The sequence below is a fragment of the Pseudoclavibacter terrae genome, from assembly GCF_008831075.1.
GTDB classification, from domain to species: domain Bacteria; phylum Actinomycetota; class Actinomycetes; order Actinomycetales; family Microbacteriaceae; genus Pseudoclavibacter; species Pseudoclavibacter terrae.
The window spans coordinates 392,106-448,045 of record NZ_WBJX01000002.1 but is presented as its reverse complement, the minus strand read 5'-3'; the positions used below and the strand labels follow the sequence as shown (position 1 = coordinate 448,045).

General features: G+C 68.5%; 57 protein-coding genes and 1 tRNA gene (2 of these 58 cut by a window edge). 34 read left to right on the top strand and 24 right to left on the bottom strand.

Going from position 1 to position 55,940, the window contains the following annotated elements; genetic code table 11:
• From sufC to F8O03_RS08335, 3 genes are all read left to right on the top strand, one after another.
• Window positions 1-112, top strand: partial view of a Fe-S cluster assembly ATPase SufC gene (gene sufC, locus F8O03_RS08345; RefSeq protein ID WP_104252897.1) — the final stretch only. It extends 653 nt beyond the left edge of the window; 112 of the gene's 765 nt are visible here — the last part of the coding sequence; its start codon lies off the left edge, out of view; the stop codon is at window positions 110-112.
• Window positions 113-121: 9 nt separating this feature from the next.
• Window positions 122-454, top strand: a complete 333-nt coding sequence (locus F8O03_RS08340) for a metal-sulfur cluster assembly factor (RefSeq protein WP_104252896.1) — start codon at window positions 122-124, stop codon at window positions 452-454.
• Between the two features lie 169 nt (window positions 455-623).
• Window positions 624-2,222: an ABC-F family ATP-binding cassette domain-containing protein gene (locus F8O03_RS08335; protein WP_104252979.1), complete on the top strand. Its 1,599-nt coding sequence runs from the start codon at window positions 624-626 to the stop codon at window positions 2,220-2,222.
• A gap of 97 nt (window positions 2,223-2,319) precedes the next feature.
• Here F8O03_RS08335 and F8O03_RS08330 read toward each other — a convergent pair whose 3' ends face one another.
• From F8O03_RS08330 to F8O03_RS08320, 3 genes are read right to left on the bottom strand one after another with little or no spacing between them, the layout of a single operon-like run.
• Window positions 2,320-3,174, bottom strand: a complete 855-nt coding sequence (locus tag F8O03_RS08330; protein ID WP_151423448.1) for an SURF1 family cytochrome oxidase biogenesis protein — start codon at window positions 3,172-3,174, stop codon at window positions 2,320-2,322.
• Window positions 3,171-3,449, bottom strand: coding sequence for an acetone carboxylase (locus F8O03_RS08325; RefSeq protein ID WP_244296077.1), 279 nt, complete (start codon window positions 3,447-3,449; stop codon window positions 3,171-3,173). Before F8O03_RS08325 ends, F8O03_RS08330 begins: the two co-directional genes overlap by 4 nt.
• Window positions 3,442-3,717, bottom strand: a complete 276-nt coding sequence (locus F8O03_RS08320; RefSeq protein ID WP_151423447.1) for a DUF3099 domain-containing protein — start codon at window positions 3,715-3,717, stop codon at window positions 3,442-3,444. Before F8O03_RS08320 ends, F8O03_RS08325 begins: the two co-directional genes overlap by 8 nt.
• Window positions 3,718-3,797: 80 nt before the next feature.
• Between F8O03_RS08320 and F8O03_RS08315 the strand changes: the two genes are divergently transcribed.
• Window positions 3,798-4,508: a beta-ketoacyl-ACP reductase gene (locus tag F8O03_RS08315; protein ID WP_151423446.1), complete on the top strand. Its 711-nt coding sequence runs from the start codon at window positions 3,798-3,800 to the stop codon at window positions 4,506-4,508.
• Between the two features lie 77 nt (window positions 4,509-4,585).
• On the opposite strand, the gene serB is transcribed toward F8O03_RS08315, so the two are convergent.
• Entirely contained in the window at window positions 4,586-5,245 is a 660-nt protein-coding gene (gene serB, locus F8O03_RS08310) for a phosphoserine phosphatase SerB (RefSeq protein WP_244296073.1), read from the bottom strand.
• A complete protein-coding gene (locus F8O03_RS08305) occupies window positions 5,242-6,483 on the bottom strand; it encodes a glucose-1-phosphate adenylyltransferase (protein WP_104252892.1) in 1,242 nt (413 codons plus the stop codon). The genes serB and F8O03_RS08305 overlap by 4 nt, the downstream gene beginning before the upstream one ends.
• A 47-nt stretch (window positions 6,484-6,530) precedes the next feature.
• Here F8O03_RS08305 and glgA point away from each other — a divergent pair, with 47 nt between their 5' ends.
• The 3 genes from glgA (at window position 6,531) to F8O03_RS08290 (ending at window position 8,900) form a co-directional block, all read left to right on the top strand.
• Window positions 6,531-7,715, top strand: coding sequence for a glycogen synthase (gene glgA, locus F8O03_RS08300; protein WP_104252891.1), 1,185 nt, complete (start codon window positions 6,531-6,533; stop codon window positions 7,713-7,715).
• 50 nt (window positions 7,716-7,765) lie between these two features.
• Window positions 7,766-8,551: an ABC transporter ATP-binding protein gene (locus tag F8O03_RS08295; RefSeq protein ID WP_151423445.1), complete on the top strand. Its 786-nt coding sequence runs from the start codon at window positions 7,766-7,768 to the stop codon at window positions 8,549-8,551.
• A gap of 88 nt (window positions 8,552-8,639) precedes the next feature.
• The gene (locus F8O03_RS08290; protein WP_068481959.1) at window positions 8,640-8,900 is read left to right on the top strand and encodes a type B 50S ribosomal protein L31; all 261 of its coding nucleotides are present in this window, start codon (window positions 8,640-8,642) and stop codon (window positions 8,898-8,900) included.
• A gap of 171 nt (window positions 8,901-9,071) precedes the next feature.
• Here the strand turns inward: F8O03_RS08290 and F8O03_RS08285 are convergent, their stop codons facing one another.
• Window positions 9,072-9,767 (bottom strand): exonuclease domain-containing protein, encoded by a 696-nt coding sequence (locus F8O03_RS08285; RefSeq protein WP_151423444.1) that lies wholly within the window; start codon window positions 9,765-9,767, stop codon window positions 9,072-9,074.
• Window positions 9,768-9,872: 105 nt separating this feature from the next.
• Between F8O03_RS08285 and F8O03_RS08280 the strand changes: the two genes are divergently transcribed.
• Together F8O03_RS08280 and F8O03_RS08275 are read left to right on the top strand one after the other, a co-directional pair.
• Entirely contained in the window at window positions 9,873-10,784 is a 912-nt protein-coding gene (locus F8O03_RS08280; RefSeq protein ID WP_151423443.1) for an alpha/beta fold hydrolase, read from the top strand.
• Window positions 10,781-11,860 (top strand): glycosyltransferase family 4 protein, encoded by a 1,080-nt coding sequence (locus tag F8O03_RS08275; RefSeq protein WP_151423442.1) that lies wholly within the window; start codon window positions 10,781-10,783, stop codon window positions 11,858-11,860. The genes F8O03_RS08280 and F8O03_RS08275 overlap by 4 nt, the downstream gene beginning before the upstream one ends.
• A 16-nt stretch (window positions 11,861-11,876) precedes the next feature.
• On the opposite strand, the gene F8O03_RS08270 is transcribed toward F8O03_RS08275, so the two are convergent.
• Window positions 11,877-12,752 carry a Sir2 family NAD-dependent protein deacetylase gene (locus F8O03_RS08270; protein ID WP_151423441.1) on the bottom strand — a complete coding sequence of 292 codons (876 nt, stop codon included), beginning with the start codon at window positions 12,750-12,752 and terminating at the stop codon, window positions 11,877-11,879.
• Between F8O03_RS08270 and F8O03_RS08265 the strand changes: the two genes are divergently transcribed.
• The gene (locus F8O03_RS08265; protein WP_151423440.1) at window positions 12,751-13,590 is read left to right on the top strand and encodes a TrmH family RNA methyltransferase; all 840 of its coding nucleotides are present in this window, start codon (window positions 12,751-12,753) and stop codon (window positions 13,588-13,590) included. The genes F8O03_RS08270 and F8O03_RS08265 overlap by 2 nt on opposite strands.
• Here the strand turns inward: F8O03_RS08265 and F8O03_RS08260 are convergent.
• Window positions 13,580-14,389, bottom strand: coding sequence for an SGNH/GDSL hydrolase family protein (locus F8O03_RS08260; RefSeq protein WP_151423439.1), 810 nt, complete (start codon window positions 14,387-14,389; stop codon window positions 13,580-13,582). The two genes, F8O03_RS08265 and F8O03_RS08260, sit on opposite strands and share 11 nt — an antisense overlap.
• Window positions 14,390-14,486: 97 nt before the next feature.
• On the opposite strand from F8O03_RS08260, the gene F8O03_RS08255 reads away from it, so the two are divergent.
• Together F8O03_RS08255 and F8O03_RS08250 are read left to right on the top strand one after the other, a co-directional pair.
• A complete protein-coding gene (locus F8O03_RS08255; protein WP_151423438.1) occupies window positions 14,487-15,665 on the top strand; it encodes an acyl-CoA dehydrogenase family protein in 1,179 nt (392 codons plus the stop codon).
• A 57-nt stretch (window positions 15,666-15,722) separates the two neighbouring features.
• On the top strand, window positions 15,723-17,552 hold the full coding sequence (locus F8O03_RS08250; protein ID WP_104311891.1) for a DEAD/DEAH box helicase: 1,830 nt from the start codon (window positions 15,723-15,725) through the stop codon (window positions 17,550-17,552).
• Window positions 17,553-17,610: 58 nt separating this feature from the next.
• On the opposite strand, the gene F8O03_RS08245 is transcribed toward F8O03_RS08250, so the two are convergent.
• The 3 genes from F8O03_RS08245 to F8O03_RS08235 all read right to left on the bottom strand — a co-directional run bounded on the left by F8O03_RS08245 (window position 17,611) and on the right by F8O03_RS08235 (window position 19,282).
• Window positions 17,611-18,309 carry a DedA family protein gene (locus F8O03_RS08245; protein ID WP_151423437.1) on the bottom strand — a complete coding sequence of 233 codons (699 nt, stop codon included), beginning with the start codon at window positions 18,307-18,309 and terminating at the stop codon, window positions 17,611-17,613.
• 107 nt (window positions 18,310-18,416) lie between these two features.
• Window positions 18,417-18,965: a flavin reductase family protein gene (locus tag F8O03_RS08240; protein WP_167516522.1), complete on the bottom strand. Its 549-nt coding sequence runs from the start codon at window positions 18,963-18,965 to the stop codon at window positions 18,417-18,419.
• Between the two features lie 231 nt (window positions 18,966-19,196).
• Window positions 19,197-19,282 (bottom strand) — tRNA-Leu (locus F8O03_RS08235).
• A 131-nt stretch (window positions 19,283-19,413) separates the two neighbouring features.
• Between F8O03_RS08235 and F8O03_RS08230 the strand changes: the two genes are divergently transcribed.
• The 3 genes from F8O03_RS08230 (at window position 19,414) to mshC (ending at window position 23,145) form a co-directional block, all read left to right on the top strand.
• On the top strand, window positions 19,414-20,724 hold the full coding sequence (locus tag F8O03_RS08230; protein WP_151423435.1) for a M20/M25/M40 family metallo-hydrolase: 1,311 nt from the start codon (window positions 19,414-19,416) through the stop codon (window positions 20,722-20,724).
• Window positions 20,725-20,919: 195 nt separating this feature from the next.
• The gene (locus F8O03_RS08225; RefSeq protein WP_151423434.1) at window positions 20,920-21,765 is read left to right on the top strand and encodes an undecaprenyl-diphosphate phosphatase; all 846 of its coding nucleotides are present in this window, start codon (window positions 20,920-20,922) and stop codon (window positions 21,763-21,765) included.
• A 63-nt stretch (window positions 21,766-21,828) separates the two neighbouring features.
• The gene (gene mshC, locus F8O03_RS08220; RefSeq protein ID WP_151423433.1) at window positions 21,829-23,145 is read left to right on the top strand and encodes a cysteine--1-D-myo-inosityl 2-amino-2-deoxy-alpha-D-glucopyranoside ligase; all 1,317 of its coding nucleotides are present in this window, start codon (window positions 21,829-21,831) and stop codon (window positions 23,143-23,145) included.
• 59 nt (window positions 23,146-23,204) lie between these two features.
• Here mshC and F8O03_RS08215 read toward each other — a convergent pair whose 3' ends face one another.
• A complete protein-coding gene (locus F8O03_RS08215) occupies window positions 23,205-24,329 on the bottom strand; it encodes a proteasome assembly chaperone family protein (RefSeq protein ID WP_244296069.1) in 1,125 nt (374 codons plus the stop codon).
• Between the two features lie 86 nt (window positions 24,330-24,415).
• Between F8O03_RS08215 and F8O03_RS08210 the strand changes: the two genes are divergently transcribed.
• The 11 genes from F8O03_RS08210 (at window position 24,416) to lnt (ending at window position 35,811) form a co-directional block, all read left to right on the top strand.
• Entirely contained in the window at window positions 24,416-25,156 is a 741-nt protein-coding gene (locus F8O03_RS08210; protein ID WP_167516521.1) for an HAD family hydrolase, read from the top strand.
• A complete protein-coding gene (locus tag F8O03_RS08205) occupies window positions 25,153-26,208 on the top strand; it encodes a tRNA (adenine-N1)-methyltransferase (RefSeq protein ID WP_151423430.1) in 1,056 nt (351 codons plus the stop codon). Before F8O03_RS08210 ends, F8O03_RS08205 begins: the two co-directional genes overlap by 4 nt.
• Window positions 26,205-27,200 carry an FKBP-type peptidyl-prolyl cis-trans isomerase gene (locus tag F8O03_RS08200; RefSeq protein ID WP_151423429.1) on the top strand — a complete coding sequence of 332 codons (996 nt, stop codon included), beginning with the start codon at window positions 26,205-26,207 and terminating at the stop codon, window positions 27,198-27,200. Before F8O03_RS08205 ends, F8O03_RS08200 begins: the two co-directional genes overlap by 4 nt.
• A gap of 50 nt (window positions 27,201-27,250) precedes the next feature.
• Entirely contained in the window at window positions 27,251-28,168 is a 918-nt protein-coding gene (locus tag F8O03_RS08195) for an FKBP-type peptidyl-prolyl cis-trans isomerase (RefSeq protein ID WP_151423428.1), read from the top strand.
• Between the two features lie 9 nt (window positions 28,169-28,177).
• Window positions 28,178-29,215, top strand: a complete 1,038-nt coding sequence (locus F8O03_RS08190; protein ID WP_151423427.1) for a helix-turn-helix transcriptional regulator — start codon at window positions 28,178-28,180, stop codon at window positions 29,213-29,215.
• On the top strand, window positions 29,212-30,183 hold the full coding sequence (locus F8O03_RS08185; RefSeq protein ID WP_151423426.1) for a helix-turn-helix transcriptional regulator: 972 nt from the start codon (window positions 29,212-29,214) through the stop codon (window positions 30,181-30,183). Before F8O03_RS08190 ends, F8O03_RS08185 begins: the two co-directional genes overlap by 4 nt.
• A gap of 66 nt (window positions 30,184-30,249) precedes the next feature.
• Window positions 30,250-30,606 carry a hypothetical protein gene (locus F8O03_RS08180; protein WP_151423425.1) on the top strand — a complete coding sequence of 119 codons (357 nt, stop codon included), beginning with the start codon at window positions 30,250-30,252 and terminating at the stop codon, window positions 30,604-30,606.
• A 4-nt stretch (window positions 30,607-30,610) separates the two neighbouring features.
• Entirely contained in the window at window positions 30,611-30,961 is a 351-nt protein-coding gene (gene tatA, locus F8O03_RS08175; protein ID WP_151423424.1) for a Sec-independent protein translocase subunit TatA, read from the top strand.
• Between the two features lies 1 nt (window position 30,962).
• Window positions 30,963-31,823: a twin-arginine translocase subunit TatC gene (gene tatC, locus F8O03_RS08170; protein ID WP_244296066.1), complete on the top strand. Its 861-nt coding sequence runs from the start codon at window positions 30,963-30,965 to the stop codon at window positions 31,821-31,823.
• Window positions 31,820-34,270 (top strand): DEAD/DEAH box helicase, encoded by a 2,451-nt coding sequence (locus tag F8O03_RS08165; RefSeq protein ID WP_151423423.1) that lies wholly within the window; start codon window positions 31,820-31,822, stop codon window positions 34,268-34,270. Before tatC ends, F8O03_RS08165 begins: the two co-directional genes overlap by 4 nt.
• Window positions 34,267-35,811, top strand: coding sequence for an apolipoprotein N-acyltransferase (gene lnt / locus F8O03_RS08160; RefSeq protein ID WP_151423422.1), 1,545 nt, complete (start codon window positions 34,267-34,269; stop codon window positions 35,809-35,811). Before F8O03_RS08165 ends, lnt begins: the two co-directional genes overlap by 4 nt.
• A 115-nt stretch (window positions 35,812-35,926) precedes the next feature.
• Here lnt and F8O03_RS08155 read toward each other — a convergent pair whose 3' ends face one another.
• Together F8O03_RS08155 and F8O03_RS08150 are read right to left on the bottom strand one after the other, a co-directional pair.
• Window positions 35,927-36,295: an RNA polymerase-binding protein RbpA gene (locus F8O03_RS08155; protein ID WP_104252867.1), complete on the bottom strand. Its 369-nt coding sequence runs from the start codon at window positions 36,293-36,295 to the stop codon at window positions 35,927-35,929.
• Window positions 36,296-36,393: 98 nt separating this feature from the next.
• Window positions 36,394-37,164, bottom strand: coding sequence for a glycerophosphodiester phosphodiesterase family protein (locus tag F8O03_RS08150; protein ID WP_151423421.1), 771 nt, complete (start codon window positions 37,162-37,164; stop codon window positions 36,394-36,396).
• A gap of 52 nt (window positions 37,165-37,216) precedes the next feature.
• Between F8O03_RS08150 and F8O03_RS08145 the strand changes: the two genes are divergently transcribed.
• The gene (locus tag F8O03_RS08145; RefSeq protein WP_244296060.1) at window positions 37,217-37,993 is read left to right on the top strand and encodes an SDR family oxidoreductase; all 777 of its coding nucleotides are present in this window, start codon (window positions 37,217-37,219) and stop codon (window positions 37,991-37,993) included.
• 132 nt (window positions 37,994-38,125) lie between these two features.
• Here the strand turns inward: F8O03_RS08145 and F8O03_RS08140 are convergent, their stop codons facing one another.
• The 3 genes from F8O03_RS08140 to F8O03_RS08135 form a co-directional block, all read right to left on the bottom strand.
• Window positions 38,126-38,590 (bottom strand): SRPBCC family protein, encoded by a 465-nt coding sequence (locus tag F8O03_RS08140; RefSeq protein ID WP_167516520.1) that lies wholly within the window; start codon window positions 38,588-38,590, stop codon window positions 38,126-38,128.
• Window positions 38,591-38,610: 20 nt separating this feature from the next.
• Window positions 38,611-38,862: a hypothetical protein gene (locus F8O03_RS18060; RefSeq protein WP_167516519.1), complete on the bottom strand. Its 252-nt coding sequence runs from the start codon at window positions 38,860-38,862 to the stop codon at window positions 38,611-38,613.
• A 116-nt stretch (window positions 38,863-38,978) separates the two neighbouring features.
• A complete protein-coding gene (locus tag F8O03_RS08135) occupies window positions 38,979-39,872 on the bottom strand; it encodes a LysR family transcriptional regulator (protein ID WP_151423419.1) in 894 nt (297 codons plus the stop codon).
• 83 nt (window positions 39,873-39,955) lie between these two features.
• On the opposite strand from F8O03_RS08135, the gene F8O03_RS08130 reads away from it, so the two are divergent.
• From F8O03_RS08130 to F8O03_RS08115, 4 genes are all read left to right on the top strand, one after another.
• Complete coding sequence (locus F8O03_RS08130; protein WP_151423418.1) at window positions 39,956-40,804, top strand: PhzF family phenazine biosynthesis protein; 849 nt, start codon at window positions 39,956-39,958, stop codon at window positions 40,802-40,804.
• A 199-nt stretch (window positions 40,805-41,003) separates the two neighbouring features.
• Window positions 41,004-41,870 carry an AraC family transcriptional regulator gene (locus tag F8O03_RS08125; RefSeq protein ID WP_151423417.1) on the top strand — a complete coding sequence of 289 codons (867 nt, stop codon included), beginning with the start codon at window positions 41,004-41,006 and terminating at the stop codon, window positions 41,868-41,870.
• Between the two features lie 144 nt (window positions 41,871-42,014).
• Entirely contained in the window at window positions 42,015-43,064 is a 1,050-nt protein-coding gene (locus F8O03_RS08120; protein WP_167516518.1) for an LLM class flavin-dependent oxidoreductase, read from the top strand.
• Between the two features lie 126 nt (window positions 43,065-43,190).
• Complete coding sequence (locus F8O03_RS08115; protein WP_151423415.1) at window positions 43,191-45,206, top strand: ABC1 kinase family protein; 2,016 nt, start codon at window positions 43,191-43,193, stop codon at window positions 45,204-45,206.
• On the opposite strand, the gene F8O03_RS08110 is transcribed toward F8O03_RS08115, so the two are convergent.
• Entirely contained in the window at window positions 45,203-46,663 is a 1,461-nt protein-coding gene (locus F8O03_RS08110) for an amino acid permease (RefSeq protein WP_425280950.1), read from the bottom strand. The two genes, F8O03_RS08115 and F8O03_RS08110, sit on opposite strands and share 4 nt — an antisense overlap.
• An 87-nt stretch (window positions 46,664-46,750) precedes the next feature.
• Here F8O03_RS08110 and F8O03_RS08105 point away from each other — a divergent pair, with 87 nt between their 5' ends.
• Window positions 46,751-48,694, top strand: a complete 1,944-nt coding sequence (locus F8O03_RS08105) for a potassium transporter Kup (protein ID WP_151423414.1) — start codon at window positions 46,751-46,753, stop codon at window positions 48,692-48,694.
• Here F8O03_RS08105 and F8O03_RS08100 read toward each other — a convergent pair.
• From F8O03_RS08100 to dhaK, 6 genes are all read right to left on the bottom strand, one after another.
• The gene (locus F8O03_RS08100; RefSeq protein WP_104252860.1) at window positions 48,691-49,182 is read right to left on the bottom strand and encodes a hypothetical protein; all 492 of its coding nucleotides are present in this window, start codon (window positions 49,180-49,182) and stop codon (window positions 48,691-48,693) included. The two genes, F8O03_RS08105 and F8O03_RS08100, sit on opposite strands and share 4 nt — an antisense overlap.
• A gap of 95 nt (window positions 49,183-49,277) precedes the next feature.
• A complete protein-coding gene (locus tag F8O03_RS08095; protein WP_151423413.1) occupies window positions 49,278-50,756 on the bottom strand; it encodes a flotillin family protein in 1,479 nt (492 codons plus the stop codon).
• An 87-nt stretch (window positions 50,757-50,843) separates the two neighbouring features.
• Window positions 50,844-51,311 carry an NfeD family protein gene (locus F8O03_RS08090; protein WP_151423412.1) on the bottom strand — a complete coding sequence of 156 codons (468 nt, stop codon included), beginning with the start codon at window positions 51,309-51,311 and terminating at the stop codon, window positions 50,844-50,846.
• A 133-nt stretch (window positions 51,312-51,444) separates the two neighbouring features.
• Entirely contained in the window at window positions 51,445-52,170 is a 726-nt protein-coding gene (gene dhaM / locus F8O03_RS08085; RefSeq protein ID WP_151423411.1) for a dihydroxyacetone kinase phosphoryl donor subunit DhaM, read from the bottom strand.
• Window positions 52,167-52,799, bottom strand: coding sequence for a dihydroxyacetone kinase subunit DhaL (gene dhaL, locus F8O03_RS08080; RefSeq protein ID WP_151423410.1), 633 nt, complete (start codon window positions 52,797-52,799; stop codon window positions 52,167-52,169). The genes dhaM and dhaL overlap by 4 nt, the downstream gene beginning before the upstream one ends.
• 3 nt (window positions 52,800-52,802) lie before the next feature.
• Window positions 52,803-53,804, bottom strand: a complete 1,002-nt coding sequence (dhaK, locus tag F8O03_RS08075) for a dihydroxyacetone kinase subunit DhaK (protein ID WP_151423409.1) — start codon at window positions 53,802-53,804, stop codon at window positions 52,803-52,805.
• Between the two features lie 188 nt (window positions 53,805-53,992).
• Between dhaK and F8O03_RS08070 the strand changes: the two genes are divergently transcribed.
• Together F8O03_RS08070 and glpK are read left to right on the top strand one after the other, a co-directional pair.
• A complete protein-coding gene (locus F8O03_RS08070) occupies window positions 53,993-54,778 on the top strand; it encodes an MIP/aquaporin family protein (protein WP_104252855.1) in 786 nt (261 codons plus the stop codon).
• 154 nt (window positions 54,779-54,932) lie between these two features.
• Window positions 54,933-55,940: the 5' portion of a glycerol kinase GlpK gene (gene glpK / locus F8O03_RS08065; protein WP_151423408.1), read on the top strand. It continues 507 nt past the right edge of the window; only the first 1,008 of its 1,515 coding nucleotides appear in the window; it begins with the start codon at window positions 54,933-54,935; its stop codon lies off the right edge, out of view.

Sequence of the window (55,940 nt, the reverse complement as noted above, 5' to 3'; positions counted from 1 at the left end):
CGTGCACGTCTTCGTCGCCGGCAAGGTCGCCGACCAGGGCGGTCCCGAGCTCGCCGACCGCCTCGAGAACGAGGGGTACGACCGCTACCTCGCTCAGCAGGTCGAGGCGTAGGATCTCGCCATGGCACTGACGACACTCGAAGCGACACGCTACGACGAGATCGAAGAGGCGCTCAAAGAGGTCGTGGACCCGGAGCTCGGCGTCAACATCGTCGACCTCGGTCTCATCTACGATCTGAACTGGGACGACGACTCCGACGCGCTTGTCATCTCCATGACGCTCACCTCCGCGGGCTGCCCGCTGACCGACGTCATCGAGGCCGACACGGCCCAGGCGCTTGATGGCGCCGTCGAGCGCTTCGTCATCAACTGGGTCTGGATGCCGCCGTGGGGTCCCGAGAAGATCACCGACGACGGGCGCGACATGATGCGCGCCCTCGGGTTCAACATCTGACCCGCGTCCGACCGTGATGAGCCCCGCCTCGGCGGGGCTCATTCGCGTCTCGTCTAGACTGGGCAGGTTGTCGGCTACGGGGCCAGCCCGGTCGACTCCGGCGTGGACCTGACACCCGCCTCTCAGCACCGCACAGCTCGCCCCGCTCACCACCGAATGGATGCTCTTCTTGCTCGCCGTACACGACCTCGAAATCACCATGGGTGCCCGCACCCTCATGTCGGGAGTCAACTTTCGTGTTGCCGCTGGCGACAAGATCGGCCTCGTCGGCCGCAACGGCGCCGGCAAGACGACGCTGACGAAGATCCTGGCGGGAGACACCCTGCCGACGGCAGGGAAGATCGAACGCCGAGGTGAGATCGGCTACCTTCCGCAGGACCCGAGAAGCGGCGACCCCACGCAGACAGCGCGCACGCGCATCCTGGACGCCAGAGGACTCGGCGAACTGCGTCTCGGCATCGACGAGGCGACCCTCGCGATGGCGGACGGGACCCCCGCCGAGCAGGAAGCCGCGATGAAGAAGTACTCGCGCCTCGACGACAGGTTCCTCGCGCTCGGAGGCTACGCGGCCGAGGCCGAGGCCGCAGCGATCGCCAGCAACCTCAAGCTGCCGGACCGCATCCTCGACCAGGAGCTGCAGACGCTCTCGGGTGGACAGCGTCGCCGCATCGAGCTCGCCCGGATCCTGTTCTCCGGCGCGGAGACGATGCTGCTCGACGAGCCCACGAACCACCTCGACATCGACTCGGTCATCTGGCTGCGGGAGTTCCTCAAGGGATACGCCGGCGGGCTCATCGTGATCTCGCACGACGTCGAACTGGTCGGCGACACGGTCAACCGCGTGTTCTACCTCGACGCGAACCGCCAGGTGATCGACGTCTACAACATGGGCTGGAAGCACTACCTGCGCCAGCGCGAGGCCGACCAGGAGCGCCGCAAGAAGGAGCGCGCCAACATCGAGAAGAAGGCGACTGTGCTGCAGCAGCAGGCCGCCAAGTTCGGTGCCAAGGCGACGAAGGCCACCGCGGCGCACCAGATGGCGCGTCGTGCGGAGAAGATGCTCTCGGGTCTCGAGGAGGTCCGCGTCGCGGACCGCGTGGCGAAGCTGCGCTTCCCGACGCCCGCGGCCTGCGGCAAGACCCCCCTGCGGGCATCGAACCTCTCGAAGTCCTACGGATCACTCGAGATCTTCACCGCGGTCGACCTTGCCATCGACCGAGGTTCACGCGTCGTAATCCTCGGGCTCAACGGTGCGGGCAAGACGACGCTTCTGCGCATGCTCGCCGGCGTGGACGAGCCGGACACGGGCGCGCTCGAGCCAGGCCACGGCCTCAAGATCGGCTACTACGCCCAGGAGCACGAGACGCTGGATGTCGCCCGCAGCGTCCTCCAGAACATGGTGAGCGTCTCGAGCCACCTCACGGAGACCGAGGCGCGCAAGGTGCTCGGCTCATTCCTGTTCTCCGGAGATGACGTGCACAAGCCGGCGGGGGTCCTCTCCGGCGGCGAGAAGACGCGACTCGCACTGGCGATGCTCGTCGTGTCCAGCGCCAACGTCCTGCTCCTCGACGAGCCGACGAACAACCTCGACCCGATGAGCCGTGAGCAGATCCTCGATGCGCTTGCGCATTACGAGGGCTCGGTCGTGCTGGTCAGCCACGACGAGGGCGCCGTCGAGGCCCTCAACCCGGAGCGCGTGCTCATCATGCCGGACGGAGTTGAGGACCACTGGACGCCCGACTACTTCGACCTCATCACGATGAACTAGTCACGCCCGCCCGGGGGAGCTCCTGCCACGCCACGAAGCGCATGCCCGACGGGCATGCGCTTCGCTCGTGACAGGGGACTTGTGCGGTCAGGCGGGGTCAGGCACCGGCGCGATCGAGGAGCTCGTCCTCGATTTCCGCATCCGTCCTGCGTCGGCGGCCAGCTCGCTCGCGTTCGCGGGCGAGGGCCTCCTTGACCTTCGGGTCATCCGGGTTGCGGTCGCGGTATTCGGCGCGGAGTCCGAAGATGAGGCCGAGGAGCGCGATGATCGCGAAGATGATCCACTGGAACGCGTAGGACAGGTGATTGCCCTCGTCCAGCGCGGGTTTCGTCGTCAGCGCGCCGGTCTCCGCTGACGGTCGTTCGGCGGACAGCAGGCCGTATGCCCCCGTGTACACGCGGTCGGTGCCGAGCTCTTCGGCGAACTGCGGCAGGTGGATGGTCGCGATCTGCCCGGCAGGAGCGCTGCGTCCCGGAATCTCGGGTTCGCCCGGCTTGAGTCGTGCCACCACCGTCGCATCGCCCTCGGGAGGTGCCGGCACGTGGTCGGGGGAGTCCTGCGCGTCGCCGGTCGGGATCCAGCCGCGGTTCACGATGAACACTCGTCCGTCCTCGGTCTCGAAGGGCGTCAGGATCTCGAAGCCGGGGAGGCCGTTGTGTGGCCGAGACCGGGCCAGGAGCTGCTCGTCGGTCAGGTATCTGCCCTGCAGGAGCACCGGCGTCCACTCCTGGTTGATCGAGAACGCGTCGAGCGACGCGAGCTCCGACTCGATCGGAACCGCTTCCCGGTCGAAGTTGCCGGTGATGCGGGCGTTCTCGGAGACCCGCTCGTCCCGGCGTTCGAACTGCCAGTGGCTCAGGAAGCCGCACGCGATGGCGAACACGACGAGCAGGCCCAGGTAGCCGAGCCAGCGCTTCGACAGCGCGAAACGCCACCGACGCTCGCCGCTCACGCGCGCCCATCCTCGTGGTCGGTCGCCTCTGCAGCGAGCGCGGAGGCGGTCACCGGAAAGTCCCGCTGGCGGAGGAAGTCCTCGAGGTAGCCAGCATGCTCGCCGCAAGCGAGCCAGACCTTGCGGCGGGCCTCGTCGTGGATGCGCGGGTTGCGCCACTCGAGGCGCGTCGTCGCATCGGCGCTGCAGGCCGCGCGCGAGCACCGAGGCTCCGCCTCGGCGGCGTCCAGCCCGCCGTTCTGCAGGGCCCCGAGCAGGTCGAAGGCGTCACGCATCCGGCTTGCCCCGGCGCTGGAGGAAGCTCGGCCGCTCCACCCCGCGTGTTCTGCGCTGCGTCGCGGCGTTCGCGATGACGACGGCGAAGTAGGGGAGGAAGATGGCTCCGGCTGCGAACACGAACATCCAGGGTCCGCGCACCCAGATGAGCGCGACGAAGCACGCCACCCTGATCAGCATCATGATGGTGTACTTCTTCATGCGGGCGGCGCGCTCGTCGTACTCGCTGTCCGCCATGGAGGTGACGTTCGTTGTGTGTGATCGCACGGTGGCAGGTGCTCCTCTCGGCGATCTGCTCAGCTTACTCCTCGCCCCTAGACTGGAGCTCACCGTCTCAAGGGAGCAGCATGACCCAAAGAACCGTCCTCGTCACGGGAGGAAACCGTGGCATCGGCTTCGCCATCGCCGCACACTTCGTCAGCCTGGGGCACCGCGTCGCGGTGACCTCGCGCTCGGGGGAGGGCGGGCCGGAAGGCGCGCTCACGGTGCAGGCCGACGTCACCGACTCGGCAAGCGTCGATGCGGCGTTCACAGCCGTCGAGCAGGAGCTCGGGGCCGTCGAGGTGCTCATCGCCAACGCGGGCATCACGAAGGACAACCTCCTCCTCCGCATGTCGGAGGACGACTTCCAGCAGGTCATCGACACGAACCTGACGGGTGTCTTCCGCGTCCTCAAGCGCTCTTCGAAGGGCATGCTCAAGGCCCGATTCGGGCGGGTCGTCTTCATCTCGAGCGTGGTCGGGCTCTTCGGCTCGCCCGGTCAGATCAACTATTCATCGGCGAAGGCCGGCCTTGTCGGCATGGCTCGCTCGCTCACCCGCGAGCTCGGCTCGCGTGGCATCACGGCCAACGTCATCGCGCCGGGGTTCATCGAGACGGAGATGACGGCCGTGCTGCCGGAGGACACGAAGAAGGAGTACCTTTCGCAGATCCCCGCGGCGCGCTACGGCAGCGTCGACGAGATCGCGAAGACCGCGGCGTGGCTCGCGAGCGATGATGCCGGATACATCGCCGGTGCCGTCATCCCCGTCGACGGCGGACTCGGCATGGGGCACTAGCGGCAGGCCCCCGGAGAACTGACGAAGGGCCGACCGGATGCACGCATCCGGTCGGCCCTTCATCTGTGCCGTGGCGGTCAGCCCGCGAGGCCGAGCACGTGCAGCACCTGACGCATGTCGCGATCCGGGAGGCTCACGTGAGCCTGCTCGCGCACGACCGGCTTCGCATCGAACGCGATCGAGAGTCCTGCGGCCGACATCATGCCGAGGTCGTTCGCGCCGTCGCCGATCGCGATCGTGCGTGACGGGTCGACGCCGAGTTCGTCTGCCCACTCGAGCAGTGTGTCGCGCTTGGCCTCGCGACCGATGATGGGGCCGGAGACTCGGCCGGTGAGCCTGCCTTCGATGATCTCGAATCGGTTGGCTCGCCACCGGTCGAGGTCCAGCCTGGCAGCGAGGTCGTCGAGGATCTCGTGGAACCCGCCGGAGACGGCGGCGACGTACCCTCCTGCGGCGTGTACACCCGAGACGAGCTCCGGGACGCCGTCGGTGACGACGACCCGGTCGACGACCGAGGCGACGTCAGCCGCGGACACGCCTTTGAGCAGCGCGACTCGATGCCGCAGGCTCTCCTCGAAGTCGAGCTCGCCTGCCATGGCCCGTTCCGTCACCTCGGTGACTTGGGCGGTCACACCCGCGTAGTCGGCGATGAGCTCGATGACCTCATCCTCGATGAGGGTCGAGTCGACGTCGAGGAGGACCAGGAACGGGGCGCGGGTCAGCGTGCCCGACGTCACGGCTCGACGATCCCGAACTTCTCCACGACGGTGAGGCCCGAGTCGGTGACCGTGAATCCGCGACGGAGGTCGTGCTCGCGGTCGACGCCGACGGAGGCGCCCTCCTTGACGATGACGTTCTTGTCGAGGATCGCCCGCCGCACGACGGCACCGGCCTGCACGTTGACGCGATCGAACAGGATCGAGTCGACAACCGCGGCCCCTGACTCGACGTTGTCCCACGGGCCCAGCACGCTGCGCTCGATGTGGGCGCCCGAGATGACGGAGCCGAGGGAGATGATCGAGTCGATCATGGTGCCCGTCGACCCGCGGCTGTCGCGGACGAACTTCGCGGGCGGCGAGTTCAGCTGCTGCGCGAAGATTGGCCACTTTTCGTTGTAGAGGTTGAAGATCGGCAGCGTGGAGATGAGGTCCATGTGCGCGTCGTAGAAGGAGTCGATCGTGCCGACGTCGCGCCAGTAGTCGCGGTCGCGGTCCGTGGAGCCGGGAACCACGTTGTCCTTGAGGTCGTACACGCCGCAGTCACCCTGCGCGACGAAGCTCGGGATGATGTCCCCACCCATGTCGTGCTTCGAGTCTTCCAGCGTGGAGTCGCGGATGACCGCTTCCACGAGCTTGTCTGCCGTGAAGACGTAGTTGCCCATCGACGCCAGGATCTCACCGGGACTGTCCGGCAGGCCCTGCGCGTCGTCCGGCTTCTCGAGGAACTCGCGGATGAGCGTGCGGTCGTCCGGATCGACGTCGATGACCCCGAACTGGTCGGAAAGGGAGATCGGCTGGCGGATGGCCGCGACCGTCGCGCTCCGACCGGAGGCGATGTGCGCCTCGATCATCTGCGAGAAGTCCATGCGGTAGACGTGGTCTGCGCCGACCACGACGACGATGTCCGGCGACTCGTCGTTGATGAGGTTCAGGCTCTGCCTGATCGCGTCGGCCGAGCCCGAGAACCAGCGCTTGCCGAGGCGCTGCTGTGCAGGCACCGAGGCGACGTAGGAGTTGAGCATGGCCGGGAGACGCCACGTGTGCGAGACGTGTCTGTCCAGCGAGTGGGACTTGTACTGCGTCAGGACGACGATCTTGTGAAGCCCGGAATTCACCAGGTTCGAGAGTGCGAAGTCAATGAGTCGATACTGGCCTGCGAAGGGCACAGCGGGCTTTGCCCGGTCTGCAGTGAGCGGCATGAGCCGCTTCCCCTCACCGCCAGCGAGAACGATGCCGAACACCTTTGCCTGTGACATGACTCGAGCTTAGGGGTTCCCAGCCCCGCTGTACTACCGTGTAGCCCGTGAGAGTAGATCTGGTAACACGCGAGTATCCACCGGCCGTCTACGGCGGGGCCGGAGTCCACGTCACCGAGCTCGTCAAGGCGATGAGGCGCGACATCGACGTCAACGTCCGCTGCTTCGGCGACGCCCGCGATGAGCAGCAGACGTACGCCTACACGACGCCGCCAGCGCTGCGTTCGGCGAACCCGGCGCTCGGCTTCCTCGGCACCGACCTCGAGATCGCGAACGACATCCAGGGTGCCGACCTCGTGCACTCGCACACCTGGTACGCGAACGCCGCAGGCCACGTCGCGAAGCTGCTGCACGGCATCCCTCACGTCATCACGGCGCACAGCCTCGAGCCGCTGCGTCCGTGGAAAGCGGAGCAGCTGGGTGGCGGCTACCGCCTCTCCAGCTGGATCGAGCAGGTCTCCTACGAGCACGCCGACCGCATCATCGCGGTGAGCCACGGCATGCGAGCCGACATCCTGCGCGCCTACCCGAACCTGGACCCCGACAAGGTGGAGGTCGTCTACAACGGCATCGACCTCGATGCATGGCAGCGGGTCGAGGACCCGGAGGCGGCGCGCGAGCTCGGCATCGACCCCGACCGCCCCGCAGTGGTCTTCGTGGGACGCATCACGCGGCAGAAGGGCCTTCCCTACTTCCTCCGCGCGGTCCGCGAGCTCCCCCCGGAGGTCCAGGTCATCCTGTGTGCCGGAGCACCGGACACCCCCGAGATCGAAGCCGAGGTCGCCGCCCTCGTCGCGCAGCTGCAGACCGAGCGCGACGGCGTCGTCTGGCTCGCGAGGCATCTCAGCAAGCGCGAGATCATGACGGCGCTCTCCGCGTCGACGGTCTTCGCGTGCCCGTCGATCTACGAGCCGCTCGGCATCGTGAACCTCGAAGCCATGGCCTGCGGCACGGCAGTCGTCGGAACCGCGACCGGCGGCATCCCCGAGGTCGTCGATGATGGCGTCACGGGTCGCCTGGTGCCGATCGAGCAGGCGACTGACGGAACCGGAACGCCGCTCGACCCTGACAAGTTCGTCGCCGACCTGGCTCGAGTCCTCACCGAGGTCGTCAGCGACCCGGAGACGGCCGCTCGCTACGGGAAGGCCGGGCGAGAACGCGCCGAGCGAGAGTTCACCTGGCGTCGCATCAGCGACGAGACCATCGCCATCTACGAGCAGCTCGTTGGCTGACGCGGTGCGCCGCCGAAGCCTCGGCGCGAGCCGCGTTTAGGCTGGGGCATATGGCAACGGTTCTCGAATTCAACGACGCTACGGTCGTTCGCAACGGTCGTCCGATCCTCGACCATGTCACCTGGAGTGTCGACGAGACGGAGCGATGGGCGGTGCTCGGCCCCAACGGAGCCGGCAAGTCCACGCTGCTCTCGCTCGCATCCGCGACGCAGCACCCGACGACAGGCGAGGTCGACGTGCTCGGCGAGCGCCTCGGGCGGACCAACGTGTTCGAGCTGCGCCCGCGCATCGGCGTCGCCTCGAGCGCGATGGCCCGCCGGATCCCGGGAGACGAGAGCGTCATCAACGTGGCGCTCACGGCCTCCTACGCTGTGACGGGCCGTTGGAACGAGGCCTACGAGGAGATCGACGAGCGTCGCGCGCAGCGAGTGCTCGAAGAGTGGAGTCTCGGCGACTTCGCCGAGCGCGACTTCGGCACGCTGAGCGACGGCGAGCAGAAGCGAACCCTCATCGCCCGGGCCATCATGACCGACCCCGAGCTGCTCCTGCTCGACGAGCCGAGCGCGTCGCTCGACCTCGGGGCCCGCGAGAACCTCCTCGCCGCTCTCTCGAGCTTCGCGCAGAGCCCATTCGCCCCCGCCATCGTCATGGTCACGCACCACGTGGAAGAGATTCCCGTCGGCATCACTCACGTGCTCCTGCTGCGCGAGGGCAAGGCCGTCGCCGCAGGCCCCATCGGCGAGGTGCTGACAAGCGCGAACCTCGAGACCACGTTCGGTCTTCCCCTCCACGTCACGAACACTGCTGGCCGCTACACGGCCCGCGCGTCGCACTGACACCCACGGGCCCCGATCTGCTAAGGTTGATCCTTGGCTCAGGACCCGTGGTCCGATTCTGCTCACCAAACTCGTTGAAGGAACCCTTATGAAGGCTGACGTCCACCCCACCTACAACACGGTGGTGTTCAACGACCTCGCATCGGGAGAGAAGTTCCTCACCCGTTCCACGGTCTCGAGCGCCAAGACGATCGAATGGGAAGACGGCAACACGTACCCCGTCATCGACGTCGAGATCTCCAGCGCCTCGCACCCGTTCTACACGGGCAAGCAGCGCATCATGGACTCCGCCGGCCGTGTCGAGAAGTTCAAGAACCGCTACGCCAAGTTCGGCGGCGGCAGCAAGTAGTCCCGTCTGCGTCGCAGACGAGCTCACTGCTCACGCGAAAGGGCGGCACCGTTTCGGTGCCGCCCTTCTGCGTTCCCGCCCGCCTCAGGCGCTGTGTGCGCCCTGGTTCCCGCGAGGCCGACCTGGGGAGCGTCAGGCCGGCCCGGCCGGCCCGGGCCAGCTGGCGCAGCGTCAGGACGCCGTGCGAATCGGCCACGCGCCGTCCGCGGTGAAGTCCGGATCGCGGTTGGCTCGCATGTAGGCCTCGAAGTCCCTGGCCTGATCAGCCGCCCACGTGACCTGCTTCGCGTGGAGCTCAGGGAGCTCGACGTCGAGCTCCGCTGGATACTTGGCTGCGAGCGCAAGCGCGAGCTGGCCCGCCGCGACGGCGTCGTCACCGGCCGAATGGGCGTCGATGAGCTCGACACCGTAGAAGATCGACGTGTCCGTGAGGGTGCGCTTGCCCTTGCGGTAGCGGTCGAGCGCGCGATCGATGACGAGAGGGTCGACCACCTGGTCCGCGAAGACGACCGGCTCGACGCCGTGGCGCGCGCACTCCCGAGCGAAGAGCGTGAGGTCATACGGCGCGTTGTAGATGACGAGTGGCACTCGATGACGCGCGATCCAGTCGAGGGCAGCCCGCAGCTCGGTGACGACCTCAGCGGCAGGTCGCCCCTCCGCCTGCGCGATCTCCGTCGTGATGCCGTGCACCGCCGCAGCTCGCTCCGGGATGGGGATCCCGGGGTCCGCGAGCCAGTCCGTGCCGCGCTCGACCGTGCCTTCCCCGTCGATGAGCCCCACGAACGCCGTGACGATCCGGTCGTTCTCGACGTCGATGCCCGTCGTCTCGAGATCGAACACGGCGACCCGCTTCGTCCACTCGGTCATAGCTTCCTCATCCCACCTCGAGATCCTGGTGCAGGAACAGCGTCCCCGCCGAGCGCGAACGCGCCTGAGCACGGCCTCCCGCCCTGCTCGGTACACTCTTGCACGATGCCTTCCTCCGCTCCTGCAGCCACTCCCGGGTCCCCGTCGCTTGCCCACGCCGAGCGCATCCTGGGCTCAGCATGCGCCTGGTGGGAGGTGGGGCCCGCCGCCGAAGACGCCACGGCCACGGTCGTCCTGGTGCACGGCTTCCGCGGCACGCACCACGGCCTGCTGCCGGTCGTGAATCGTCTCCCGCACGTGCGCTTCATCGCCCCCGACCTCCCGGGGTTCGGAGAGTCGGAACCGCTGTCGCGCGGGCACACGCTGGACGACTACTCAGCGTGGCTGCAGGCGTTCCTCGAGCAGGTCGATCCGCACGGCGATGCGATCGTGCTCGGGCATTCGTTCGGCTCGCTCGTGATCTCCAGGCGGCCGTCCGCGATCGGGGAACGGCCGCTCGTGCTCGTCAACCCGATCGCATCACCGGCTCTGGAAGGGCCGCAGGCGATCCTCACCCGACTCGCGATCTTCTACTACTGGCTCGGCTCGCGCCTACCGGCCACAGCAGGACGGATGCTCCTCTCGCACCCGCTCATCACGCGCATCATGAGCGAGGTCATGGCGAAGACCAAGTCCAAGCCGCTCAGGGCCTGGATCCACGCGGAGCATGAGCGTCACTTCTCCGACTTCTCCGACCGCGAGACCCTCCTCGCGGCATTCCGTGCCTCGGTCTCGGATTCCGTGCTCGCGCACGCCGCTGAGCTTCCGGCATCCACCGTCCTCATCGCCGGTGCACTCGACGACATCGCTCCGCTCGAGGCGCAGCTCGAACTCGCCCGACTCGCCGACGTGCCACTGCACGTCATCGCGGGCACCGGGCACCTGGTGCACTACGAGACGCCGATCGCCGCCGCGCGCCTGCTCGCCGACGTCATCGCCGACGCACGACCCGGCACGCGGATGGAGCGCGCGAGGTGAGACTGCTCTTCGACTGCCGCTACGTGCGCATCGATCGTCACGATGGCATCTCGAGGTACTCGGCCGAACTCGTACGAGCCCTCTCCGCGCTCCACCCGGTGACCATGCTCATCTCGGACGAGCGACAGCTGCACATGCTGCCAGACCTGCCGCACGAGGTCATCAGTGCGCCGACGTCGCCCGCCGAGCCGTTCGTGGCCCGCGAGATCAACCGGCTCAGCCCCGACGTGGTCGTGAGCCCGATGCAGACGATGGGGTCGCTGGGGCGGCGCTACGGGCTGATCCTGACCATCCACGACCTCATCTACTACGAGCACCCGAGACCGCCGCAGTTCCTGCCCTGGTACGTGCGCGCGCTGTGGCGCGTCTACCACCTGTCGTTCTGGCCGCAGCGCCTGCTGCTGCGAGGAGCGGACCAGGTTGCGGTCGTCTCGGCGACCACGCGCGAGCTGCTGCGGGCCAAGCGGCTGACCCGGCGCCCGATCCCGCTCGTGCCCAACGCGCCGGATCCAGCATTCGCGTCCACGCCGAGGGCGGCGCCTCCGAGCGAGCCCAGCCTCGTCTACATGGGTTCGTTCATGCCGTACAAGAACGTCGAGACCCTCGCTCGTGCCATGCGCGACCTGCCGGGATGGCGCCTCCACCTGTGCTCGAAGGTGGATGCTCGGACCCTGGCCGCGCTCGAGGCGCAGGCGCCGGCGGGGTCGATCGTCGCCCACCAGGGCGTCAGCGACGATGAGTACCGCGCCCTCCTCGCGGGTGCGACGGCGCTCGTGACAGCATCGAAGAGCGAGGGGTTCGGACTGCCGCTCGTCGAGGCGATGTCGGCCGGCACCCCCATCCTGGTGAGCGACACACCGATCTTCCGCGAGGTCGGGGGGACGGCCGCCGGATACTTCCCTGCGGAGGACGCGGTTCTGCTCGCGACCATGGCCAAGCGCCTGCAGGCCGATCCAGGGGCGTGGCGCTCCGCCTCGGCAGCGGGCGTCGCCCGCGCAGCCGACTACGCGTGGGAGCGGTCGGCGGCGTCACTGCTCGACGCCTGCCGACAGGTGGCGCAGCGACGGCGGAGCTGAAGCAGCTCGCGGGTGCCTAGGAGTCGGAGGTGAGTCTGCCCGCGAGGTCGACGAGCGACTCGGAGGTGCCACCTTCGACGTACACGGAGGCCAGGTGGCCGATCGCGGCGTCACCGCGGTTGAACAGGACGACCGGCTTCTTCGCCGCGGCGGCGCGGTGCACGAGCCGCCGCCCGGTGTTGACGACCAGCGACGTCCCCGCGACGAGCAGCGCATCGGCCTCGTCGACGAGCTGGCGGGCGCGCTCGGCGACGGACGGGCGCACGACGTCCCCGAACATGACGACGTCGGGTTGCAGGATGCCCCCGCAGACCGGGCACGAGGGAAGCTCGTCGATCTCTGCACCGCTCGCCTCGGCGTCGCCGTCGGGCCGGCTGCTGGCGTCCGCCGCGAGTTCGGCGATGCCGGGGGAGGACGCCAGGATGTCGGCAAGCAGGGCAGCTCTCGATATCTCGTGGCCGCAGCGCGTGCAGCTCGCCGTGCGCATGCTGCCGTGCAGCTCGACGACGTTGCGGCTCCCCGCCCGCAGGTGCAGGCCATCCACGTTCTGGGTGGCGACCCCCGCGGCGGCCCCGTGGCGCTCGAGCTCGGCGAGCGCGAGGTGCCCGGCGTTTGGTTCCGCGCCGGAGAACCGGGCGGCGCCCAGGGCGGCACCCGCCCAGTAGCGTCGACGAGTCGCCTCGTCCGACATGAACTGCTGGATCGTCATGGGGGAGATGCGCGGCGCCTTGCCGTCACCACGGTAGTCCGGGATGCCGGAGTCGGTCGAGAGCCCCGCGCCCGTCAGCACCGCGAAGGTGCGATCCGACAGGAGGTCGGCAGCGCGGGCGAGGCCCTCCGCCCGCGTCCGAGCGGCCCTCGCCGCGTCCGCTTCTGACAGGATTGCCTCCATGCGTCTGACCCCTCTCCAGTCGACCGATTGGCCACGTGCGACCCCATCCGTCCGCTCACTCGAACAGTCTGGACTCGACGACTATTCCCGGCTGACCGATGTGGCCCTGCGTCGTCGCCTCGAGCCGGAGGGTGGCCTGTACATCGCCGAGTCGCCGAAGGTCATCGAGCGCGCCTTGCGGGCCGGTCACACTCCACGGTCGCTCCTGCTCATGGAGCAGTGGCTGCCGACCGTCGAGCCGCTGCTCGAGCGGTTCCCAGATGTCCCCGTGTACGTCGGGTCGAGCGAGCAGCTCGAGCAGCTGACCGGGTTCCGCATGCACCGGGGCGCGCTCGCTTCCATGCACCGGCCGTCGTTGCGCGATCCGGCGGAGCTCCTGGCTGACGCGAAGACGGTCGTCGTGCTCGAGGACCTCGTCGACCACACGAACGTCGGCGCTGTCTTCCGCGCGGCGGCGGGCCTCGGTGCTGACGCCGTCCTCGTGACCCAGGAGTGCGCGGACCCGCTGTACCGCAGGAGCGTGCGCGTCAGCATGGGGACCGTCTTCCAGGTGCCGTGGACTCGGCTGCCAGCCTGGCCGGACGCGGCGACGCTCTTCGCGGAAGCCGGCTTCGATGTCGCCGCGCTGGCCCTCGATGACGACGCGGTGTCGCTCCGCGACTACGCCGCCAGCAGACCGGAGCGCACCGCGATCCTGCTGGGCACGGAGGGGGATGGTCTCAGCCGGGGCGCCCTCAGCGCCGCGACGACGACGGTCACGATTCCCATGCTCCACGGCGTGGACTCGCTGAACGTCGCCGCGGCGAGCGCGGTCGCGCTCTACGCGCTCACGGGATAGGGGGAGCGGCGTCCGCTCCGAAGGAGAAGGGCTCCGCGAACGGGCGCTTGGCGATCACGTTGTCTCCGGACGACTCGTTCCGGAGGCGACGCAGCACCCACGGCACGAGGTGCTGCCTCGCCCACACCATGTCCTGCGCCCTCGCCTCGCGCCACCTCGCCGGCCGTGCGGGTGCCGGCTGCATGGCGACGAGGTCGTTCTCGACGTTGAGCGCCGCGAGCACCATGCGCGCCACCTCGTGGTGTCCGTAGGAGTTGAGGTGCAGGCGGTCGCTGACCCACATGCTTGGCCGCTGGATCGAGCGAAGCGCCCACTGGTCGGCGACGATGCAGTCGTGGTACTCGGCGATGCCGCGGACGTGCTCGTTGTAGATGGCGATCTTGCCGCGCATGGACGAGAAGACGGGCGCGAACTTCGTGTCCACCCCGGTGAAGACCACGACGGTCGCACCTGACTCGCGCAGCGACCCGACGAGCCGCGAGAAGCGCGCCGCGATGGCGTCAGGGTCGGCGCCCGGGCGGATGATGTCGTTGCCGCCCGCTGAGACGGTCACGAGGTCGGGCTTCAGTTCGAGGGCCGGCCCCAGCTGCTCCTCGACGATCTGGTCGAGGAGTCGCCCGCGGATGGCCAGGTTGGCGTAGGCGAAGTCGGTGCGATGCGCGGCGAGCTCCTCGGCCACGCGGTCGGCCCAGCCTCGGAGGCCGCCGGGTGCGGTCGGCTCCGGATCGCCGACCCCCTCGGTGAAGGAATCGCCGATCGCGACGTACCGGCTCCAGGGAATGAGTTCGCGTTCTGACATCTCGCTGCTGCTCTCCTCGATCGGATCTGAAGACCAAGCCCTCGCCGGCTGAGACTTCCTGCTGGTGGTCGAAGCCCTGGCGAGTACCGTGGTCAGCATGCCAGCTTCAGACCCGAGATCCATTTTGGCCGATGAGCTGCTCGAGGTGCTCAACCAGCGCGCGAGCCGCTACGACGCGGAGAACTCGTTCCCGACCGACGACCTCGAGGCGCTGCGCGAAGAGGGCTACCTGCGATTGCTGGTTCCCCGCGATTTCGGGGGCACCGGCGCCACGCTCGAGCAGGCCGTGAGGTGCCAGGCGCGTCTCGCGGCCGCGGCACCCGCGACGGCCCTTGCCGTCAACATGCACCACGTCGTGGCGGGCGTCGCCCGCGCGCGGCACGAATCCGACGACGATGGCCTCGACTGGATGCTGCGCGAGATCGTCGCGGGGGAGACGTACGCGCTCGCGATCTCCGAGATCGGCAACGACGCCGTTCTCTACGACTCGAATGTCAGAGCGGAGCCTGAGCAGGGCGGCGGCTACCGACTGCACGGCATGAAGATCTTCACGTCGCTCTCGCCCGTCTGGACGAGGCTCGTCACCTTCGGACGCGACGACACCGGTGCGGAGCCCGCCCTCGTGCACGGCGTGCTGCGCCGGGATGACGACGGCGTGCGCATCCACGACGACTGGGACACGCTCGGGATGCGGGCCACGCAGAGCTGCTCGACGTCACTGGACGGCGCGCTGATCCCGGCCGACCGTGTCATCGCCCGCCTCCCCGTCGGACCGAACGGCGAGCCGCACATCTTCGCGGTGCACTCGAACTTCCTCCTGCTGGTCGCCGCCTGCTACGTCGGTATCGGGGACAGGGCCCTCGAGCTGGCCGTCGACGCCGCGAAGCACCGGACCAGCTCGACCCAGGGAGGGATGCGGCTCGCCGACGACGTGCAGGTTCGAGAGGAAATCGCCAGAATGAGCATTCGACAGCTCGCAGCGCGTACCCTCGTTGAGTCCATCGCACGCGATGTCGACGAGGGAGCACCGCACGGTGACACCTGGTTCGCGCGCCTGACGATGGCGAAGTACGAGGCAGTCGCGGCCGCGGCCGCCACGACGCATGCTGCGCTCGGGATTGTCGGAGGCAGCGGCTACCGTTCCGGACATGAGCTCGCGCGACTGCTGCGAGACGTGCTCGCTGGCGGGCTGCATCCGTCCAACGAGCGCGCCGTGCGCCGGTTGCATGCCGGGCACCGCCTCGGCCCCATTCAAGACCCACCAACCAGCCACTGACGGACGACCACCGACGGGCTGACCCTGCCTGATGCATGAAAGGAACTCGACGCAGCTATGACCGAACGCGAGGCCGTCCAGGAAACGCACTCCTCCAGCCACGACGGCACCCGCTACGGTCACCAGGTCGGCACGTTCGCGGCCGAGCACCTCTCGCCCTCCTTCCCGCAGCGAGCACCCTGGGGAACCGCGGGCAGGCTCCGAGCCTGGCAGGCCGAGGCCCTCGACGTGTACTTCGAGAGCGAGCCAAGAGACTTCCTGGCATCGGCGACGCCGGGCGCTGGGAAGACGACGTTCGCTCTGCGACTCGCGACCGAGCTCCTCCAGCGGCGCTCAGTGGACCGCATCACGATCGTCGCCCCGACCGACCACCTCAAGACGCAGTGGGCGGAAGCCGCGGCTCGGGTGGGTATCCGCATCGACCCCCGGTACGGCAACAACCAGGGCATCCATTCGCGTCAGTTCCACGGAGTGGCCGTCACGTACGCGCAGGTCGCCATGAAGCCGAGCGTGCACAGCCACCTGACGGCGTCGGGTCGCACGCTCGTGATCCTCGACGAGGTCCACCACGGTGGAGACGCGCTGAGCTGGGGTGACGCGATCCGGGAGGCGTTCGGCCATGCCGATCGACGCCTCTCGCTCACGGGCACCCCGTTCCGCTCCGACTCCGCGCCCATCCCGTTCGTCACGTACGCGCCCAACGAGGACGGCATCCGCACCTCCCTCACCGACTACTCGTACGGCTACGGGCGAGCGCTCGAGGACGGCGTCGTCCGCCCCGTGCTCTTCATGTCCTACGCCGGTAACGTGCGCTGGCGCGACACGCAGGGCGAGGAGATGTCGGCCGGCCTCGCGGAGGACAACACGAAGGACATCGTCTCGCAGGCGTGGCGCACCGCCCTCGACCACGAGGGGCAGTGGATCCCCCAGGTCCTGCAGGCCGCAGACCAGCGCCTCAGCGAGGTGCGCCAGGAGGTGCCGGACGCGGGTGGCCTCGTCATCGCGACCGACCACGCGGCGGCCAAGGGGTACGCGGCGATCCTGAAGACGATCACCGGCACGAAGCCCGCGCTCATCCTGTCCGACGACAAGGGCGCGTCGGACCGCATCACCGAGTTCTCGGCGAGCGATGAGCGGTGGATGGTCGCCGTGCGCATGGTGTCCGAGGGCGTCGACGTGCCGCGACTCGCCGTGGGTGTCTACGCCACCAACGCGTCGACGCCGATGTTCTTCGCGCAGGCCATCGGCCGCTTCGTGCGTGCCCGCAAGAAGGGCGAGACGGCCACGGTGTTCGTGCCGAGCGTGCCGCAGCTCACCAAGCTCGCGCACGCCCTGGAGATGGAGCGCAACCACGCGCTCGATCGGCTCGCGGACGCCGACGATTCCAGGGCCCCGGAAGAGGACATGATGGCGGCCGCCGAGCGGCCGGACAAGACCTCAGACGAACTGGGCAAGTTCACCTTCGAGGCGATCTCCAGCGAGGCGCTCTTCGACAAGGTGCTCTACGACGGCGGCGACTTCGGCTACGCGGCAGAGGTCGGCAGCGAGGAGGAGCTCGAGTTCCTCGGCCTGCCTGGCATCCTCGACGCAGACCAGGTGCGCTCCGTGCTCTCACAGCGGCAGGCCAAGCAGGGACGCATCCAGGAATCGCGCGTGAAGGCCGGGCCGCCGGCCCCGGCGCCGCCGCAGGCGCTGCACCGGACCTTGAAGGAGCAGCGGACGCTGCTCAACAGTCTCGTCTCCGTCTACGCGAAGCAGTCGGGGGAGCCCCACGGCATCGTGCACGCGGAGCTGCGCCGCAGCTGCGGAGGTCCGGCTGTCGGCCAGGCCACCGTGTCGCAGATCCAGGCGCGCATCGACGTCCTGCGGCGACGCATGCGCGCCTGAGACGTGAAGGGACGCCCACCTCGGTGGGCGTCCATTCGCGAACCCAGGGCGGGAAGCGCTACGCGGAGTGTCCACCCCGGTGCACGCGTCCACGGATCTTCACGACGAGGAACCAGACGATGGCACCCGCGACGAGGGCGTACACGAGGTACTTGAGCGCGTCCGCGTAGATGAGGATCTGCTCCCACGCATCGCCGAGCAGGTAGCCGGCCATGACGAAGATGGTGTTCCAGATCGCGGAGCCGGCGAGCGTCAGCAGCCCGAACTGCAGTGCGGGCATGCGCTCGATGCCGGCCGGTATCGAGATGAGGCTGCGGAAGATGGGCAGGAAGCGGCCGAAGAACACTGCTTTCCTGCCGTGCTTCTTGAACCAGTTCGTGGTCTTGACGACGTCAGCGGCGTCGACGAGTGGAATCTTCCGGGCGAGCCAGACCATGCGGTTGTGACCCAGCCAGCGGCCCAGCCAGTAGAGCGCGTAGGCGCCGACGACCGAGCCGATCGTGGTCCAGATGATCGCCTCGACCACCGAGAACTTGCCCTGGTGCGCGGCGAGGCCGGCGAGGGGGAGGATGATCTCGGACGGGATGGGTGGAAACAGGTTCTCGAGCGCGACCGCGAGGCCGGCTCCCGGAGCCCCGATCGTCCCCATGATGTCGATGGCCCAGTCGGAGATTACGCCGAAGAACCCGCCCGAAGCTTCTTCGACGGCGCCGCCTGAGCTGGCGGCGTGCAGGAGGGCGGTTGCGAGGCCGGGCATGGTTCGAGGAGGTCCTTCTCGGTCTGTGAGCATCGACGCAGTCGACGGGCGAATCGCTCGTCAGTGTCCTGCATCCCCAAACTACCGGAAGGGTCCTCTCCAGCCTGTCAGCTGTGTGGTGCGCCGAGCTCGTGCCAGATGCGGTTCCGGTACACGACTCCTGCGCCTCCGTGTTCGGAGCCCGCTCGATCGTCGCGCGCTTCGAGCACGTCGAGGACGACCAGCACCGCGCCGTCGACGTCGAGCGTGCTGCGGATGCGCCCTCGCGCCCACCGCTGCACGGCGCTGTAGTGCGGCTCACCGCTCGGCAGGTAGCTCCAGCTGTCGCGGTCCGCGAAGCGGTCGACGCCGCTTGTGGCGGCCACCTGGGCTACGGACAGCGACGCCTCGTCGATGAAGTGGACCAGGACGCTCTGGGCCCGGAGGATGCCCGGCGTCGCCGACGAGGCCTTGGAGAGCGAGAAGGCCACGAGCGCTGGCGACGCGTTCACCGAGGTGAGCGACGTGATCGTCATCGCGACCGGACCGGCGTCGCTCTGCGCCGTGAGGACCGCGACGCCGGAGGGATGCTGGCGGAAGAGCGATCGGAAGCTCTCGGAGAGCTCCGTCTGGTCGATCTGCGCGTGGTTCACGAGCGATGTCGGTTCAGTTGACACGGGTGCACTCCTGGGATGACGGGGGATGGGCCAACACCGAGCGTCACGCGACGAGCGCTTCCTCGCAAGCGAAGGTTGCCGAGTGTTTCGCTCCGCGGCACCTCGCTACGTGCGGAGTCAGGGAGTCGGACCACGGTGTCGTTCCGGAGAAGCGGTGTCGTTCCGGAGAAGCGGTGTCGTCACGGAGAAACACGAAAGGCCCGGGAGAAAACTCCCGGGCCTTTCAACCTGTGCGCGAGGGGGGACTTGAACCCCCACGCCCTAATACGGGCACTAGCACCTCAAGCTAGCGCGTCTGCCATTTCCGCCACCCGCGCAGGTTGTGCTGTTGAGCACGAGGAGAAACATTACCAGGATTCCGGCGAAACGCGAATCGAGGCGAGAATGCGTGCATCCCGGGCGCGTCGCGCGGCGTCGTCGGGGTACTTCTCGGCGGTAGCGTTGGGGCATGGCTGACTCCCTCGAACTCGACCCGACCGTCACGACGACCCAGGACCTCATCCGCCTCGACACCACCAACTACGGCGAGGGTCGCTCGAAGGGCGAGACCCAGGCGGCGCAGTACCTGGAGGCACGGCTCACGGCTCTCGGGCTGGACGTGACCACGATCGAGGCCGCCCCGGGACGTCCGAGCATCTTCACGCGGGTCCCCGGCCGCAACCCGGCGAAGCCGGCGCTGGTCGTGCACGGGCACACCGACGTCGTGCCGGCCGAGGCGGGCAACTGGAGCGTCGACCCGTTCGCGGGCGTCATCAAGGACGGTCTCCTGTGGGGGCGCGGGGCCGTCGACATGAAGAACATGGACGCCATGATCCTGACCGCCGTCGAGGAGATCCTCGGCGCGGGGGAGCTCCCCGAGCGCGAGCTCGTGCTGGCGTTCTTCGCCGATGAGGAGAACGGCGGCCAGTTCGGCTCCGAGCCCATCGCGCGCGACCACCCCGAGCTCTTCGCGGGCGCGACCCAGGCGATCTCCGAGGTCGGCGGCTACTCGATCACGGTCGGCGGCAAGCGCGCCTACCTGCTGCAGACAGGGGAGAAGGCGCTCCTCTGGCTGCGCCTCCACGCGAAGGGACGGGCCGCACACGGCTCGCGTGTCATCCCTGCCGAGGAGAACGCCGTGACGCGCCTGGCCCAGGCCATCGCGAAGCTCGGCTCGCACGAGTGGCCAGTGCTGCTCAACGACACGACCACGTCCATGATCACCGAGCTGGCGCGACTCCTAGACGTGGACCCGCAGGAGACCACGCCGGGTGCGATCGTGCTCGCGACGGGCAGCGCGTCCGGGTTCCTCACGGCCAGCCTCCGGTCTACGACGAACCCGACCATGCTGAGCGCGGGCTACAAGCACAACGTGATCCCCGAGTCGGCCAGCGTCGCCATCGATGCGCGCCCCTTCCCTGGAGCCGAGGACGAGCTGCTCGCGGAGATCCAGGCGATCGTCGGCGACGACATCGAGATCGAGACCGTGTTCCGCGGCATCGGCACCCAGGCCCCCGTCTCCGGCCCCATCGTCGATGCGGCGACAGCGGCCCTGCAGCGCCACGACCCCGAGGCGGTCGTGGTCCCGTACTTCCTCTCAGGCGGCACGGACAACAAGGCCCTCGCGACGCTCGGCATCGAAGGCTACGGCTTCGCGCCGCTGCGACTGCCTGCGGGCATCGACTTCCCCGCGATGTTCCACGGCGTCGACGAGCGGGTCCCACTGGAGTCGCTGGTCTTCGGCCGCAAGGTGCTCGGCGACTTCCTGCGCAGCTACTGACGGCACCCGGGGTGCGCCGAGGTCGCGACACCCACCCACGCGGCTCGGTTCGTCCGACCGCGGTCGGCCGGCGCATCACCCACGACGCGGGGTGCCCTCCGCGGTCGGCACCGGTTTCGTGTTAGCGTGCGCCGGGCCCGACGTGACCTCACCGCGGCCCGCAGCTGGAAATCTCTCTCGGAAAAGGCAGTGGCAATGAACTGGTTTGACGCCGTGATCCTCGGTCTCGTGCAGGCGCTCACTGAGTTCCTGCCGATCTCCTCGAGCGCGCACATCCGCATCGTGGGCGAGTGGATCGGCGTCCAGGACCCGGGCGCGACCTTCACCGCCATCATCCAGCTCGGCACCGAGGCAGCCGTGCTCGTCTACTTCTGGGGCGACATCAAGCGCATCATCTCGCGGTGGTTCGGCTCCCTGCGCGGCAGCGTTCCGCGCAACGATCCTGATGCGCGCATGGGGTGGCTCATCATCTTCGGCTCGATTCCCATCGTCGTGCTCGGCTTCCTGCTCCAGAGCCTCATCCGAGATCAGTTCCGGTCGCTCTGGATCGTCGCGTTCACGCTCATCATCTTCGGCGTCATCCTCGGCCTCGCCGACATCTTCGGCAAGCGCGCGAAGGCACTCCAGGACCTCAACACGAGAGACGGCGTCGTCTACGGATTCGCGCAGGCGCTCGCCCTGATCCCGGGCGTCTCACGCTCGGGCGGCACGATCACGGCGGGGCGCATCATGGGCTACGACCGGCCGTCCGCCGCGAGGTACAGCTTCCTGCTCGCCATCCCTGCCGTGTTCGGCTCGGGCTTCTACGAGCTCGTCTCCGCGTTCGGCGAGGCGGAAGGCGCCGAGGCACCGGTGGTCGGCACGATCATCGCCACGATCATCTCGTTCGTCGTCGGCCTCGTCGTCATCAAGTACCTGATGGCGTACCTCAACAAGGGCAGCTTCCTCCCGTTCGTCGTCTACCGGATCGCGCTCGGCACGCTCATCATCATCCTGCTGTCGTTCGGCCTCATGGACCCGACCGGCGGCGCCGCCGCCTGACGCTGACACGCTGACGCGCTCTCGCAGACCGGGCAAGGCTGGGGCGCGACATAGGATGTTCCGGTGCGAACCGTTCCCTCGTGGCCCATCCCTGCAGTCCCCTCGGTAGCCGGCAGCGGCGGTGGTGCGATCCGGGTCTTCGATTCCGCGAGCGGCCGCGTCCAGGACACGATCACCCCCGACGGGATCGCCACGCTGTACGTGTGCGGGATCACGCCATACGACGCGACGCACCTGGGGCACGCGGCCACCTACGTCGCCTTCGACACCCTCGGACGCGCCTGGCGCGACGCGGGCCTCGAGGTCCGCTACGCGCAGAACATCACCGACGTGGACGACCCGCTGCTCGAGCGTGCGGCGAAGACTGGACGCGACTGGCAGGACATCGCCGCGTCGCAGACCGACCTCTTCCGGTCCGACATGGCCGCGCTGCGAGTGCTGCCGCCTGACGCCTACGTGCGCGTGCAGGACAGCATCGAGGAGACGGGCGCCGCCATCGCGGCGCTCATCGAGGCGGGGCTCGCGTACCGGGTCGACATCGCCGCAGATGCCGAGCCCGCCGCCACCACCCCGTTGGGCGACGTCTACTACGACGTCGCCGCGGCGGAGGCCGCAAGCGACTGGAACATGGGGGATGTCTCCGGGTACACGGCCGCGGAGATGGAAGCCGCCTTCCTCGAGTTCGGGGGCGACCCCGACCGGGCAGGCAAGCGCGGGCCCTTCGACCCGCTCCTCTGGCGCAGCGCGCGGGCGGGCGAACCAGCGTTCGAGAGCGCCGTCGGCCTCGGGCGCCCCGGGTGGCACATCGAATGCTCCGTCATCGCCACGAAGACCCTCGGTGCCCCGATCTCCGTGCAGGGCGGTGGGCGCGACCTCCGCTTCCCGCACCACGAACTGTCCGCGGCGCACGCCATGTCGCTGCTCGCTGCCGACTCGCACGGGACGCCGGCGAACTTCGCGCGCGCCTACACGCACGCCGGCCTCATCGCCTATGACGGCACCAAGATGTCGAAGTCGCTGGGCAACCTGGTGCTCGTCTCACGACTCACCGCGGCCGGGGTCGCCCCCGGGGCGATCCGCCTCGCGCTGCTCTCGCACCACTACCGAAGCGACTGGGAGTGGACCGACGAGGAGCTCGAGGGCTCGAACGTCCGCCTGCAGGAGTGGCGGGAGCGCGCGGCTCGGGCATCTCACGACACGCTGGCGCCTGAGCGGAACAGCGTCGTCCAGCGGATGCGCGACGCCATCGCCGATGACCTCGACACCCCTCGCGTCGTCGCGATCGTCGATGAGTGGGTCTCGACGCCCCCTGCCGCGGGAGACGCGGATGTCGTCGCGCTCGTCGACGCCCTGCTCGGGCTGGACCTCACGACCGACTAGCGGCGGAAGGGTGCGTGCTCGACGGACCGCCGAGCGCGCATCCGCCTGAGCGGGACCGTCTAGGCCGGACCCTGCTGGCCGCCGTCGGCGTCCTGGTCGTCAGCTCCGCCATCGCCACGCTCGGGATCTTCGTCGGGCCTCGACTCGGTGTCCGATTCGGCCCCATCGTCACCGGCAGTGGTCCGTCGTTCGACGCCCATGGGTCGCTGCGGGGTCCCCGAGAGGTCCGTGGGGAACGCTGCAGGGCCGGGCTGCGGCTTCTTGTCGGCCGCCTGCTCGAGGAAGCGCTCGAACTCCTGCGCGATGGCCTCGCCAGAGGCCTCTGGCGCCTCGACCATGTCACGGGTCCGCTCGAGGTAGCCGACGTACTGGGCGATCTCGTCATCCTGCGCGGTCGCCTCGGTGACCTCGGACTCCCACTCGGCGGACTCGGTGACGAGGTCGCCGTGGGGGATTGAGACGTCGACGATCTCGGTCAGCCGGTCCACCAGCGCCAGGGTCGCCTTCGGCGAGGGGGAGTGGTGCGCGTAGTGCGGCACCGAGGCCCAGAGCGAGAGCACGAGCATGCCCCGCGAGCGTGCCTCCTCGCCGATCGCCGAGAGCACGCCGGTTGGCCCCTCGTACTCGCTGCGGTCGATGTCGAGCTCCTCGCGCACGACGGCGTCATCGCTCGACATGAAGATCGTGATGGGGCGCGTGTGCGGCACATCCGCCAGCAACGCGCCAACGAGCACGACGCGCGTGATGCCCTCGCGCTCGCACAGATCGACGACGTGCTTCGTGAAGCTCCGCCACCGCAGCGTGGGTTCCGGGCCGATGAGCACGAACACGTTCTCGCCGTTGTCCGAGCTCACAGAGAGACCCGCATCGGCGGCCAGCTCCGTGCTCTCGACGGCGGGATCGGCCTTGTCGTCCTCCGGCAGAGGAGTGCCGCTGAAGGACACGCTGGGCCACTGGATCTTCCGGACGCCCTCGGTTCCCGCGCGCATCACGGGCCGGTGGATGGAGTAGTCGAAGAACGACTCGTCGTCGATGTCCTCGATGAGACGGTCTGCGCCGATGGCCTCCTGCAGTGCGCGGACGGCGCTTGATGCCGCATCGCCCGCGTCGTTCCAGCCGAGCAGTGCGACCACGAGCAGTCGGCCCCGCGCGAATGGTGTGGTGGCCTCGCTGTGTTCCGTCACCGTGCTCCTCGCCATGCATGAAGTGTTGTCCCAGGATACGCGCCGGGCGTCGGTGGGCCGCCTGCCGCCCCGTAGACTGTCGCCCCGTGGCTCCTTCGAATCTTCCCGACGCCGTCCTCTGGGATATGGATGGCACCATCGTCGACACCGAGCAGTACTGGCAGACAGCCCAGCTGAACCTGCTCGCCGACCACGGACTGCCTCCGCTCACCGAGGAGCAGGAGCTCGGCATGGTCGGGTCGAGCATGGCAGACGCATCGGAGTTCTTCGCGCGCCTGGGTGTCGACCTCGCGCCCGGCGAGATCGTCGACCACATGAACTCGACCGTCATGGCGAGCATCCTCGCCGAGCTGGCCTGGCGGCCCGGTGCACTCGAGCTGCTCGGTGCTCTGCACGCGGCGGGAGTCCCGAACGCACTCGTCACGAATTCGACGCGCGTCCTCGCCGACGCCGTCGTGTCGACCCTCGACACCCCTCTGTTCGCGATCGTCATCGCAGGGGATGAGGTCGAGAACGGCAAGCCGCACCCGGAGCCGTACGTGCGCGCCGCAGCGCAGCTCGGGGTCGCGCCCGAGCGGTGCGTGGCCGTCGAGGACTCCCGCCGCGGTCTCGAAGCCGCGCGTGCCGCAGGATGCGCGACCATCGGCATCCCGCACGGGCAGACACTCGAAGCACACCACGCGCACCTCGTCACGGCGACCCTCGAGGGCATCACGCCAGAGACGCTCGGCGAGCTCGTCGAGCAGGTCGCTCGCGAGACGACGCAGCGCGAGAACGCACACACGGCAGCAGACGCCGCCCCCGCAGAAAGCGAAGCACAGCTATGACCGAGACCGACATCGGCGGACCCTTCCGCGCAGGCGACCGCGTGCAGCTGACCGGCCCCAAGGGGCGTGTCAGCACGCTCTACCTCGAGCCAGGCAAGCGGTACTTCATGCACAAGGGCATGATCGACCACGACACCATCATCGGCGTCGATGAGGGCTCCGTGATCTCCGCGACGGACGGCGGCCAGTACCTGGCGCTGCGTCCGCTGCTCGAGGACATCGTCATGTCGATGCCGCGTGGGGCAGCGATCATCTACCCGAAGGATGCAGCCGCGATCCTGGCGAAGGCGGACATCCGACCTGGTGCTCGCGTCATCGAGGCCGGGGTCGGCTCCGGGGCGCTGTCGCTCTGGATCCTCCGCATGCTCGGCGGCACCGGATCGCTCACCTCGTTCGAGCGCCGCGAGGAATTCGCCCAGGTGGCCGAGGGCAACGTCGTGAGCGTGATGGGGGAGAAGCCGGAGAACTGGAACCTCGTGCTCGGCGACCTCGCCGAAGCGCTGCCAGAACAGCACGCGGACGGGACCGCCGACCGCGCCGTGCTCGACATGCTCGCGCCCTGGGAGTGCCTCGACGTCGTCGCCGACGCGCTCAAGCCGGGTGGGGTGCTGCTCTGCTACGTCGCGACCGTGACGCAGCTGTCGCGCGTCGCCGAGGCGATCCGTGCGACGGGTCTGTTCACCGACCCCAGCGCCGACGAGACGATGGTGCGAGGCTGGCACGTCGAAGGCCTCGCGGTGCGTCCAGACCACCGGATGATCGCGCACACCGGCTTCCTGCTGACGGCCCGCCGCCTCGCGGACGGCGCGATCCTCCCCAACCTCAAGCGACGGGCCTCCAAGTCCGACTTCAGCGATGAGGATGTGGAGATCTGGACGCCCGGCTCGCTCGGCGACCGTCAGGTGAGCGACAAGGTGCTCCGCAAGCGCGCTCGGCTGGCCCAGCGCGGCGCGGCGATCACCGCCGAGAAGGGGCGCGATCAGGCCCCCGACGCGGCAGGGGCAACGGATGCTCCCGCCACCAGCACGGAGACCGAGGGAGAGAGCGAATGATGCGCACACGTACCCGACTCGCGGGAGCCGCCCTGACAACCGCGGCCGTCGCCGTCGCACTGACCGGCTGCGTGACGTGGCCTGAGAGCGAGCTCGACGCGGACGCCTGCGAGCTGCCCGGCGTCGACGGCGCGGCTTCGGCGAGCGTGTCGGCCGACGGCGCGTTCGGCGAGCTGAGCGGAGCGGCGCTCGCACACCCGCTCTCCGTGACGGCGCTCGAGACGACCCGCGATGGAACGGGAACCGGCGACCCGGTGACCTCATCTGGCGTGGTGCGAGCCAACTTCGAGCTGCTCGACGGTGCGGACGGAGAGGTGCTGGTTCCCTACAGCCCGACCGTCGCGAGCGAGACCGGCAGCGCAGCGCCCACGAGCGTCGCGACGATCGCGAACACCTTCCCGGGTCTGGCCCAGGCCATCGAGTGCTCGCAGACGGGCGAGCGCGTCGTCGCCGTCATGCCCGCGAGCGTCCTCTTCGGCGAAGCCGCCACGTCGGTCGGTGTCGACCCGGCCATGACGATCGTCGCGATCGCCGACGTGCTCGATGTCTACCCATCGAGTGCTGGCGGCCGGATCGCGGCCCCCGCTGACGGCATCCCGGCAGTCGTCACCGCACCCAACGGCACCCCTGGCGTCACGATGCCAGCGCAGGACCCGCCAGCCGCACCCAAACGGCACGTCCGCATCGAGGGCTATGGCTCCCCGGTCGCCGAAGGACAGCTCGTCACGATGCAGCTCTCTGCGTTCGACTGGACGACCGGGGAGCAGGTCGCATCGACCTGGACCCCAGGCAACAACGTCCTGCAGCTCACGACTGCGGCCACCGATGGCCTCTTCGGGCTGAGCGAGGAGATCGTCGGCACCCCCGTCGGCTCGCAGCTCGTCGTGGTCCTCCCACCCGAGCGGCTCGCCTCCCAGCCTGGCCCGCTGAACGCCTCGGCCACGCAGGGGCGCACCCTCGTCTTCGTGATCGACATCCTGGCCGCCGAATAGGCGTCCGCTCCACCTCCAGAAGCACCTCCCACCCCACGCAAGGCGGATTCATGCAACGACGACTCCCCGCGATCGCCGCGGCCGTCCTCCTCTCCCTCGGACTCGCCTCGTGCGCCGGCAGCTCGACGCCCGTGGCGAGCGGCGACGCGCTCAACGGTGTCGAGGTCACCGGCGAGTACGGTGCCGCTCCCGCCGTGACGATCGGCGAGGTCTCCGGGCTAGGCGAGGAGATGGAGCGCCGCGTCGAGGTCGAGGGCGACGGCGAGGAGATGACGCTCGATTCGACCGTCACCGCCAACCTCACGGTCTACGACGTCGGCACGCAGGCGGAGCAGAGCCCCTACGGGCCCCTCGGCCAGGTGCTCGACCTCAGCGATGAGGGCATCCCCGGCTATCTCAGCGGCCTGTTCGACGGCGTGACCTCGGGCTCCCGCGTCGTCGCGCTCATCCCGTCTGCGCTGCTCCTGGAGGGCACCGCCAACGCGGGCGCGACGGACACGCCCCCGGCACTCGTCGTCGCCGATGTCATCGAGGTCCCGGAGACGCGTGCGACTGGCGCTGAGCAGGCACCCACGCAGGAGCTCGTCACCGTGACCGACGCAGCTGAGGGGGCACCGCAGATCACGATCGCGGAGGGCGCAACGGCACCAGACGAGCTCGTCCTCGACACGCGCAAGCTCGGCACCGGTGCCGTCGTCGCCGAGGGCAGCTCCGTCGTCGTGCAGTACACGGGTGTCCTCTTCGCCAACGGCGAGAAGTTCGACAGCTCCTGGGACCGCGGCCAGCCAGCCCAGTTCTCGACCACGGGAGTCGTCGACGGCTTCGCGCAGGCGCTCGTCGGCCAGACCGTCGGCTCCCAGGTCATCGCCGTCATCCCACCCGCGCTCGGCTACGGCGACCAGGCAAGCGAGACGATTCCGGCCGGCTCGACGCTCGTCTTCGTCGTCGACATCCTCGGCACGATCTAAAGTCGAGGCGTGACGCACGAGCGAACAGACCGAGCGAAGGCCCCCGCGGCCGCGGAGCGCCAGTTCTCGCTCATCCTCGCGCTCCTGACCACGGAGCGCGGGCTGACGAAGAGCGACGTCTTCGAGACCGTCCACGGTTACGCAGACGACAGCCGCGACAGCACGTCACCGACGGCTGCTTCGGCGCGCGAGAAGCGATTCGAGCGCGACAAGGCCGAGCTGCGTGACCTGGGGGTGCCTCTCGAGGTCATCGACGACCCATCGGCGGCCGGCAACAACCAACTGGCCCGCTACCGCGTGCCGCGAGGTGGCTTCGCGATGCCAGCCGGACTCGAGTTCGACGCCGACGAGACCTCCCTGCTCAGCCTCGCGGCGCAGGTGTGGCGCGAGGGGTCCGTCTCGCAGGAGTCGAGGCGGGGCCTCATGAAGCTCAAGGCGCTCGGTGCCCGGACGCACGAGGACCTCATCGGAGTGGCGCCGCGCCTGCGCGCCCGGGACGCCGCCTTCGAACCGCTCTCCACGGCCATCGAGCAGGGACGGACCGTCTCCTTCTCCTACTCGAAACCCGGCGAGGACGGGGCTGGCGTCCGCCGCGTCGAGCCGCTCGCGCTCGTCTTCGCCGACGGCAACTGGCTCCTCGTCTCCTACGACCTGGACCGCGCATCCGAGCGCATGTTCCTGCTGTCCCGCATCGTGTCCGCGCCGCGACAGATCGGGAGCGCCGACGTGTCGCGCTACCCGGGGGTGACCGCAGAGCAGCACGCGGCGAGAGCCCTCGAGGAGCTGGCGGAGCTCGCCGGCAGACAGCGCGCGAGGCTCGAGGTGCGCGAGGGGTCCGACGCCGAAGTCCGCCTGCGTGGTGACACGCGAGCGACGTCAGGGCCCTGGCTCGGGGTCGAGCTCGGCTACACCGACGTCGGCCTGCTCGCAGACCGCATTGCGTCCTTCGGCCCAGAAGTCAGGGTCATCTCACCGCCAGAGCTCAGAGGCCTCGTCGCCTCGAGGCTGGCCTGGGTCGTGTCGGCCCACACCGGAGCGCCCTCGTGAGCCCGTTCGTCTCGGCTGACCGCCTCGCGCTCCTCGTCTCGCTGGTCCCGTACCTCCGCCAGCAGGACGAAGCCGTGCCCGTCGAGACAGCCGCCGCCCACTTCGGCGTCAAGCCCAAGCAGGTGCGCGACGCCGTGAGGCTCATCGCCGTCTCGGGGACCCCGGGAGATGCCGGCGTCTACAGCCACCTCGACCTCTTCGACATCAACTGGGACGCGTTCGAGCTGCAGGACCTCATCGAGGTGACCCACTTCGTCGCACTCGAGGAGGCACCGCGCATGTCGAACCGCGAAGCCGCCGCGGTCATCGCGGGGCTCGGCTACCTCAGAAGCCTGCCGCGCCTCGTGGATGAGTCCCGCATCGACACGCTGCTCGGCAAGCTCGGGCCAAGCGGGGCGGCGCCCCACTTCGCCTTCGGGACGACGGGGGAGCATCCGGCAGCCAGGGATGCCGTGGCCGCAGCCATCGCGACGAACAGACGGCTCCGCTTCCGGTACCGCAGGGAGGATGGCGTCGAGAGCGTGCGTCACGTGGACGCGTTCACGCTCGAGACGCTCGGCGGCGACCTGTTCCTGCACGGCTGGTGCCTGGAGCGCGACGCCGAGCGGGTCTTCCGGCTCGACCGCATGCGAGACGCCGTGGTCACCGACGTCCCCGTGCCGTCGCGTCCAGAGGCCAAGCGGGGAAGACCGATCTTCACGCCGAGCGACGACCACGTGGTCGTGAGGCTCGAGGTCGGCGCCGCCGTGCTGCCGCTCGTGCGCGACTACCTCCCACCGGGCGAGCCGGTTCCGCAGACGGATGCGCGAGGTCGGGCCGTCGTCGACGTGCGCATCGCATCCATGCAGCATCTGGCACGCCTCGTCGCCGGGAACGCGGGCGAGATGCGCGTGCTCTCACCCGACTCCGCGCGAGCCGCCGTGCTGCAGTGGGCCGCCGACGCGCTCCGCGATCATCACGAAGACTGAATCTGGACGCGAGTCCAGGGCTGCGGCCTGGCGATTCACCTCAGAGCAGGTATCGTTGGAGTCACTATGCCGTGGTGGAGTTGGGTTCTCATCTGGGTGGGCCTCGTGCTCATCCTGCTCGCAGTGCTCGGCGCGCTCGGCTACTGGCTCTTCAGGAAGGTCATCCTCCTGCAGGGCGAGCTGGCGAAGTTCGAGGTTCTCCTCGAGGCGCTCGAGCAGCGTGCGCAGACCCTCGTCTCGTTCGCGCCGGCCCGGAGCAATGCGATCGTCCGCGGACTCCGAGAGGTCCAAGTCGAGCGAGGCGAGCTGAACGACGTGCGCGACGAGACCAAAGAGCAGCGACGCGAGCAGCGCCTGGAGCGCGCCCGTGATCTGACGACCGCAGACCCGTTTCAATATGAACACCTTGTGAAAGGCAACTGACACCATGCCGAATCTGACTGGCCCACACCTCATCATCATCCTGGTGATCGTCCTGCTGCTCTTCGGTGCTCCGAAGCTTCCCGGCCTCGCGAAGAGCATCGGGCAGTCGATGCGCATCTTCCGCGGCGAGGTCAAGAACATGAAGAAGGACGACGAGGTCGACGTCCCCCCGCCGTCCGCCGACGTCTACTCGCAGCCTGCCGCGACGACCGCGCCTGCGGCTCCGCAGGCACCGGCGGCGCCCCAGGCCCCGGTGACGCCCCCGGTGCAGAGCTCGGCCCCGGCCGCGCCGGCGCCCGAGGCACCCGCCGCGCCCAGCACGGACGCCAGGGGCAACACGGGCACCTCCAACTGACGTGACCGTTCAACCCGAGGGGGCTCCGCTGGCGGTCGAGCCGACGAAGTCGAAAGCGAAGAAGAGCCGGAAGCGCGACCCTGACGGGCGCATGCGCCTCGCGGAGCACCTCATCGAGTTCCGCAACCGCCTCATCATCTCGGCGATCGGCATCGTCATCGGCATGGTGGGCGGGTTCCTGCTCACCGACTGGGTGTTCAACGTGATGGCGGATCCCATCCGTGAGATCGCGGAGGCGCGGAACCGCAACGCGGACCTCAACTTCGAGGGGATCACAAGCGCGTTCGACCTCCGCCTGCAGATCTCGCTCACGCTCGGCATCATCATCTCGGCCCCGGTCTGGCTCTACCAGATCTGGATGTTCATCGTCCCAGGGCTGAAGAAGAACGAGCGCTGGTACGCGCTCGGCTTCGTCGGAACCGCGATCCCGCTGTTCCTCGCCGGGGTGTGGGTGGCCTGGATGCTGATGCCCCGCATCGTCGAGGTGATGCTGAGCTTCGCGCCAGCTGAGAGCGCCAACTTCATCAACGCGGCCAACTACTACAAGCTGATCATGACGCTCTGCTTGGCCGTCGGCATCGCCTTCATCCTGCCCGTGATCCTCGTCATGCTGAACTTCGCTGGCATCATCACGGGAGAGGCCATCCTGAAGGGGTGGAGGGTCGCCGTGCTTCTCGTCGCCCTGTTCGCCGGCATGGCGACGCCGTCGGCGGACGTGCTGTCCATGTTCTTCCTCATGGCCCCCATGCTCGCGCTGTACTTCCTCGCCGTCGGCATCGCGATCATCAACGACAAGCGACGAGCCAGGAAGCACAAGAAGTTCGAGGCCGACCTCGCGGCAGCCGAAGCGTCCGCTGCATGACCCAGAGCCCGTCAGAGCGCTTCGCCGCGAGCAGGGCGCGCGCCAAGCTGCAGCAGTTCGAGCTGTTCAGGCGTGAGCTGAGCTTCGACCTCGATGAGTTCCAGATCGCGTCCTGCGCGAGCGTCGAGGCGGGCCGGAGCGTGCTCGTGGCAGCCCCGACCGGTGCAGGCAAGACGGTCGTCGCCGAGTTCGGCGTGTTCCTCGCGATGCGACAGCCGAACGCGAAGATCTTCTACACGGCCCCCATCAAGGCGCTGAGCAACCAGAAGTTCAGCGAGTTCGTGCGCCGCTACGGTGAGAGCGAAGTCGGACTGCTGACGGGTGACGTCAACATCAACCCGCGGGCCCGCATCGTCGTCATGACGACTGAGGTGCTCCGCAACATGCTCTACGCGGGCAGCGATCTGCTCGACGACCTCGCCTACGTCATCATGGACGAGGTCCACTACCTCGCAGATCGCTTCCGCGGCGCAGTCTGGGAAGAGGTCATCATCCACCTCCCCAGCGAGGTGCGCCTCATCTCGCTCTCGGCGACGGTCTCGAACGCCGAGGAGTTCGGCGACTGGCTGCAGACCGTCCGCGGTGACACGGACGTCATCGTGTCCGAGGAGCGACCGACCCCGCTGTTCCAGCACGTGCTCGTCGGCCATCGCCTCTACGATCTCTTCGAGACCCGCGACGGCGACATCGCGGACCGCGTGAACCCCGATCTGGTCAGGGCGACTCAGGGCGGTGGTGGCCGACGCGAGGACGGCCGCGACCGCGACCGCGTCGGGAGGCGCGGGCGGGGGAGCAGCTGGAAGGAGCAGCGCTTCCAGGCGCCGCGCGCCGACCGTGCAGGTCTGACGAAGATGCTCGACGACGCGGACATGCTGCCCGCGATCAACTTCATCTTCAGCCGCAAGGGCTGCGACCAAGCCGTGTCACAGGTGCTCCGCGCCGGCGTCTCGCTGACGACCAGGGAGGAGCGCGACGAGATCAGGTGGATCGTCGAGGACCGCTGCCGCAACCTGCTCGACGAGGACCTCGGAGTGCTCGGCTACTACGAGTGGACGGAAGGTCTCGAGCGGGGGATCGCCGCGCACCACGCCGGCCTCCTGCCGGCCTTCAAGGAAGTCGTCGAAGAGCTCTTCCAGCGGAAGCTCGTGAAGCTCGTCTTCGCCACCGAGACGCTCGCCCTCGGCATCAACATGCCCGCCCGGACGGTGGTCCTCGAGAAGCTCGAGAAGTTCAACGGCGAGTCGCGCGTGCCGATCACGCCAGGCGAGTACACCCAGCTCACCGGCAGGGCGGGGCGTCGAGGCATCGACGTCGAGGGGCACGCAGTGGTGCAGTGGGTCGGGGGGATGCACCCGCAGGCGATCGCCTCGCTGGCCTCCCGTCGTTCGTACCCCATGAACTCGAGCTTCAAGCCGACCTACAACATGGCGGTCAACCTCATCGACCGCTTCGGTCGCGCTCGCACGCGCTCGGTGCTCGAGTCGTCGTTCGCGCAGTTCCAGGCTGATCGCGCCGTCGTCGACCTGGCCAAGCGCGTTCGACAGCAGGAGGAGGCGCTCGCCGGCTACGAGGACGGCATGAAGTGCCACCTCGGCGACTTCTTCGAGTACTCGCGCATCCGGCGCGAGCTGAACGATCTCGAGCGAAAGCGCATCCCGCACGACGAGGCGCACCAGCATGCGGCCCGTGAGCGGCGGCAGGCGAAGCTCAACCAGCTGCAGACCGCGCTCAAGCGTCACCCCTGCCACGTCTGCCCCGACCGGGAGCAGCACGCGCGCTGGGGCGAACGCTACTGGAAGCTGAAGCACGAGAACGACAAGTTCACCCGGCAGATCGAGTCCCGCACGGGTGCCGTCGCGCAGGTCTTCGACCGGATCACGGAGCTGCTGCTCGAGCTCGGCTACCTGGCCCCCGCAGATGGCGGAGACAAGGACCTGGCGGTCACGGCGCACGGGCGCACGCTCGCGCGCATCTATGGCGAGCGCGACCTGCTCATCGCCGAGTGCCTGCGCAGGCAGGTCTGGAACGAGCTGAACCCGCAGCAGCTCGCCGCGATGGCTGCCGTGCTCGTCTACGAGCCGCGTCGAGAAGAGGAGACCCTCGAGGAGTACCAGCTGCCGCGCGGCGCCTTCCGCGGGGCGATGCAGAAGACTGAGCAGCACTGGCAGGGGTTGGATGAGCTGGCCGAGCGCTTCCGGGTGCCGCGTTCGTCCAGGCTCGCGACGAACCTCGCGCCAGCCATCTTCCACTGGGCGCACGGTGCTGAGCTCGAGCGTGTGCTCGACGAGTCGAATCTCGCGGCCGGCGACTTCGTGCGCTGGTGCAAGCAGGTGCTCGACGTACTCGACCAGATCGAGAAGGTCGCAGAGGGCACGTTCGCGACCACCGCGCGCCAGGCCGCGAACAGCGTGCGCCGCGGGATCGTCGCGTACTCGGGGGTTGGGTGAGGTCGTTCTGGCTCTCGCTGCTCGCCGCCGTCGCCGGTGGACTGCTGCTGAGGGCCGCGTTCCCCGGACCCGCGCTGTGGCCCCTCGCCTTCGTCGGCACAGGCCTCGTGCTCTGCTCGCTCATGCACCGCTCCGCCGGCGGCGCGTTCCTCGTGGGCCTCGCGTCGGGGCTCTCGTACTACTTCCCGCTCATCGCCTGGGCGTCTCTGTTCCTCGGCCCGGTGCCGTGGAGCGCCCTCAGCATCCTCTCGTCGCTGTTCTGGGCCGGGGGAGCGGTGCTCATCGCGCTCACCTACCGGCGCGTCACGGCGCGCTGGGAGTCGGGCGCCAAGCGCCTGGTCTTCGTCCCAGCGGCCGTGGCTGGCCTCTGGACGCTGCGTGAGGGGATCTACTCTGCGTGGCCCTACGGCGGCTTCGCGTGGGGTCGCGTCGCCCAGTCGCAGTCGGCGAGCCCGTTCGCGGAGCTCGTCTCCTGGCTGGGCCTCTCAGGCATGGGCTTCGTCATGGTCTTCCTCGTGGCGCTCGTCCTGGAGCTCGGCCGCTCGCGCGCCCGCCCGCTCAGCTGGGCGACCGCGGCCGCCGCCGTCCTGGTCGTCGCCGCCGTGCCCCTGTTCCCCACGAGCACGATCGGCTCCACCCGGATCGCGGCGGTGCAGGGCGACACACCCGAGGCCGCCTACTTCGTCGAGGGGGACCCTGGCGAGGTGTTCCTCGGCCACGTGGACGCGACGCGCACCATCCCCGACGACGCCGACGTCGACGTGATCCTCTGGCCAGAGGGCTCCATCGACCTCAACCCGGAAGCCTCACCGGGAGTCCGCAGGACGCTCGATCAGCTCAGCGCGACGTACGGAGCCCCCATCGTCGCCAACACCGTGACGGTCGAGCCGGGGGAGACCCAGGCCGAGGACCGCTTCTTCAACTCGCAGTTCGTGTGGGACGCGGAGGGCGGCTGGGGCGACCAGTACGACAAGAAGCACCCCATCCCGTTCGGCGAGTACGTCCCCGACCGGGACTTCTGGTACTCGCTCGCTCCCGACCTCATCGGCATGATCGGCCGCGGATACTCGCCGGGGGAGCGCGACAGCATCCTCGAGATCGGCGACATCAGGGCTGGCACCTACATCTGCTATGACATCGTCGACGACGTGCTGATCAGGGATGCCGTCCTGGGCGGCGCGACGGTGCTCTTCGCGCCGAGCAACAACGCCGACTTCGGGAAGACCGACGAGCCGGCGCAGCAGCTCGCGTTCGCCCGCCTCAGGTCGATGGAGACGGGACGCTCGCTGGTGCAAGCATCGACGGTGGGGATGAGCGCCATCTACTCGCCGGAGGGGCGCACGCTCGCGGAACTGCCCTGGTACGAGCCCGGCGTGATGATCGTCGACGTCCCACTGGCCGATGGCATGACGCCCGCTGTCCTCTTCGGCCGAGGTGTCGAGATCACCCTCGGGGTGCTCGGGCTCGGCCTCCTCGTCGGCGCGGGCAGCTCGAAGGCGCAGCGGATGCGCGACTCCGCGACGCGGATCCCGCTCCGGTAGTGCGCGCAGAGCGTGTGCGCCCGGCTCCACCACGGTGCGAGACCACGAAAGGGACGAAGCCTCAGGCTTCGTCCCTTTCGACGTTCACGGTCGCTCGCTGAGCGACCTCCGGGGGTCAGACGTCTTTCGCGCCCTTGGTTCCGCGCCGTGAGCGCAGGAACGCGAGCCGCTCCTGGAGGACCTCTTCGAGCTCCTCCCGAGTGCGACGCTCGAGCAGCATGTCCCAGTGAGTGCGCTGGTGCTTCTGCTCCGGCGCCTCGTAGGCGACCTGCTCGCCACCTTCATCCAGCAGACGACCCTCGTTGCCGCTCTTCGGCGACGCCCAGACCTCGGGCACCTCCGCTTCGGCGGCAAAGGTGACGGCGAAGCGCTCACCCAGTGTCGTCTCGTACGTTCGCACCTGGCGGTCGACAAGGACAACGCCCTCGTCACTCTGCAGGCTCTGTGCGCCGAGCCGCATTCCGCGCAGACTTCGATCAGCCATGCTGACCTCCTCTCCTCGTCAGTGCGGTTCTACTACTACCGGTCAAACGTGCGATTGTGCCGAGGTATTCCCGCGCGTTCCAGCATTTCCTCGAAAACTCATAGATTTGCGTGACGTCGCACGACCTCGGCGGCCAGATCGGCGCGGTCCGTGACAAGACCGTCGACGCCGCGCTCGAGGAGCTCGCGCATCCTGGCGGGGTCGTTGATCGTCCAGACGTGCACCTCGGGCACGTGCCGGTGGAACGCGCGCAGCCGCGCGGGGGAGAGCAGGTCGAGACCTGCGGCGCGCTGCGGGATCTGCACCACGGATGCGCCCAGAAGCGCCCGGCGGAGCAATCGGCCGGAACGCACGGACATCGCGATCAGCGCGGCGGCGATGCCCTGGCTCGCCACGCCTCGAGCCGCTTCTGGCAGCAGGGCGGCCGTGCGCCGCAGTCGAAGCGCGGAGAACGAGGTGATGAGCACTCGGGACGCCGCGTCTGCTCGCCGGACGGCGTCGGCCACGGCCTCGGCAGCGTCCGCCGACTTCACGTCGACGTTGAATCGCGCGGCAGGGAACTCCTCGAGGGCGTCCTCGAGCAACAGCAGCCTGGCGCCCGGCGTCTGCCCCTGGGACGTGAGCCCGACCAGCGCGGATGCGGGGGAGTCAGCGACCCGCCGGTCGCTGCCGTCGAAGCCCTCCAGCGCCTCGTCGTGCCAGAGCACGGCCCGCCCGTCCGCGGACGCCCTCGCATCCGTCTCGATGTGGGTCGCCCCGACGTCGAGAGCGGCGCGGAAGGCCTCCAGGGTGTTCTCCGTCGCCTGCAGAGCGAGGCCGCGGTGGGCGAGGATGCGCGGTCCAGCGCCGGCCAGGTACGGGTGCTGCATGGGTCCAACGCTAGTGCGCGGGGGCCGCGCCGCGCCCAATAGACTCGGAGGCATGGCTGAACAGATTCTCAACCCGCTGGCCGCTGGTTCCCTTGAGGGCAAGCGCGCGCTTGTCACGGGGTCCTCGCGCGGTATCGGCGCGGACACCGTCAAGTTCCTCGCGCAGGCTGGCGCCAAGGTCGTCGTGAACTACCGCAACAAGGAGGCCCGCGCCGTCAAGCTGGTCGACGCGATCACCGCCGACGGCGGCACCGCGATCGCCGTGGGGGCCGACCTCACCGATGAGGCGAGCCGCCGTGAGCTCTTCGCGAGCATCGAGAGCGCCTACGGCGGCCTCGACGTGCTCGTCCTCAACGCATCCGGCGGCATGGAGTCCGGCCTCGGCGAGGACTACGCCTTGAAGCTCAACCGCGACGCGCAGGTCGAGACGCTCAAGGGCGCCATCGAGCTCATGAAGGACGGCGGGCGCGTCGTGTTCGTCACGAGCCACCAGGCGCACTTCATCCGGACGACGCCGACGATGCCGGAATACGAGGCGGTCGCCAGCTCCAAGCGAGCAGGAGAGGACGCCCTGCTGGCGCTCGTGCCAGAGCTCGCCGAGCGCGGCGTCGAGTTCGTCGTCGTGTCCGGGGACATGATCGAGGGGACGATCACGGCGACGTTGCTCGACCGCCTCAACCCGGGTGCGATCGCCGCTCGCCGCGAGGAGGCTGGCAAGCTCTACAACGTGCAGGAGTTCGCTGCCGAGGTCACCAAAGCGGTGGTCGAGCCGGTTCCGGCCGACAACCTTCGACTCATCGGCGACACGTCCGGGTTCGTCACGGAGTAGCGGCCCTGGCGCCGTCCCGCACGGCTGCCGGACCCGAGGCTGAGATGCCCGGACCTCACGGTCCGGGCATTCTTGTGTCTCCGACGCGCCTGGTCGGTCGCGAACGGGCGGGGGAGAGCAGGCCAGGGGAGCTCAGGAGTGCTTGAGCGAGTTCGTCGCGAGCTTGCGGCCCGGACCGTCTTCGAAGAGCTCCTGGAGCTGCAGCAGGTGCTCGCGCCAACCGTCTCGGTACTTCGCGACGTGGATCTCCGCGTAGTCGCCCCGTGGGAATCCCTGCTCGAGGACGCGCACCTTGCTCTTCTTGTCTTTCTGCTGCACGACGACGAGGACGACGTCCGTCTCGAAGTCGCCAGATTTCGTCTTCCAGGTGAAGTGCAGCTCCTCGGGAGCATCGATCTTGGTGATCGTTCCGGAGGTGATACGGGGCTTCTTCTTGCCTGGGCGCAGGGAGCGTGCGGTGATCTTCGCTCCGCGCTTGATCTTGAATTCGGATTCGGGCCACCAGAGCTCACGGAGGTCCTCGTCGACGAGTGCCTGCCAGATGAGCTCAGCGGGTGCCTTGATCCGCACGCTGATGTCGATGCTGGGGGTGAACACCGCGCGTGGGGCTTCGGTCGCTACTTGCGGCTTTGGCCCACGAGCTGCCACGGGATGAACAGCGCCAGCGAGTTCAGGAGGATGCCCGCCAGGAACACCAGGAGGCGAAGCGTGTCGCCGTCGACCTGGAACGCCAGTCCGTAGCACCAGATGCCGGCGCCGAAGATGATGATGCAACCGATGGCAATCAGAACGCTCACGAGTGTCGGCTCCCAGGATCTCGATGTGGCGCGAGCCACGAAGTCAGCCACGGCGAAGTGCTCACCGTGCATGCACAGCCTACTTGATCGCGAGCGTCGCCCTGGTTCAACGCCGTACCAGAAGGGCGAATCATCTGCGGCACCAAGTCGGATGCTCGGCGCAATCGTCGTCGACCACTCAGCGAGTCTCAGTCAGCTGCCATGAGCCCGGGGGAGAGGACTCCGACAACGGCGTCAACCGCGGGCGACGAAGACCGTCGTGAATCCGTGACGACCTGCAGCGGAACGTCAGGCCGAGGCAAGGTGGGGACTCGAACGATCTTGCCTTGATGTTCGGCGGCGCGTGCCGCCATCTCAGGAAGCACACCGAGTCCGAGGCCAGCTTCGACGCAGGCCCGCACCGCTTCGATGCTCCCAAATCGCGTGACGCTCGGTGCAGAGGGTGTAGAGACGGAGAGGTCACGAAGGAAGCGATCGGCATAGCTGCAGCCACCCTCAAGCAAGAACAGCGACTCCTGTGCGATGTCCCCAAGCACGGAGGGAGGACGCCGAGCGATCTCATGGTCCGACGCGACGTAGACGGCGATCCGCTCACGCGTCAACATGGACGCGCTGAGACGCGAGGGAGGTAGCCGCTCGTCGAGAACAAGTCCGATATCGAACCTCCTCTCGAGCACACCACGGCTGACGTCTTTGGTTCCCGCTGGCACCAGATGCACTCGAAGAAGCGAATACTCATGTCGGAGTTTGGCGAGAATTGTCGGCAGGCGAAAGGCGCAGATCGACTCCGGCGCGCCGACGACAACATCACCCTGGACCACAGACGCGTCGAGCCGAGCTGCCGAGAACAGCGACTCCTCCATGTCGAGGAGGTCCTGCGCCCGTTCCCGCACGCGAATCGCGGCCTCAGTGATGCGCACGCCGTCACGCCGGCGGTCGAACAGTCTCACGTCCAGCTCCCGTTCGAGCGCCTGCAGACGCACCGTCACAGTGGATTGCGCGAGGTGCAGCTCTTCGGCGGCCGCCGTGAGGCTGCCGCGGCTAGCTACGGCGAGGAACGTCTTCAGGAGTGCAGTATCCACGGGCCCAGGCTATCGACATCGGCGATGACAAGGATGCAAAGAATTCAATTGCCTCGATGGACGCGGCGGAAGATACTACGGACATGTCTTCGACACTACGCTACGCAGCATTCACCACTGATCCGGACGGGGGCAATCCTGCCGGCATAGTTCTCGATGCACTCGAGCTGGATCCCCGTGAGCGACAGCACATCGCTGCCGAACTCGGGTACTCGGAGACGGCCTTCGTCGAGCCTGGCCCTCGTGCACGGGAGTACAAGATTCGATACTTCAGCCCGGTGGCCGAGGTTCCATTCTGCGGCCATGCCACGATCGCATCGGCTGTCGCCCTCGCAGACCGCGAGGGTCCGGGCGACATCGTGCTGGAGACATCGGCCGGACGCGTCGATGTCGCAACCGAGCGCGTCGACGGCTCCATCAGAGCCGCAATGACGAGCGTCGACACCCGAAGCCACCCTGCAGACGAGTCCCTGGTTGCGGCGGCGCTGGCAGCACTCGACTGGAGGAAGGGCGAGCTGAACACCGACTTCCCACCACACGTGTCATTCGGGGGAGTGAATCACCTCGTTCTGACCGTCTCAACACGAGAGCGACTCGCCGAACTCGAGTACAACTTCGAGAACCTCAAGCGCATCATGTCGTTCAATGATCTGACCACCCTGCAGCTCGTCTACGTCGACGGCGCTGGTGAAGTCGTGCATTCGCGGAATCCGTTTCCAGTCGGCGGGATCGTCGAAGATTCAGCGACCGGAGCGGCGGCGGCGGCGTACGGTGGCTACCTGCGAGCGCTCGGTCGAGTCACCGCACGGCGATCGTTCACCATCCTGCAGGGCGAGGACATGGGACGACCGAGTCAGCTCACGGTCACCGTCGACCCGAACTCAGCTCGCGTGACGGTCGCCGGACACGCGGTCGAGATCCTCACGCCATAGGCGTGCTCCACACCTCGCATGCGCGGGCTGGCATCCGATAATGCACATTATGACATTACGAGCCCTCGGCCTGGCTCCCCGACCGCATCGGCGAGCCGATGGCGCTGACGGCGCCGACTCGCCGCACTGATCGCATCGGACCCCGATGATCGGGTGCGCGTCCGATCGCTCAGCCAGGATCATCCCCGAAGGAGGAACCGTGATCTCGATACTCAACCGCATCGTCGAGCACGTCGAGGCACACCTCGGCGACCAGATCGACGTTGCCGAACTCGCCGCCTCGCTCGGCACCACCGAGTACCACGCACGGCGGATGTTCTCCTCGCTGGCAGGCATGCCCCTCAGCGAGTACATCAGACGACGGCGCATGACCGCCGCGGCCGGCGACGTGCTCGGCGGCGACGAGCTGCTGGAGATCGCGACGCGGTTCGGCTACGGATCGACGGAGGCATTCGGTCGAGCGTTCCGCGCCGTGCACGGCTCCACCCCGGGCGAGGTTCGACGCTCCGGCGGACCTCTCCGCTCGCAACCGCACCTCAGGTTCCGCCTGACCGTAGAAGGGAACTCCCCCATGGATACTCGCATCATCGAACGACCCGCCTTCCAGCTGATCGGGCACGCAGCCCGCGTTCCGCTCATCCACGCCGGCGCGAATCCGCACATCCAGGCGCACATCGCGGCTCTCCCTCCAGCGGAGCACGCGCGACTCAAGGCGCTGAGCTCCAGCGAACCGACCGGATTGCTCCAGGTGAGCGCGGACGTCGACCCCGACTCCACAGAGGGCACTCCCCTGACCTATCTCCACGGCGTCGCCATGGAGCACGACGTCGTGGGTCCGGAGGACCTCGACGTCATCAGGGTGGCTTCGGGAACCTGGGCTGTCTTCACGGCCTCTGGGGGCTACCCGGCCGCACTCCAGCAGCTGTGGGCCGCGACGGCGACCGACTGGTTCCCGTCCAACCCGTGGCGACTGCGCCAGGGCCCGTCGATCGTCGCGATCATCGACCGCTCCCCCGACTTCAGCACGGCTACCTGTGAGCTCTGGCTGCCCGTGGAACGGAGCTGAGCGGCACTGATCCACCGCTGACACCGCATCCGCCTAGATTTTATATCTTTATGATCTAGGTGCCTGCCGCTCCTTACCTGGCCTTACGCCCTGTGACGAGGGCGTGCGGCGATGCGCACAAGCAACGGGATGCTTGGGTGCATCATGAGCGATCTCCCCACGCCGCCAGCGTCCACCGCCCCGAAGCGGCTGTCCTTCCTCGCCTTCGTCGAGCACACGGGGGTCACGTCGAATCGCTCGCTGGGGCTCCAGGAGGGGCTCGAGCTGTTCGAGTACGCGGAGGACCTCGGCTACGACACGGGATACGTGCGTCACCGCCACCTCGAGACCTACCTGTCCTCACCGTTCACGTTCCTGGCCGCCGCCTCCCAGCGAGTGAAGCGAATCCGCCTGGGAACGAGTGTCACTCCCCTGCGGTTCGAGCAGCCCGTTCGCCTCGCCGAGGACGCGGCGACGCTCGACCTCCTCGCCGAGGGTCGGCTCGAGCTCGGCCTCAGCTCCGGGTACGCGGCGACCGAGTCGACCTTCGCGCAGGCCTTCGGCAGCATCGAGGGCGACGACGTGCGCGCGCTGGTGGATGCGCGACTCACCGCATTCCTGAGCGCCGTGGAGGGACGCCCCGTGGCGACCGCAGAGACGGACCTCCCGTTCGCCGAAGCGGGCAGCGAGCTCACCGTCCAGCCGAACAGCCCGGGACTCCGGGAACGCGTCGCGTACGGCGCGGGCGGCGGCTCGAGTGCGCTGAGGACCGGCCAGCGGGGGCTGCGCCTGCAGCTCTCGACCCTCAACACGGAGATCGGCGAGCTCGGCTTCGAGGACGCGCAGGCCGCGTTCATCGGCGCCTATCGCGATGAGCACGCGCGGGTCGCGTCGGCGCCCTCGTTCGCCTCGGTGAGCCGAGCCATCGCGCCCTACGACACACCCGCCGAGCGCGCGGAGCTGGAGTGGCTGCTCGAACGAGACGCCGAGCGCGCCACGAACGTCGGCGGCGGCCTCCTCCCGTTCCAGTTCGGGCGGGTGGCCCACGGCGCCGGGGAGCAGGTCGCCGCAGCCCTCGCGGACGACGCGGGCATCCACGCGGCCGACGAGCTGGTCATCGCCCTCCCCTTCGACTACCCCGCCGAGACCCAGCGGCGAATCCTCCGGCAGTTCGCCGAGGACGCGGCACCCCACCTGCCGTACCTCAACCGCTGACGGACGCGCTGACGCATGCCCTGACGCATGCGCGAACGCCGTGCGCCGCGCACCGCCGAGCCACGATGGCCCGGGCGCTGCGCTTGCCGATAGCCTGGGCGAGTCCCCCATCAGACGAGGAGCGCCGTGTTCGCCAACGCCCTGCTGATCGCCGTCGCGATCCTCGCCGCCATCCTCGTGGGGCTCGTGTCACGCCGCGTACTCGGTGTCCCGATCGGGTACATCCGCGCGATCATCGTCGGTGCCCTCGTCGTCGTCGCCTCGATCCCCTTCGGCAACTGGATCATCAGGGAGACCGGCGTCGACCAGCTCGAGGACGGCGAGACCAACTTCACGGTCGTCGTGGTCGTGGTCCTCCTCGCCGTCTCGTGGATCTTCGCCCTCGGCGTTCTCGTCCTCGTTGCCCTCGAGGCGACGATCCCCACCCGCGCGTTCCCGAACCCGATCGAGCTCGTCCGCTCCGCCATCCGGCGTCGCAGCCGCACGAAGCGCTACCTGCAGATCCTCACGATCGCGTCGCGCGACGGGGCCGGCTGGCTGCTGCACGGGCGGCGGACCTCGACCGCAGAGGGGCGGACAACCGCCCAGCAGCGCGCGGATGCCCTCATCACCACCATCAACCACGCCGGCGTCACCTTCGTGAAGCTCGGGCAGGTCCTCTCGACGAGACGTGACCTCGTGCCGGAACCCTACCTCTCGGCACTCGCACGGCTGCAGTCCAACGCGACGACGGTGCCGTGGCCCGAGATCGAGCGGGTGCTGAAGAGCGAGCTCGGGGTGCCGCTCGACACGATCTTCCGGGAGATCGACTCCACTCCTCTGGCGGCCGCCTCGGTCGCGCAGGTGCACCGCGCCCGCCTCGTCGACGGCACGCCCGTCGTCGTCAAGGTGCAGCGACCGGATGCGCGAGCGCAGGTCGAGGCCGACGTGGACATCATCGGGCGCCTCGCGGACCGCGCCGAGACGCACACCGCGCTCGGCAAGGAGATGCGGCTCTCGGCGATGGCCGCCGGCTTCACGACGACGCTGGAAGAGGAGCTCGACTATCGGGTCGAGGCCAGGAATGTGCACATGATCGAGAGCACGATGCGCGACATCCACGCGGGCTCCCCCGACCTCAAGGAGATCGCCATCCCGGCCGTGTACTCGGCGGCGAGCGCGCGCAGGGTCCTGACGATGGACGTCATGGACGGGAGCCCGCTGAGCTCCGCAGCCGACCGCCTGGATGCGCTGGGCCCAGAGGCCCGCCACGACCTCGCGCAGACGCTCATGGAGACGGTCATCGAGCAGATCCTCGTCTACGGCGTCTTCCACGCCGACCTGCACCCCGGCAATGTGTTCATCCGCGACGACGGCACGCTCGGCCTCATCGACTTCGGCGCGATCGGCATCGTGCAGCGAAGCCAGCGCGAGCACCTGGCCGCGTTCCTGCTCTCGGCGGCGAGCGACGACGACGTGTCGGCCGCCGACGCGCTGCTCCTCATCGTCGACGCTCCCGAGGACCTCGACGTGGAGGCCTTCCGGCACGACATCGGCATCGCACTCACCTCGGTGCAGCACTGGCCTCGCGGGGAGGGGTCGATCTTCACGATGATGCTCGACGTCATCCGCAAGCACCACCTCGCGCTCCCCTCGACGCTCGCCTCCGCGTTCCGCAGCTTCGCGACGCTCGAGGGGTGCCTTCGCGTCATCGAACCGGACTTCGACTTCGTGCAGCGCGCGCTCCCCTTCGTGCCGAAGCTGCTGAAGCAGCTTCTCGCACTCAAGCGGGTCGTCGGCACCGCGCAGGCGAAGGCGGCCATCGCCGCCGCCTACGCTGCCCGCATGCCGAACCGCATCGACACGATCGTCTCGAAGCTCGAAGACGGCGAGCTGAGCGTGCGGGTCAGCCCGTTCTCCGACCGGCAGGACCGCAGCTGGCTCGGGGGGCTCGTCAGCCGAGGCATCGACACGGCGGTGGCCCTGACCGCCGTGATCCTCGCGATCGTGCTGGTCGTCGCGGGCGGCGGTCCAGCGCTCGCCCCCGGCCTGCAGCTGTTCAACCTGCTCGGGGCGGTGATCGGCCTGCTCGGGTTCTTCGGCATCCTGCGCGCCATGCTGCGCTCCATCGTCGGATCCAGGGGGCAGTCGCTGACGGATTAGGGGGCAGTGCCCTCGGCGAGCTCGTCGAGTTCCTCCGCCTGCCGACGGGCGACCCGCTTGCGGACGACGAAGCGCCACATGAGGCCGAGGCCGAGGAACCACAACGGCAGCACGATCAGGCCGGCGCGGGTGTCCTCGCCCATGGCGAGCGCGACGAGGATGAAGGCGAAGAACGCCAGGATCACCCACGGCATGAACCGTCCGCCCGGCATCTTGAACGTCGAGGCCTCGTGGAGCTCAGGGCGCTTCTTCCTGAACATGAGGTAGCTGACGAGGATGAACGTCCACGTCGCGATGAAGTTGAGGGAGCTCACGGAGGTCACGACCGTGAACGCCGCCATCACGTTGTCACCGAGGGCGAGCACGGGCAGTGCCGCGAAGAGGAACGCGGTCGTGAAGAACACGCCCTGCGTCGGCACGCCACGCGAGTTCAGGAGGCCGAACCGCCTCGTCGCCTGTCCGTCCGCCGCGAGACCGTAGAGCATCCGCGTCGACGAGTAGAAGCCGGAATTGGCGCTCGATGCCGCCGAGGTGAGCACCACCAGGTTGACGACGATGGCCGCCGCCGGGAACCCGATGAGCTCGAACATCGAGGTGAACGGGCTCACTCCCGGCTGGATCTGGTCCCAGGGTGTCACCGACATGATGATGACGAGCGCGCCGACATAGAAGACGAGGATGCGCACGACGACCGAGTTGATCGCCTTCGGCAGGTTCTTCTCCGGGTCCTCCGCCTCGGCGGAGGCCGTGCCGACGAGCTCGATGCCGACAAACGCGAACACGCCCATCTGGAAGCCCAGGATGAACCCGCTGATGCCGAACGGGAACATGCCGCCGTGGTCCCACAGGTGCGAGACCGAGGCCGTGACGCCGTCCGCGCTCGTGAAGCCGGTGACGAGCAGGAAGATGCCGACGCCGATGAGGGCGAGGATCGCCACGACCTTGATGATCGCGAACCAGAACTCCGTCTCGCCGAAGGCCTTGACCGGCTGCAGGTTGAGGAGGAGCAGGCCGATGGCCGTGGCGATCGCGGGCGCCCAGGCGGGGATGTCCGCGTTGAAGAACGCCACGTACCCGGTGATGGCCACGATGTCGGCGATGACCGTGATGACCCACGCCAGCCAGTACGTCCATGCGACCACGAAGCCAGCCCAGGGGCCGATGAGGTCGGCCGCGACGTCCCCGAACGTCTTGTAGCCGAGGTTCGAGAGCAGCAGCTCCCCGAGCGCCCGCATGACGAAGAACAGCGCGAAGCCGACGATGGCGTACACGAAGATGATGGACGGGCCCGCGAGGCTGATCGTCGTGCCGGATCCCAGGAACAGGCCCGTCCCGATCGCGCCGCCGATGGCGAGCAGCTGCAGGTGGCGCGCCTTCAGGCCACGACGGAGTCCGCCGTGCCCTGTGGCCCCACCGTGCGGGTCCTGCGTCGCGGTCTGCACTGGCTTGCTGGTCACCGGAATCCCCTCGATACTGCTCGATGCCGAACCCGGGAATTCTAGTCTCCGGTCAGCGTCCCCGGAGACCGGGTCTACATTGGTCGCATGCACGATCTGCGCACCGCGCGACCCGAGGCTGCCGCCGCCTCCCACACCAGAACCAGCGGCACCCTCCTCGCCCGGTCAGCCGTGGGCGTCGCCGCGATCGGCATCGTGTTCGGCGACATCGGCACGAGTCCCCTCTACGCGCTGCGGGCGGTGTTCTCCGAGCACGACGGCGTCGTGCAGCCGAGCATCGCGCACGTCTACGGGCTGATCTCGCTCATCATCTGGGCCGTCACGCTGCTCGTCACCGTCAAGTACGTGCTGTTCGTGCTCCGCGCCGACCACGAGGGCGAGGGCGGGATCCTCGCGCTCTCCACCCTCATCGGGCGCCGCCTTCGCGGATCACGGCGCGCCATGGCCGCGACGACCCTCGTCGGCATCATCGGGGCGGCCCTGTTCTTCGGAGACAGCGTCATCACCCCCGCGGTGTCCGTGCTGTCCGCGGTCGAGGGCCTCGAGATCGCGGTGCCGGGCACCGGAGCGCTGGTCGTGCCCATCGCGCTCGTCGTGCTCGTCGGCCTCTTCGCCCTGCAGCGGTTCGGCACCGCCGGCATCGGCCGTCTGTTCGGACCGATCATGCTCGTCTGGTTCATCACCCTCGCGCTCCTCGGCGTCCCCCACATCCTGGAGCATCCCGAGATCCTCGCGGCGTTCTCTCCCCACCATGCACTCGGCTTCATCGTCAGCGAGCCGCTCATCGCCGGCGTGGCGCTCGGCGCCGTGGTGCTGGCCGTCACCGGCGCTGAAGCCCTCTACGCCGACCTCGGCCATTTCGGCCGCTCCCCCATCTCGAAGGCCTGGCTCTTCGTCGTGTTCCCTGCCCTCACCCTCTGCTACCTCGGGCAGGGCGCCCTCGTCATCGAGGACCCGACCACCATCGACAACCCCTTCTTCCGGATGGCCCCCACCTGGGCCGTGTTCCCGCTCATCGGGCTCGCGACGCTCGCGACCGTCATCGCCTCCCAGTCCGTGATCTCAGGCACCTTCTCGGTCGCCAGACAGGCCATGCGACTCGGGTTCCTGCCGAACCTCAGCGTCAAGCACACCTCGCGTGCGTCCATCGGACAGATCTACATCCCGGTCGTCTCCACGATCCTCCTGGTGCTGATCATCGGCGTCGTCCTCGGATTCCGAACCTCGGAGAACCTGGCGGCGGCCTACGGGCTCGCGGTGACGACGACCTTCCTGCTCACGTCGTCCCTCTTCATCGTGTACCTGCGCATCGTGTGGCAATGGTCCTGGTACCGAGTGCTCCTCGTGACGGTGCCGATCGTCCTGCTCGAACTGGCCTTCTTCGTCTCGGGCCTCGTGAAGTTCTTCGCGGGCGGCTGGCTGCCTCTCGCGCTGGCCGCCGCGATCATCCTCACCATGCTCACCTGGAGACGGGGCCGCGACATCGTCACGGACAGGCGGGAGCGCCTCGAAGGCACCCTGCAGGAGCTCATGAGACGCCTCCTCGCGGATCAGCCGACGCGCGTCCCCGGCTGGGCCATCTACCCGCACGGCGGCGCCCGCACGGCTCCCCTCGCGCTCCGCCTCAACACCCGGGTCAACCATGCCCTCCACGAGCACGTGCTGCTCGTGCGCGTCGCGACGGCCGATGTGCCGCACATCCCGGAACGCGCGCGCTGTCGGATCGACGACATCGGGCCGGCCCCCGAGGGCCTCGTGCACATCACCCTGACCTACGGGTTCCTCGACCGTCGCGACGTGCCGCTGTCGCTTCGGGACGCGCGGCTCGCGGGCACCGTCTCGCAGTTCGACAACGAGAGCGCGATCTTCTTCCTCTCACGCATCGCGCTCCGGCCGGGCCATGCGAGTGGGATGGCGACTTGGCGGGCGAAGTTCTTCGTGCTCATGTCGCGCGGAGCGTCCTCTCCCGCAGCGCAGTTCGGGCTGCCCCCGGAGCAGACGGTGGAGATCTCGCCCCAGGTGCTGCTCTAGGCTCGCTCGGCCTCCGCGCGTGCGAAGCCCGTCAGGTATGACGGCACGAGCACGGACGCCGTGAACAGCAGCGTGAGCACGAACGTGCACGTGAGGACCGTGAGCAGGTCGTACGCTCCCCCGGAGATCCAGAAGCTGCAGAACGTCGCGCCGGCGGCCGCGAGGATCGAATGCCCGAGGGCAAGCGGCAGCACGCGCTGGCGGGTGTAGGAGCGCAGTCCGGTCGACACGCCGCGCTCGGCTGCGAGCGCGGCGACCGCGCCCAGAATGCAGAGCCCGAGCATCGCGATCCAGCCGAGCAGCAGGGGCACGAAGCCGCGCTCGTCGAGCTGCAGCCGGCCGGCCTCGGTGGCCAGCGCGTAGCCGAGGAACGCCACGAGGCCGACGGCGAGCAGCGTCGGCACGAGGCGGGCGAGGACCTCGCGCTGGGTCGGCCGGAACGCCGCGAGGGAGATCGGCGGGGAGTCTTCTGCAGGGGCGGCGCTCACGCGGGTCAGTGTAGCGGCCGGAGACGACGAGACGGGGCGACCCCCGGTGGGGCCGCCCCGTCTCAGTGCACGGAACGAGAGATCGCGACTCTCGGTCAGCTGTTCGGTGTGGCGTCCCCCGTGGTCGTGCCGGAGGGCGCGAGGCCACCGTCCTTGGCGAACGAGCCGACCAGCTGCTGCAGGTCGATGCCCGTGAGCGTCTTGAGCACCTCGGTGCCCTCGCCGAGGACCGAGCCAACCGTCTTCGTGACGGCGCTCGCGCCATCCGTGGAGATGACGGTGAGCTTCTCGATGTTGCTGATCGGGTCGGCCGCGGCACGGACGATCTCCGGCAGGCGCGAGATGATCTCCTGCGCGATGGCGGCTTCGCCGTACTTCTGCAGCGCCTGCGCCTTGGCGTCGGTCGCCGCGGCCTCCGCGAGACCCTCGGCCTGGATGGCCGCGGCGCGGGCGTCACCCTCGGCGCGGATACCCGCGGCGAGCGCGATCTGGCGGTCACGGTCGGCCTCACCGGAGTAGCGCACGGCGGCTGCCGCTGCCTCGGCGTCCTGGACGGCGGCGACCTTGTTGGCCTCGGCCGTGCGGGTGCGCTTGTAGACCTCGGCGTCGGTCGCCGCGTTCTCGGTGTCGCGGATGGCGTTGGCCTGCTGGACCTTCGCGTAGGCGTCTGCCTCGGCCGGCTTGCGGATCTCGATGTCGAGTCGCTCCTGCGTCACGAGCGCCTGTTCGATGAGCGCTTCGCGCTCCTGCTGTGCGACGAGTCGGTCCTGCTCGGCCCGTGCGAACTGGCCGGCGGCCTCTGCTTCGGCGTTTGCGCGGTCGGTCTCGGCCTTGATGGAGGCCTGACGCAGGCGCAGTTCCTTCTCACGCTCGGCGATGCGCTCCGAGGCCTCGATCTTCGCGAACTCGGAGACGCGAGCCGCTTCGGCTTCGCTGACCTCGGCGACCTGACGGGCGCGAGCGGACTCGGAACGACCGAGGTTCTGCAGGTAGTCGCTGCCGGGCGTGGAGATGTCGGAGATGTTGAGGAGGTCGACCTGCAGGCCCTGTTCGATGAGGTCGGCCTTCGTCTCGGACACGACGCGGTCGGAGAGGCTCTTGCGGTCGGAGATGATCTGCTCGATCGTCATGTCTCCGACGATGGAGCGAAGCGAGCCCTCGAGCGACTCGCGGATGATGTCGGTGAGCGCCTCCTGCTGGTCGAGGAATCGCTGGGCCGCGCGGCGAACGCCCTCCTCGGTGCCGGACACCTTGAAGTTGATGGACGCCTTGATGGCGATCTTGATGCGGTTCTTGTCGACGCCCTCGACCTGGATGCCGATCTGGCGCTGCTCGAGCGAGAGCGCGAAGCCCTGCTGCAGGATCGGCCAGACGAACGTGCGGCCTCCGATGACGACGCGCTGTCCCGTCATGTCGCTCTGGGCCTTCTGCCCGGCGCCGCGGCCGACGATGATGAGGGCCTCGTTCGGTGGGACGCGGCGGATGCGGGATGCGATGAAGACACCGAGGGCGAGCAGCGCGATGATGATCGCGATGACGCCGATCACGGAGACGTTGGCAGCTATCAAGTCCATATGGTCGATTTCCTGTCGTGGAGGTCGTGGATGGTCATGCTGTGGGGGTGCCGCGCCTGCCGCATCGTCCGGTCAGCGCGGCAGGGGTCACTCGGATTCGCGTTCGACCTTGACGCGCGAGCCGAGGTGCTGCACGACTCGGATGCGCGTTCCCTGCTCGATGTCGCCATCGGCGAAAGCGAGGCGTCGTTCGATCTCGTGGGAGCCGTCGAGCGCGACTTCGCCGCTGGCGTTCGTGATGCGGGACATCGCCGTCCCGGTGTCACCGGTCACGTCGCGCGGCACGCCATCGCTGCTCTTCGAGAGGTTGCGCACGAGAAGCGCTGATCCGACGTAGGCGATCAGGCCGATGACGATCGCGACGATGTAGGCCCAGAACTGCGGGAGTCCCATGCTGTCCGTGATCGCCCCGGAGGCACCGAAGACGACGAGGGCGACCGCGAGGCCTGGAACCGAGAGCAGCCCGCCAGCATCGACGTCGAGGATCTCCCCGAAGAACATCGAGAAGACGAGAAGTCCGAGGCCGATCGCTCCGATGATGATGAAGACGGTCATGACGGTGAGCTCCCTGGTGGCCGCGTGCGGCGGGGTGTGCCCCCGCCTGGCATTGATTCTACCGAAGGCGCGGACGCCGACGCGCGGAAACTTCTCCTCCGCGCCGGTACCGCGTTCCGCGGTTGCGTGATCGTCAGGCTTCGCCGAAGCCGGAGCTGATGAGCTCGGCGAGTTCGCGCACGGCCTGGTCCGCGTCCCGACCGGTCGCGGTGACCTCGATCTCCTGCCCCTGGGACGCCCCGAGCGAGATGATGCGCAGGAGGCTGTCCGCATCGGCCCCGCCGATCGTGATCTCCGCCTCGAACTTCGCGGCTGCGGCGACGAGCTGAGCCGCCGGCCTCGCGTGGAGCCCCTGCTCGTTGACGATCGTGACGCGGGCGCTCGCATCCGGTGACGCGGCAGCTGGCAGAGCATCGGCCGCGCGCTCTGCAGCGGTGCCGCTCGAGGAGTCCTGGCCGGGGTCCGGCGACGCGTCGCCGTCGCGCCGCCACGCTGATTCGCCTGCGGCGACGACCTCCCCCAGGGCGGCGCCACCCGCCGCGGCGACGGCCGCAGCGACGCAGCCCTCGACGATGGGGGCGTCGACCAGCCGCACCTCGCCGGCGTCCTCGTCGAGCATCTCAAGGACGGTCTCCGCGGTCATGACCGCGGAGCCGAGGTCCGTGAAGACAGCGACGCCGTCCCCGGACTGCGCCCGCGCGACCGCGCTCTCGATCAGGTCGAAGCTCGTCCCGACACGACCGTCGTCCGTGCCGCCCGCCGCGATGATCGCGACGTCCTGCGCCATCTGACCGGCCAGCTCCACGATCCCCTCGGCGATGCGCGCGGAGTGCGACGCGACGACGATGCCGACGGTCACGAGGCCGCCTCGACGGCTGCGCCGAGGAGGTAGGCCGTCGACTGCGCACCGGGGTCGCGGTGCCCAGCACTCCGCTCCCCCAGGTAGCTCGCCCTCCCCTTCCTCGCCACGAGCGGTTCGGTGGCCGCGGCTCCTTCGACGGCGGCGAACGCTGCGGCGCGCAGCACGGCAACCGCATCCTCGCCCGCGCCAGCAGCCTTCTCCGCCGCGGAGGCGGCGGGGGCCCACGCGTCGACCATGGTCTTGTCCCCCGGCTGCGCCTTGCCGCGCTGCTGGAGCCCAGCCGAGGCCGCCTCGACGAACGCCGCGACGTCTCCCGGCTCGAGTTCCGCCTTGCCCTTCAACGCGACGGCCCCCTTGAGGAAGGCCGTCCCGTAGAGCGGCCCGGCCGCTCCCCCGACGGTCGAGATGAGCGTCGTCGCGAGGAGCTTCAGGACATCGGCGGGTGAGGCGCCCTCCTCCAGCGACGGCAGCTTCCCGAGCGCCGCCTGGAATCCGCGGTCCATGTTCTCGCCGTGGTCCCCGTCGCCGATGTTCCTGTCGAGATGGATCAGCTCAGTCCGGTTCTCAGCCATGGAGGCCGCGGCGAGCTCCACCCATCTGCGAGCCCAGTTTCCGTCGAGTGCCATGTTCTACCTTCCCCATCGGAGCGCCGCCGTGTGGACGGGCGCATCCCATAATTCAGTCAGTTCGTCGTCGAGTCTCAGCACGGTGATCGAGCAGCCCTGCATCTCCAGCGATGTCGTGAAGTTCCCCACGAGATGGCGAGTCACCGTGATTCCTCGTTCCCTGAGCACCTCTGCCGCCCTCCGGAACACGATGTACAACTCGATTTCGGGTGTACCGCCCATTCCGTTCACAAAGAGAAGAACATCGTCTCCCGACGCGAAAGGAAGATCTTCCAGAATCGGAGCGAGCAGACGGTCGACAATCGCATCCGCAGGCTCGATCGCGATTCGCGCGCGTCCGGGTTCGCCGTGAATGCCGATGCCGATCTCGATCTCATCCTCCCCCAGGTCGAAACTCGGCTCCCCGGCGTGCGGAACCGTGCACGCAGAGAGGGCGACGCCCATCGAGCGGGCGTTGGCGTTGACCTTCTCAGCCAATCCCGCGACGGTGTCGAGGTCGTCGCCGCGCTCAGCCGAGGCGCCAGCGATCTTCTCGACGAGCACGGTCCCCGCGACTCCCCGGCGGCCAGCCGTGTAGAGGGAGTCCTTCACGGCGACGTCGTCATCGACGATGACGCTCCGCACCTCGATCTCCTCGGCCAGCGCGAGATCGGAGGCCGTCTCGAAGTTGAGGACGTCGCCGGTGTAGTTCTTGACGATGTGGAGGACCCCGCGGCCGGAGTCGACGGCCTTCGTGGCCTCGAGGATGGGGTCTGGCGTCGGGGAGGTGAACACCGGTCCTGGAACCGCGGCATCGAGCATCCCGAACCCGACCAGCCCCCCGTGCATCGGCTCATGTCCCGATCCACCGCCGGACACGATGCCGACCTTGCCCTCGACCGGCGCATCGGCTCGGACCAGGAAAGCGGGCTCCGGGGCAAGCCGGAGAATATCCGCGTGTGCCAGCGCCATGCCTTCCAGGGCCTCTTTGACAACGTCCTTCGGATCGTTGATCAGCTTCTTCACGATCATCCTCTCGACGAGATGTTGGCGGCAGCATTGCAACCAGACCCAGCCTAGTGCCGAGGGGTTGTCACAATTCGGGGAAATTCCCGCGTAACACGCGCGTGTTAGTGCGCCCTGTGCCTAGGGTGAAGAACCGCTCAATCGCGGCACGGGCTCGCCCGTATCGAACTTCCCAGAAAGGCAATCCCGTGGATCTAGGATCGATCTTCTTGGCCGAGCTGGTGGGCACCGCAGTGCTCGTCCTCCTCGGTTGCGGTGTCGTCGCCAACGTCGTCCTCAAGGGCACGAAGGGCAACGGCGGCGGCTGGCTCCTCATCAACTTCGGCTGGGGCTTCGCCGTCTTCATCGGCGTGCTCTCCTCTGCGGCTTCCGGCGGCCAGCTCAACCCAGCAGTGACGCTGGGCCTCGCGGCCAACAGCCTCGTGAACGGCGACCCGATCGACGGAGGAGAGATCGGCCTGCGCATCCTGGCGCAGCTGATCGGTGCCATCCTCGGTGCGGTCATCGTATGGCTCGCCTACAAGCTGCACTTCGACGACGAGCCCGACCCGGCCTCCAAACTCGCCGTGTTCGCCACCGGACCGGCGAAGCGCAGCCTCGGCTGGAACACCGTGACGGAGATCATCGCGACATTCGTCCTCGTCCTCGCCGTCATCGCCTTCACGAACTTCCCGGGCATCCTCGGCAGCGACCTCGGATCGACCGCCCCGGACTCGACGAGCCTCGGCAACCTCGCGCCGCTCGCCGTCGCGATCGTCGTCGTCTCCATCGGCGCGAGCCTCGGTGGCCCCACGGGGTACGCCATCAACCCAGCCCGTGACCTCGGACCCCGCCTCGCGCACGCCTTCCTCCCCATCAAGGGCAAGGGCGGCAGCGACTGGAGCTACTCGTGGGTTCCGATCGTCGGTCCGATCATCGGCGGCATCCTCGCGGGTCTTGTCGGCACCGCGATCCTCCCCGGCGTCACCGCCTAGCACCCACGAGCACACCGACACGACCTCGGGGCCGGACTCCTCACAGATCCGGCCCCGAAACTGTCTGCATGACACCACCCGCGATGCTCGCGCCAGGCCGGCATCGCTGTCACCACCACTGGCACATCACCATCTCTGACAAGGGAGTCATTCCGTGAGCAAGTACGTCATCGCCATCGACCAGGGCACCACCTCCTCTCGAGCCATCGTCTTCGACCACTCCGGGTCGATCGTGTCCACGGGTCAGCTCGAGCACGAGCAGATCTTCCCGCAGGCCGGCTGGGTCGAGCACGACCCGAAGGAGATCTGGAACAACACGCGAGAGGTCATCGGCCAGGCGCTCTCGAAGGCGAACATCACTCGCCACGACATCGCCACGATCGGAATCACGAACCAGCGCGAGACGGCCGTGGTCTGGGACAAGACCACGGGCGAGCCGGTCTACAACGCCATCGTCTGGCAGGACACCCGCACTCAGGCCATCGTGGACCGCCTGGCCGCCGACGGCGGAGTCGAGCGCTTCAAGGACACCGTCGGTCTCCCCCTCGCCACCTACTTCTCCGGCACCAAGATCGTCTGGATCCTCGAGAACGTCGAAGGAGCGCGAGAGCGGGCCGAGGCGGGCGACCTCATCTTCGGCACGACCGACAGCTGGGTCCTGTGGAATCTGACGGGCGGCGTCAACGGCGGAGTGCACGTCACCGACGTCACGAATGCCTCCCGGACGCTCTTCATGGACCTCGAGACGCTCGCCTGGGACCAGTCGATCCTGGACGCCTTCGGCGTTCCGGCCTCGATGCTCCCCGAGATCAAGTCATCGTCCGAGATCTACGGCCACGCGAGCACGCAGTCGCTCCTCCGCGAGGTGCCGATCTCCGGCATCCTCGGCGACCAGCAGGCGGCGACGTTCGGGCAGACGGCCTTCACGTCGGGTGAGGCCAAGAACACGTACGGCACTGGATCCTTCCTCATCTACAACACCGGCGAGAAGATCGTGAAGTCCGAGAACGGCCTCCTCACGACGCTCTGCTACAAGCTCGGCGACGCGGCTCCCGTCTACGCACTCGAGGGCTCCATCGCCGTGACCGGCTCGCTGGTGCAGTGGCTGCGCGACAACCTGGGGCTCATCAACTCGGCCCCGGAGATCGAAGAACTGGCGAGC

Excerpts from the sequence above, each read along its gene's own strand:
- F8O03_RS08340 (WP_104252896.1), top strand. The coding sequence starts at position 122 with ATGGCACTGACGACACTCGAAGCGACACGCTACGACGAGATCGAAGAG.
- F8O03_RS08325 (WP_244296077.1), bottom strand. The coding sequence starts at position 3,449 with ATGCGTGACGCCTTCGACCTGCTCGGGGCCCTGCAGAACGGCGGGCTG.
- F8O03_RS08315 (WP_151423446.1), top strand. The coding sequence starts at position 3,798 with ATGACCCAAAGAACCGTCCTCGTCACGGGAGGAAACCGTGGCATCGGC.
- F8O03_RS08305 (WP_104252892.1), bottom strand. The coding sequence starts at position 6,483 with ATGTCACAGGCAAAGGTGTTCGGCATCGTTCTCGCTGGCGGTGAGGGG.
- F8O03_RS08295 (WP_151423445.1), top strand. The coding sequence starts at position 7,766 with ATGGCAACGGTTCTCGAATTCAACGACGCTACGGTCGTTCGCAACGGT.
- F8O03_RS08290 (WP_068481959.1), top strand. The coding sequence starts at position 8,640 with ATGAAGGCTGACGTCCACCCCACCTACAACACGGTGGTGTTCAACGAC.
- F8O03_RS08285 (WP_151423444.1), bottom strand. The coding sequence starts at position 9,767 with ATGACCGAGTGGACGAAGCGGGTCGCCGTGTTCGATCTCGAGACGACG.
- F8O03_RS08280 (WP_151423443.1), top strand. The coding sequence starts at position 9,873 with ATGCCTTCCTCCGCTCCTGCAGCCACTCCCGGGTCCCCGTCGCTTGCC.
- F8O03_RS08265 (WP_151423440.1), top strand. The coding sequence starts at position 12,751 with ATGCGTCTGACCCCTCTCCAGTCGACCGATTGGCCACGTGCGACCCCA.
- F8O03_RS08270 (WP_151423441.1), bottom strand. The coding sequence starts at position 12,752 with ATGGAGGCAATCCTGTCAGAAGCGGACGCGGCGAGGGCCGCTCGGACG.
- F8O03_RS08260 (WP_151423439.1), bottom strand. The coding sequence starts at position 14,389 with ATGTCAGAACGCGAACTCATTCCCTGGAGCCGGTACGTCGCGATCGGC.
- F8O03_RS08255 (WP_151423438.1), top strand. The coding sequence starts at position 14,487 with ATGCCAGCTTCAGACCCGAGATCCATTTTGGCCGATGAGCTGCTCGAG.
- F8O03_RS08250 (WP_104311891.1), top strand. The coding sequence starts at position 15,723 with ATGACCGAACGCGAGGCCGTCCAGGAAACGCACTCCTCCAGCCACGAC.
- F8O03_RS08245 (WP_151423437.1), bottom strand. The coding sequence starts at position 18,309 with ATGCCCGGCCTCGCAACCGCCCTCCTGCACGCCGCCAGCTCAGGCGGC.
- F8O03_RS08230 (WP_151423435.1), top strand. The coding sequence starts at position 19,414 with ATGGCTGACTCCCTCGAACTCGACCCGACCGTCACGACGACCCAGGAC.
- F8O03_RS08225 (WP_151423434.1), top strand. The coding sequence starts at position 20,920 with ATGAACTGGTTTGACGCCGTGATCCTCGGTCTCGTGCAGGCGCTCACT.
- F8O03_RS08205 (WP_151423430.1), top strand. The coding sequence starts at position 25,153 with ATGACCGAGACCGACATCGGCGGACCCTTCCGCGCAGGCGACCGCGTG.
- F8O03_RS08200 (WP_151423429.1), top strand. The coding sequence starts at position 26,205 with ATGATGCGCACACGTACCCGACTCGCGGGAGCCGCCCTGACAACCGCG.
- F8O03_RS08195 (WP_151423428.1), top strand. The coding sequence starts at position 27,251 with ATGCAACGACGACTCCCCGCGATCGCCGCGGCCGTCCTCCTCTCCCTC.
- F8O03_RS08180 (WP_151423425.1), top strand. The coding sequence starts at position 30,250 with ATGCCGTGGTGGAGTTGGGTTCTCATCTGGGTGGGCCTCGTGCTCATC.
- tatA (WP_151423424.1), top strand. The coding sequence starts at position 30,611 with ATGCCGAATCTGACTGGCCCACACCTCATCATCATCCTGGTGATCGTC.
- F8O03_RS08165 (WP_151423423.1), top strand. The coding sequence starts at position 31,820 with ATGACCCAGAGCCCGTCAGAGCGCTTCGCCGCGAGCAGGGCGCGCGCC.
- F8O03_RS08155 (WP_104252867.1), bottom strand. The coding sequence starts at position 36,295 with ATGGCTGATCGAAGTCTGCGCGGAATGCGGCTCGGCGCACAGAGCCTG.
- F8O03_RS08150 (WP_151423421.1), bottom strand. The coding sequence starts at position 37,164 with ATGCAGCACCCGTACCTGGCCGGCGCTGGACCGCGCATCCTCGCCCAC.
- F8O03_RS08145 (WP_244296060.1), top strand. The coding sequence starts at position 37,217 with ATGGCTGAACAGATTCTCAACCCGCTGGCCGCTGGTTCCCTTGAGGGC.
- F8O03_RS18060 (WP_167516519.1), bottom strand. The coding sequence starts at position 38,862 with ATGCACGGTGAGCACTTCGCCGTGGCTGACTTCGTGGCTCGCGCCACA.
- F8O03_RS08130 (WP_151423418.1), top strand. The coding sequence starts at position 39,956 with ATGTCTTCGACACTACGCTACGCAGCATTCACCACTGATCCGGACGGG.
- F8O03_RS08120 (WP_167516518.1), top strand. The coding sequence starts at position 42,015 with ATGAGCGATCTCCCCACGCCGCCAGCGTCCACCGCCCCGAAGCGGCTG.
- F8O03_RS08105 (WP_151423414.1), top strand. The coding sequence starts at position 46,751 with ATGCACGATCTGCGCACCGCGCGACCCGAGGCTGCCGCCGCCTCCCAC.
- F8O03_RS08095 (WP_151423413.1), bottom strand. The coding sequence starts at position 50,756 with ATGGACTTGATAGCTGCCAACGTCTCCGTGATCGGCGTCATCGCGATC.
- F8O03_RS08090 (WP_151423412.1), bottom strand. The coding sequence starts at position 51,311 with ATGACCGTCTTCATCATCATCGGAGCGATCGGCCTCGGACTTCTCGTC.
- dhaL (WP_151423410.1), bottom strand. The coding sequence starts at position 52,799 with ATGGCACTCGACGGAAACTGGGCTCGCAGATGGGTGGAGCTCGCCGCG.